This is a genomic window from Salinisphaera sp. Q1T1-3 (assembly GCF_003602005.1).
Classification (GTDB): domain Bacteria; phylum Pseudomonadota; class Gammaproteobacteria; order Nevskiales; family Salinisphaeraceae; genus Salinisphaera.
This window is the reverse complement of the sequence record NZ_QZWD01000001.1, coordinates 115,343-173,013: the sequence shown is the minus strand read 5'-3', so window position 1 is coordinate 173,013 and position 57,671 is coordinate 115,343. Positions and strand designations below refer to the sequence as shown.

The following is a 57,671-nucleotide window of genomic DNA, read 5'->3' as shown; positions in this document are numbered from 1 at the left end:
CCGGACGCGTGAGTTCCTGACCGAGTGCCGCGGCAGCAGCCGAGAACGCCGGCACGCCCGGCGTCAGCGTGTACGCGATGCCGGCAGATGTCAGCGCCGCGAGCTGTTCGGACAGCGCGCTGTAGACCGCCAGATCCCCGGATTGCAGGCGCGCCACATCGTGGCCATCGGCTGTCGCCCGGATCATGTGCTGGATGATCGTCTCCAGCGCCATGCCAGCCGTATTGATCGCGGAAACGCCCGACGGCAGGTGGGCCAGCACGCCTTCAGGGATGAGCGAGCCGGCATACAGACATGAACCACAGCTGGCGATGCGATCCCGGGCACGCAGTGTGAGCAGATCGGCCGCACCCGGGCCGGCGCCGATGAAATGCACGGTCATGACTCGTCCTCGTCGTTGCAGCTGGACCAGATCGTCACCGGGCGCAGCGGCTGCCAACCGGCAAAGCGTCCGAGCGGCTCGACGCGGGATACGGCCATGCGACGCAGTGTCCCACCGTGCGTCGTGTGTGCCCGAGCCAGTACGGCATCGCCTTCGACGGTGACACTCGTGGCCACGATACGCCCGCCCGGCGCGAGTCGTTGCCGGCAGGCGGACAGCAATGTCGGCCCGGTGAGCCCGCCCCCGATGAAGATCGCATCGGGCGCTGCCGTCTGTGTCTTGAATGCGGCCGGCGCCGAGTCGACGACGCATTCGAGGTGCGGCACGCCCAGCGCCTTGGCATTGGCCCGGATTGCGGCGACTCGGTCGGCGCGTTGCTCGATCGCGACGGCCTGGACATCCGGGTCGGCCAACAGCCATTCGATGGCGATGGCCCCCGAGCCGGCCCCCACGTCCCAGAGCCGCTCGCCGGGCCGCGGGGCGAGCAGTGCAAACACCGTGGCGCGGACCTCGCGCTTGGTGAGCACACCGTCGGTCTCGAACAGATGGTCCGGGCGGCCGGCACTACGGGCCGGACGCGGATCCGGCGTGGCTCGGGGCGCATCGGCCACGCAATCAATCGCCAGCACGTTGAGATCGGCCATCGGCCCGTCGGTCCACGTGCGTGCCGTGCCGGCATGGCGCTGTTCGTCGGCGCCGCCCATGTTCGACAGGACAACGAGCGCCGAGCGCCCGAAACCGGCCTCGGTGAGTATCGCCGCGACGCTCGACGGTGTGCTGGCATCCCAGGACAGCACCAGCAGGCGCTGGCCTTCGGCCAGTGACGGCAACAGCGTTTCGGTCGCCCGGCCGTGCAAGGAGCGGCACTGTACGTGCTGCAACGCCCAGCCCAGCCGTTGCGCGGCGAGCTGGAACGCCGCGGGTTGCGGCCAGCTCTGCATCTCCGTGGCCGGAATGTGGCGCGCCAGCGTCGCGCCGGCCCCGAACCAGAACGGATCGCCGGTCGCCAGTACCGCGACCGGCGCGCCGCGCCGGGCCACGACGGCGTCGATACCGGCCGAGAACGGCCGCGGCCAGACGAGTCGTTGCCCGCCGATATCGGCCGGCAGCATCGCCAGATGGCGTTCGCCGCCGACGATCAGCTCGGCCTGTTCGATCGCCTGTCGGGCAGCCGTGCCCAGACCGGCCCAGCCATCGAGCCCGAGGCCGATGAGCGACAACCAGGGCTGGACGTCGCCGGCCCGCTCGGGTGACATTGCGCCTGTCTCTTGCCGCGAGGTCGTTGTGCGTTTACTCATTCTGGGCGGCACCGGTGAGGCACGACGCCTGGCCTCGTGTCTTGCCGAACGCCGCGATATCGACGCCGAAATATCGTTGGCCGGCGTCACGCGCGCGCCCGCGGGGCTCGCGCTTGCAACGCGCCGTGGCGGGTTCGGCGGTATCGCGGGGCTGGTGCGATATCTGCGGCGCCACGCGATCGACTGTCTGATCGATGCCACACACCCCTTCGCGGCGCGCATGTCGCATCACGCCGTCGCGGCCGGTCGTCGGACCGGTATTCCGGTCTGGCGTCTGGAGCGCCCGGCCTGGCGGCCGCAGGCGGGCGATCGCTGGCATCCCGTGGTCGATACCGAACACGCCGCGGCACGATTGGCCGATTTCGGCCGGCACGTGTTTCTCACCGTGGGGGCACGTAGCCTGTCGGCGTTCGCCGCGGTCGATGACAAGGATTGGCTCGTGCGCAGCATCGAGCCCGTTGCCGCGGCTGCCTGTCTGGCCCGTGCACGATGGATCGAGGCACGCCCGCCGTTTTCGGTCGCTGAAGAGATGGCCCTGCTGCGCGATCATGCGATCGATGTGCTCGTGACCAAGAACAGCGGTGCCGCGACCATGCAGAGCAAGCTTGATGCCGCACGTCAGCTCGCCGTTCCCGTCCTGATGATCGAGCGGCCGACCCTGCCCCGGCCGGATCATCACTTCGACGACCTCGCCTGGTTGATGGCCGCACTCGACAGGCATCAGAAATCCGCCGGGTGACATCGCGGCGTATAGACACGTTGACGACCGTCGGGGGCGGCCAGCTGTCGGGTCGTCGAATTGCCGACGATGACGAGCGTGCGCATGTCGGCCTGATCCGGTGAGAAGGCCGACATGTCGGTCAGCGTGAGCTGCTGATCGCCCCGGCCGATCGCCGTACCCACGACCACGGGCGTGTGCGGCGTGCGATGGGCAGCGAGTATCTGCATCGCCTGACCGAGCTGCCACGGGCGGGCACGCGAGATGGGGTTGTAGAAGGCGACCGCGAAGTCGCCGAGTCCGGCGGCCTCGACCCGCTGCGCGATCAGCGACCACGGCTTGAGATTGTCGGACAGCGAGATCACACAGAAATCGTTGCCCAGCGGTGCGCCCGCGGCCGCCGCCACGGCCTGGATCGCCGAGACGGCCGGCGCGATATGGATGGCAACGCCGTGCCATCGGTCGTGCGCGGCTCGCTCGGTCGCCTCCCAGATCGCCGCGGCCATGCCGAAGATGCCCGGGTCGCCGCCCGAGACCACGACCACCCGTGCCCCCGAGGCCGCCAGATCGAGCGCGTGGGCTGCCCGCGCGAGTTCCTCGCGATTATCGGAACCGTGGCGTCGATGATGCGCCCCGCCGACACGCGCGACGTACGGGCCATAGCCGACCAGGTCGGTCGCCGCGGCGACCAGCGCGGCGGTTTCGGGTGTCAGCCAACGATCCGGACCGGGCCCGGTGCCCACCACAGCCAGCCAGCCGGTTTCTGCCGTGCCTGCACTCACAGTCGTTTACCGGTACCGGGCAGCAGCACCATGGAGAAATACGGGGCGCGATCGTCGCTGACCTCGGACAACGGCAGTACGCGTTCCCGCCCCTGGCTGGCACGCTCGACGTACCAGGCGCGCTCGGTCGCCCCGATGGCATCCAGCGCCGCCCGGATCCGGGCCAGATTGCGGCCGACCTTCATCACGACCGCTGCCTGGGCGATGGCCAGGGCCTCGCCGAGCTCGACATCCGGCAACGTGCCGGGAATCACCGACAGGACATCATCGCGCATCGCGATCGGCCGCGGCAGGCGGGCCGCTCCGGCCAGCATGGCCGGCACACCGGGAATGACCTCGGTGGGCACCCGATCGTGCAGACGCACAAACAGATGCATGAACGAGCCGTAGAAGAACGGATCGCCCTCGGAAAGAACGGCCACCGAACGGCCGGCCGCGATATGGGTGGCCACAGCCGTCGCCGACTCGTCGAAAAAGGCTTCGATGCAATCGTGATAGGCCTGCCCGTCGTAAGGCAGCTCGGTCGTCACCGGATAGGCCATCGGCAGCATGATGTGATCGGCACGCAGATGATCGGCGACGGTGCTCAGCGCATTGCCGCGCCCGGCGGTCTTGCAGAAATAAGCCACGACCGGGCAGCGCGCGAGCGCGTTAACGGCCTTGACCGTCAATAATTCCGGATCGCCCGGGCCGGTGCCGACGCCGAACAGCGTGGCGGTCTGCGCGTCGCCGCTCATATCGCGTCACTCGCGAACGCGTTGATGGCGGCCGCGGTGATCGCACTGCCACCGCGCCGGCCGTGCACCGTCAGCCATGCCAGGTCGAGATCGTTGGCCGCCAGCGCTGCCTTGCTTTCGATCGCCCCGACGAAGCCGACCGGCACCCCGACGACCGCCGCCGGTCGGGGGGCGCCGGCAGCGATGAGATCGAGCAGATGGAACAATGCGGTCGGCGCATTGCCGATCGCGACCACGGCACCGGCCAGATGATCGCCCCAGAGTTCGAGCGCCGCCGCCGAGCGCGTATTGCCGAGCCGCGCAGCGATGGCCGGCGTCTGCGGATCGCGCAGCGTGCAGATGACGGCATTGTCGGCCGGCAGACGCTTGCGGGTGATGCCGTGGGCCACCATCTCGCTATCCGCGAGAATCGGCGCGCCGGCGGCCAACGCGTCCCGGGCCGCCGCAGCGACGTCCGCCGAGGCCGCGATATCGTCGACCAGATCGGTCTGTCCGCAGGCATGGATCATGCGCACCGCAACATCGCGCAGATCCGCGGGGAATCGCGACAGATCGGTCTCTTCGGCGATGATGGCGAACGATTTTTCATAGATCGCGCGTCCATCCCGGATGTAGTGATGCGACTGCTCTGTTGTCAACGGCGCTCCCCTGATTGGTCGTTACGGCTCAGCCACGTGCATACCTGCGATCGCGTGAGCCCCTGTGCTTCGACGACGCCGTCCGGCGGCCCGTCTCGAATCACGTCGTATCGGCCGTCGCGCGCGGTCAGTGTCACCGGGGACGCGCGGCGGCCGGCACAGCCCTTGCGGCAGCCGGACACGTGCAGGCCGGCGGACGCCATCTCGGGCATGGCGTGCGCCAACGCGAGCGCGTCGCCGCGGGTGTCCGTGGTTGCCTGTGCACATCCGGCCCGGCCCACACACGCTGCCAGTCCGGCCCGTGGATCCGCCACGGTCACGATCGCGCCCAGTGTCCGCAGCTCGCGGCAGCGGCCCGCGCTCAGTTCCGGCACCACGAGCCGGCGATCCGGCAGAACGGCGATCTCGTCAGGGCCGGCGGCTGCCGCCAGCAGAGCCAGCGCGGCAGCCGGCACATGGCCGAATACGAAGCTCAGCACATGGCCAAGCGCCGGATCATACCCGATAAAGCGATCCGACTCGGCAAGAGGCCGCTCGATGTGCGCCGGCAACGGCCCCAACAGTTCTGCCGTCAGGGCCGTCCGTTCGGCAGGTGTCAGCGTCCGCAGCCGTTGCGTGCCGAAGCGTTCGGCGACCCCGCGCACCAGCTGCGCCGCGCACCCCGCGGCATCGGCATCGCCGTGTACCCGGGCCACCGGCGTCGCAGTCGCCCGCGTGCCGCCAACCGCAATGCGCCAGTCGCGCGCGCCGAGACGATCCAGGCGGATATCGGCATGGACTGCGGCAACCCCAAGCACGCCGCCCGCATCGATGGCAATCAGGAACTTGTCGGCAAGCGACGTCTCCGGCGGTCGAGCGGCCAGGGCATCATGGAGTCGGTGGCCGAGCGTGCGCGCATCGGTAGCTTCCCCGCCGCACACGGGGGTGCCCGAGACGACGATGTCCGGTACCCGTTCGTGTGTCGGCGTCTCGAGCCAGCCGGCGGCATCCAGGGCAGCAGTCGCTGCCGTGGGCGCTTCGACGCCGCGCAGTTCCAGCTTGGCGCGTCGGGTGACAAGCACCCCGTTCGTGGCGAATCGCTCGACGATCGGTACCAGAGCGGCCAGTCGGTCCCCTCGAATCCGGCCTCCGGGCAGCCGCAGGCGCAGCAATGCGCCGTCGGCTGCCCACATTGGCCGACGGGCGCTGGGGCACCAGCCTCTTTGCAATGGGTCCTCGGAAGATCGGCTCATGTCTCGTCGAAGACGGCACTCGACAAAAGCGCTGCTTGCCGTCGGGTTTCAATATGAGATCGACAGCCTACACTGACCGGCGTGATTCACGACCACCGATTGGCTGCGAATGAGCGCGCATGAATTCAGCCCCGACGAGATCGATGCCGTCTACCGGGCGATCGCGGCACGGCGCGACATGCGACATTTCATCGAGCGCGCGGTCGATGCGGACGTGCTCGCCCGACTGCTCGCGGCGGCCCATCGCGCACCGAGCGTCGGTTACATGCAGCCGTGGCGCTTCATCCGCGTGGTCGATCGTGGCCTGCGCTCGCGTCTTCGCGATCTGGTCGAGAACGAACGACAGCGCACCGCCGTGGCACTCGGTGAGGCCGGGAACCGTTTCATGCAACTCAAGATCGACGGGCTGGATCGATGCGGCGAGGTGCTGGTCGTGGCATTGACCGACGGCCGCTCCCGTCATGTCTTCGGGCGCCGTACGATGCCGGAGATGGACCTCGCTTCGGCGGCCTGCGCGATTCAGAACATGTGGCTGGCCGCACGCGCCGAGGGGCTCGGCATGGGCTGGGTCTCGATGTTCGAGCCGGCCGACGTGGCCGCGCTGTTCGATATGCCCGACGGGGCCCGGCCGATCGCGATTCTCTGCCTCGGTCACGTCGATGCGTTCTACGACCGTCCGATGCTCGAGGCCGAAGGCTGGGCCGAGCGACTCGACCTGGAACGACTGGTCGGACGCGATGGTTGGCCGGTCCCGGACACGCGCGAGACATAGCACCGCCACCGATGGCCAACCCCGGCTAGGCCCATGCCCGACGCGGTCGCGTCGGGCATGGGCGCGTCGCGCTGGTGTCTATGCGTCGCCCGGCGCGGCGTTGTCGTCACCGTTGGCGTTGCCCTGGTTATCGTGCCGGCCATTGTCCTGGCCGTCGGCCGGGGCGTCTTCTGCCGGCTTCGTGTCCTCGTTCGATTGGTCGCTGCCCGACTTGTTGTCGCCTGCCGTGACCGGTTCGCAGTCGTGGTGCGAGACCCCATCGAAATAGATCGACGTCACGCCGTTGCCCATGACGATCTCGTCCTTGTGGGTATCGACATAACGCACCGAACCGGCGCTCAGGCTCTTGGCGGCGCGCAGGTTGATCTGGCGTTTGCCCAGTCGTACCAACGCCCCGCGCTCGTTGTTGGCGAGCTGGAAATTGAATCCGTCGCTGCATCGAAACGCCTGGAACGGGCCGTCCGGCGACATGCGATACGGCTGGAGTTCCAGTTTGGTCGTGTTCTTCTGATCGAAGACCGCCACATCGCGCGGGCTCCGGCTCTGCCAGATCACATCGCCGTCGCCGTTCAGGATCTGGGCGCTCAACGCGTAATCGCCGGTGCGATCGAGCAACGCACGACCGACGACGATGGTGAAGCCCACCGGCGGTTGGCCCAGGCCGTGCAGCGTGCGTTCGGCGACGATCTGGTCGCCACCGTCGGCATCATCATTCGTCTCGATCAGGCTGACCCGCGCGCTGGCGTCGTCCGGCAACGTGACATCCTGGCCGGCCGGCGCGAGCTGCCCCTGAAGCTTGATCTGTTTCGGCTCGTCGGCGCCGCAGGCGGAAAGCGCCAGCACGGCCAGTGTCAGGCACGCCAGCGTGGCCCGGCGATATATCGAGGGTCGTGTCATGTCGTCACTTCGCTTGAATTGAAAAGGCAAGAATCTGGCTGAGCTGGCAATACGGCCGCCCGGTGGCTTCATGCCAGTCGTTGAACAATGATTGGGCGCGGGCCTGTCCGGCGCGGGTATGCGGCTTTTCCGCATAATCGGTCCAGTGCGCAAGCGCTGCGGCAACCCAGTCGGTCAGCAGGAACGTGTCCTTGCCGGCCATGCGCAGAAAACGTGGCCCGGACTGCCCGCCAAGCTGGACGAAGCATTTCTTGAGCTCGGCCCACAAATCGACGACTTCGTCTTCCGGCCAGTCGGCCAACCAGAATCCGAAGCTGCCGTACTCGTCGACGATGCGCTGCATCGCGATCGCGTTGTCCCGCACGGCGAATATCTTGCGACGGTGCCGGATCAGCGATTCATCCGTGGCCAGCTGCTTGAGTTCATCGTCACTCAGGGCCGCGACGTGTGCCAGGTCGAAATCATCGAAGGCGACTTCAAAGGCCGGCCACCGGGCGTCGACGAGCCGGTGTGTCAGCCCGGCCCGAAAGATCCGGCGACACATGACCGATAGATAACGATCGTCGCCGATCATGGCGAGGCTTTCCGGCGGCTCGGGGCGGACCAGGCGGGCGGCGAGCGTCTCTGCGTCACCCAGGCATGTCGCGGCCGCAGCTTCGATCTCGGCGAATTCGATCATCCAGTTCTCTAGGCCTGTTGAGGTTTCGTGCGAGTCCGCGCCAAGCGCTGTTCTGCGGCAGAACGGCGTTGTAGCCCGCTGGTGCAGAATAACTGCACGGCGCGCACTACGCCTGGTCTTGCGGCGTGGCGAGCCTGAATCGTGGCACGCCACGATCGGCGACTCGCGCCTTGCCGGACACACGGCGGTCTCTCGACGAAAAGGCGCTCGAACGACACATCAACAGGCCCTGGGACAAGGTCAGCCGCGCATTTTACGCATAGCGCGTGCCGAGACGGCCAACGCTTTCGAAAAGTGATAGTTTCACTTTTTCGGACACAACCGGATCACCCTGATGGCCGACACGCCCTACCCGCACCTGTTCGAGTCGCTGGATCTCGGCTTCACCGAGATTCCCAATCGCATCGTGATGGGGTCCATGCATACCGGCATGGAGGATTTCTTCTGGCATTACGGCGAACTGGCTGCCTACTTTGCTGAACGCGCCGCCAACGGCGTCGGCCTGATCGTGACCGGCGGCATCAGCCCGAATCGTGCCGGGTGGGTCGCGCCGCTGGCCGGGCGCATGACACACCTCGGCCATGTCGCCGCACACCGTCGGGTCACCGAAGCCGTCCATGCGGCGGGTTCGTCGAAAATCTGCATGCAGATCCTGCATGCCGGGCGCTACGGTTATCATCCATTCATCGTCGGCCCGTCCGACCGGGCTTCGCCGATCACGCCTTTCAAGCCGCGTCGTCTCGGGTTGCGTGGCATCGCGCGCACGATTACCGATTACATCCGCGCGGCACGCCTGGCCCAACGCGCCGGCTATGACGGCGTCGAGATCATGGGTTCGGAAGGCTATCTGCTGAATCAATTCCTGGCCGAGCGGGTCAACGACCGTCGCGATGCCTATGGCGGCTCGACGTCGCGTCGGCAACGAATCGTCACCGAGATCTTGGCCGGCATACGAGCGGCAGTCGGACCACGGTTCATCATCATCTATCGTCTGTCGATGCTGGATCTGGTCGAGCATGGCCAGACCTGGGACGAGATCGTGACGCTGGCACGCACGGTCGCCGCTGCCGGTGCGACGATCATCAATACCGGCATCGGCTGGCATGAATCGCGCGTGCCTACCATTGTCACCCGGGTGCCACGGGCCGCCTTCGCCGGCGTCACGGCCAAAATGCGCGAACACGTCGACGTACCATTGATCACCACCAATCGGATCAACACGCCGGAAGCCGCGGAAAAACTGCTGGCCGACGAGGTGGCCGACATGGTCTCCATGGCCCGGCCATTTTTGGCCGATCCGGCGTTTGCGGCCAAGGCCGCCGCTGGCCGGGCGGCCGATATCAATACCTGTATTGCCTGCAATCAGGCCTGCCTCGATCATACGTTTGCCTGGAAACGCGCGAGCTGCCTGGTCAACCCGCGCGCCGGCCGCGAGACACGGCTGAATTTCGCGCCAACCGACCGGCCGGCGCGTATCGCGGTCGTTGGCGCCGGTCCGGCCGGACTGGAGGCCGCCACGCGTCTCGCCGAACGAGGTCATCACGTCACGCTTTACGAAGCCGGCTCGGATATCGGCGGCCAGTTCCAGTTCGCCCGACGCATTCCCGGCAAGGAGGAATTCGCCGAAACGCTGCGCTATTACCGCCGTCGTATCGCACACACCGGTGTAGCGCTCGAGTTGTCGTGTCACGTCGAGGCCGCGACCCTTGTCGGTGCATACGACAAGGTCGTCATCGCGACCGGTGTCGTACCACGTCGGATCGCCATCGAGGGGATCGGGCACGCCAAGGTCATGAGCTATGCCGAACTCATCGCAGGCCATCGACCGGTCGGCCGACAGGTTGCGATCATCGGTGCGGGCGGCATCGGCTTCGATGTGGCCGAATATCTTACTCACGAGCGCCCGGCCCCGGCCGAGGACGCGGCCCGTTTCTTTCAGGAATGGGGCGTCGATCCCGCGTTCGCATCCCGCGGCGGTCTGGTCGAGGCCGAGCCTGCCCCGCCACCGCGCGCGGTCACGCTCTGTCAGCGCAGCACGCACAAGGCGGGCCGGGATCTCGGCAAGACCAGCGGTTGGGCTCATCGTGCGTCTCTGCGCCACAAGAATGTGGCCATGCGTGTTGGCGTGACTTACCAGGCCATCGACGATGCCGGCCTGCATATCACATGCGATGGCCAGCCCGAATGCATCACCGCCGATACCATCATCGTCTGTGCCGGCCAGACGTGCGAACGCACGCTCTACGATGCACTGCGCGAAAGTCGCCAACGCGTGCACGTCGTTGGCGGAGCCAGGCTGGCCACAGAACTCGATGCCAAGCGCGCGATTCGCGAGGCAGCGGAACTCGCGGCCCGACTCTGACTCGGTACAAAACAAACAGCGAACCCCGGATTCTATACGGGGATCGCTGTCATCCCAGGGCGTGTTGATGTTTCCTGCGAGTCCGCGCCCGGCGCGCCCTGAAATTGACGATGGGCGGCAAGACGAGGCGTCGTGCGCGCCGGGCAATCATGCTGCGCCAGCGTGCTACAACGCTGGATTGCCGTCGTGTTTTTGATTTTGGGGCACTTTTCTCTCTGGGTTGGGCTGCCCATGAAAAATCGACGATGGGCGCCCGGCCGCGTTGCCAGTCTGGATCGTGGCACACCACGATCGGCGACTCGCGCCCTGCAGGACACACTGCGGTCTCTCGACGAAAAGGCGCTCGAACGAAACCTCAACACGCCCTGGTGGCGCCGATTGATCCTGCGCGCCGAAGGCGGGAGGCATATGCCATATCGCGCGCCTGCGAGCCGGCCGTGCCCATGAAAAAACCCGGCGTCCGGCCGGGCTTTTTCATGACACGCCATCGTGACCCGATCAGTTACTCGGCTGCTCGGGACCGTCCGGCAGGGACGACTCACCCGGGGCGACCCGGTTGAGATGCAAGAAGTGCAGATGGCTCTCGTACTGGTCGAGGATGTCGTCGATGACCTGGGCCTTCGAGTAATCCATGAGGTCATACCCCTGCGTGCCCTCCGTGAGAAAGACCTCCAGCCGGTAGTAATCGCTGTTGGCCTTGGAGGCACGCATGGCAAACGTCGGTGTCTGGAAGCGCCGCGGCCAGACCTGATAATTGAAGTCCGGTTCTTCGCCCAGTGCGACGCGCAATCCGGCATGGCGTTCGTCGCCTTCCCCCTGGGTGAAGACCTCCACTTCCATGCCCTGCTCGCGCAGCTCGGTGGCTACATCGTCCATGGCCGGCCTCACGGCCGAATCGAGATAGCGCATGACGCTGCGATAACTCGGAAAGCTCATCGCGCGGGCAACGCGTCGCGTCCAGCTCACGGCATCGCGACCGCCCGTACGACTGGACAGGTGGCCAGGCAGGCTCACGCGCTGACTGTCGAACTTGAAGGCTTCCATCTGCAGGGCCTTCCACAGACCGGCCATCATGAAGAACAACACCACCGAGAACGGCAGTCCGGTGATGACGACCGCGCTCTGCAACGTGGCCAGGCCGCTGGTGCCCGACCCGGCCAACAGCAGCGCCAGTGTCAGCACGCCGATGATGACCGCCCAGAGAATACGCATCCACACCGGGGCGTCGCTATTGACGTTCTTCAGGTAAGACGTGAAGTTCGAGAGCACCAGTGCACCGGAGTCCCCGGACGTCACGAAGAATACGATGCCGAGTACCGTGACCGCAATCGTGGTGATCAGCGGGAACGGCATCTGGGCCAGGAACAGATAAATGCCGGACGGCGGGTTGTCCATGACCTGCTGGCCGAAATCGGTACCGCCGTTCATCGCCAGATCGAGCGCGGAATTTCCGAGCAGCGACATCCAGATCATCATGAACAGAATCGGCAGTGTCATCGTGCCGGCCACGAATTCGGCGATCGTGCGACCACGCGAGATGCGCGCCAGGAACAGACCGACGAACGGCCCCCAGGCGATCCACCAGGCCCAGAAGAACAGCGTCCAGCTGTCCAGCCAGCCCTGCGAATCCCCGAACGAGAATGTATCGGTCGACAGGCCGACGAAATTCTTGACGTAGTCGCCTACGTTGGTGACGAACGTATTGAGCAGAAACAACGTGTTGCCGGTGAAAAGCACAAACGCCAACAGCGCGATCGCCAGCAGGATATTGAACTCCGAGAGCCGCCGGATGCCTTTTTCGACACCGGTCACCGCCGAAATCGTAGCGAAACCGACGATCATCACGACAAGGAAGATCTGAGTCCAGATATTGGCCGTGATGCCGAACATGTAGTTCATGCCGAAGTTCAGCTGCACGATGCCGATCCCCAGCGCGGCGGCGATTCCGAACACCGTGGCGACCACCGCAGCCACATCGACCGTATGCCCGATCCAGCCGTGGATTCGATTACCGAACAACGGATAGAGCGCGCTGCGAATGGTCAGCGGCAGATCGTAGCGATACGAGAAGAAGGCCAACGACATGCCGACGAGCGAGTAGATTGCCCAGCCCGAAATACCCCAGTGAAGAAACGTCAGCTCCATGGCATGACGCGCGGCCATGATGTCGTCCGCGGGCCGATCGGGTGCGTTGTTGTACTGGAGAATGGGCTCGGCAATGCCGTAGAAGATGACACCGATGCCGATACCGGCGGAAAAGAGCATCGCCGACCAGGAGAACAGGTTGAACTCGGGGCGTGACTGCTCGGGGCCGAGGCGGATCCGGCCGAAACGCGACAGCGCCACGGCGATCACGAAGACCAGGTATAGGAGCACGGTGAGGAAGTAGTACCAGCCGAACGTTGCCGATATCCAGCCCTGTACCGCATTGATGACAGCCTGGGCCTCGCTCGTGAAGATGATCGTCCAGAGAGAGAACAGAACGATGGTGATGGCCGAGCCGTAGAAGACGATCGGGTTCAAACGATCTTCGGACGGCGGTGTGTTGTCGCTGGACGTCTGGCTCATGATGCTCCTGACTGGTGACACATCGGGGCGAGCGCGACGTACGCCGCCGGCACGGGCGCAAACCGCTCCCGCATCGGCGACACGAAAAGTCTGTTGTCCGCGTGCCGCGGTCCTGCGGCACCATCGGCCGCGCTTCCCCTTGACGATTCGCGAGTTCTTGCCCTCGCTCGCGATCAGCGTTTGAGCTTGCCGTTGCCTTGTACGCAATGCAACAACTGGTCGGTAGCGGTCAGGGGGCAAGTGGCGGCGCAAGCGCCGTCTCGTCCAGCCTGCAGCGCGTGCCGGCTCTCGGCGCTGTCGTCACGAGATAGGCCGCCGCATTGCCCCTGCGGTGCGCGTCAAGCAAGGCGCGGCCCGCGCCACAATCAAGGCTCGCAACGCCGCCGGACGTGATTTGCGGCCCAACCCGAAGGGACCAGTGCCCCAAAATCAAAAACACGACGGCAATACAGCGTTCTAACAGGCTGGCGCAGAATGGCACGCTATGCGTGCGACGCCTCGTCTTGCCGCCCATCGTCAATTTCAAGGCGCACTTGGCGCGGACTCGCACGACACCTCAACAGGCCCTAAGAGCAAAATCGCTCGATTGTCTCGACGAATGCCCGCCCGTAGGCATCTTTTTTCTTCGCCCCGACCCCTGGAATGCCGTCGAGTGCGGCCAGATCGGTCGGCTTGTTCGCCAACATGTGACGCAGTGTCGCATCGTGGAAGATCACGTATGGCGGCACGTCGTTCTCGCGGGCCAGTTCCGTACGCAGCGCGCGAAGCGCATCCCAGAGCGCTTCGTCTTCCAGCTCGATCGGCGGCAGATCCTTTTTCAGGCGGCTGGCGTTCTTGCGCCGGCCGCTGCGGTCGATGCGCAGTTCCAGTGTCTGCTCACCGCGCAGCAGGCCGCGACAATCCGGCGAGAGCTGGAGACCGCCATAGGCCTGCTCGACGCGCAGATAGCCGAGGGCGACCAGCTGGCGGATGACCGAGCGCCACTGCTTGGCGGACAGATCCGCGCCGACCCCGGCCGTCGAGAGGCGATCGTGGCCGAGCTGTCGTGCCCGGTCGCTATCGACCCCGCGTAGATGATCGATCACATGGGCGGTACCGAAACGCTGCCCTGTTCGATAGACCGCTGAAAGGGCCATACGGGCGTATTGCGTGGCGTCGTAGGTTTCGGGTGGATTGAGGCACGTATCGCAGTTGCCGCAAGGCGGCGACTCGGTCTCGCCGAAGTACTCGAGAAGATTGACGCGCCGGCAGGTGGCAAGCTCGCAATAGCCGAGCATTGCATCGAGCTTGCCGTGCTCGACCCGCTTGCGGATATCGGGCGCGTTGCCCTGCTCGATCATGCGTCGTCTCTGGACTGCATCGCCCAGCCCGTAAAGCATCCAGGCGGTGGCCGGCTCACCGTCGCGGCCGGCTCGCCCGGTCTCCTGATAATAGGCTTCCATGCTGGACGGCAAATCCAGATGGGCGACGAAACGGACATCCGGTTTGTCGATCCCCATGCCGAATGCCACCGTCGCCACGACGATCACGCCCTCCTCGCGCAGGAATCGCGCCTGGTTGTGTGCCCGCAGCGCCGGCGACAGGCCGGCGTGGTAGGCCAGCGCCTCGCGCCCGCGGGCCGACAGCCATTCCGCGGTTTCCTCGACCTTCTTGCGCGACAGGCAATACACGATGCCCGCGTCGGCATCGTGTTCGCCTTCGATGAAATCGATGAGCTGCTGTTTCGCGCTGCCACGTTCGGCGACGCGATACTGGATGTTCGGCCGGTCGAAGCTGTGTACGTAGTGCGCGGCCTCTTCCAGCGCCAGACGCTCGATGATCTCTTCCCGGGTGCGCAGATCCGCGGTCGCTGTGAGCGCGATTCGCGGCACGTCGGGAAAGGCGCCGGCCAGGCGTGAAAGCTCCCGGTATTCGGGACGAAAATCGTGTCCCCACTGCGATACACAGTGGGCCTCGTCGATCGCGAACAGGCTGATGCGAGCACGTTCGAGCAGCGCCATCATCCGCGGCTGCACCAGGCGCTCGGGCGCAACATAGACCAGATCGAGCGTGCCCGCTTCCAGTGCCTGCTCGATGTCGCGTTGTTCGTCTCGTTCGAGCGTGGAATTCAGATAGGCAGCGTTGACGCCAAGCTGGCGGAGAGCAGCGACCTGATCGGCCATCAGGGCGATCAGCGGCGAAACCACGATGGCCACACCACGACGCACCAGCGCCGGAATCTGATAACACAGCGACTTGCCGCCCCCGGTCGGCATGAGCACGAGCGCATCGCCGCCGTCGATGACGTGCGAGACGATCTCGGCCTGCTGGCCCCGGAATGCGTCGTAGCCGAAGACCTCGCGAAGCGTCCGGCTTGCCTGGCCTGTATCGGTCATGCGGCCGGCGACGCGCCGAGTGCCGCCGCCGCACTCGTCAACGGAATCACGTAGAACAACACGGCCAGCAGATGACAGGCACTGCCGCCGATGACGAACAGATGCCAGATGGCGTGGTTGTAAGGCATGCGCTCCCAGGCATAGAAGATCACACCCGCCGTATAGGACAGACCGCCGGCCACGAGCAGCGTCACGCCGCCCGGGGCCACGGTCTCCAGCAATGGTTTGATGACAAGCACCACGGTCCAGCCCATCGCCACGTAGAAAGCGGTGGACAGATACGGAACCCGCGTCAGGCGCGTCGTCTTGATGATCACGCCGAACAATCCGAGTGCCCAGATCAGCACCAGCAGACTCCAGCCCCACGGTCCGCGCAGATTGACCAGCGTGAACGGCGTGTACGTCCCGGCGATCAGGAAATAGATCGCCAGATGGTCGATGATCTGGAGAACACGCTTGGCACGCGGTGGATGAATCGCGTGATACAGCGTCGAGGCCATGTGCGAAAAGATCAGGCTCGCCCCGAAAATCGATACGCCGACGATGTGCCAGGCCGTACCGGCCAGCGTGGCGAAGACCACCATCACGACCAGCCCGGCGATCGACAGCGCAGCACCGATACCGGCAGTGATCGTATTGGCGATCTCCTCGCCAAGCGTATAGCCGCTGCTGTTGACCCGCGGCCCGGTCGTTGTCTCGTTCATGGCGCGCATTCTGCCACGGGCAACGCGCCATCGAACGATCGGCGTCTGCGCTCGGCTCGTGCCAGCCAGCGCAGACACCGCCACGGCTTCAGTCGTTGGCCGCGCGCGCGAGGGCCGGTGCGCCATCGGCATCGTCGACTGCGGCGGGCGCCGTATCGGTCTTCGCCTGGATCGCGGCGAGCGTATCGCGATAGTAGTCGTCCTTGTCGAAGACATCGACCTGAACGGCCGACAGGCGGGCCGTTTCGGCTTCACGCACCCGAGCGCCCTCATCGTCGGTGACGATATTCGCCTCGACCGCCGCCGGGATCGCCGCGATCACGTCCGGGGCCACCAGATCCCCCTTGCGAAGCGCCTTCTTGATTTTCGCCGTCGGTGCCTGGGCGGCAGCGACGAGCCGCCAGGCATGCAGCAAACGGCCCATGCCGGGTTCGCTGTCGCGCGGTGCACCGAGACCGCCGAGCGCCACCCGCTGATACTGTTCGCCCGGGGCCTGGACCGTTGCGGCCGCCGCTCGGTCCTCGGCGTCGGTCGGGCCACTCGACAGCGGGTTGATCCGCAGCCAGAAACGGCCCGGATAGCGCAGCAGCCAGCCCACCACCGGACCGCCGAAATTGGCGTAGATGCCATCGAAGGCCTGCTGGATCTCGAAAAGGCTGTGCTTGAGTGCCCAGTGTACGAGCGGCAGATCCTCTTTTCGCGCGCCTTCGGCATGGAATCGACGCAGCGTGGTCGTGGCGAAGACCATCCATGACAGCGCATCGGCGAACCGGCCCGAGAGTTTGCCGCGTTGCTTGAGCTTGCCGCCGACACAGAACATGGCCAGGTCGGTGAGAAACGCGAAACGCGACGCAGCCCAGCCCAGCTTCTTGAAATAGACTGCGGTTTCGCCACCGACCGGGCTCGAGACCGTGGCCCCGCGGGTGATGCCGCGCACCACGCCGCGACCGAAATTGGCCATGGAATGGCCGAGCCAGCCGACAATCGCCTTGCGGAAGGCCGCCACGTCGTCGGCCTGCACGGCCTCGAGCGTCGGCAGCGCGTAGGGATGGCAACGCACTGCCCCCTGGCCGAAGATCATCAGCGTTCGTGTCAGAATATTCGCCCCTTCGACCGTGACCGACACCGGCGCACCGATATAACCGCTGCCCAGGATGTTGTTCGGCCCCTGCATCACACCGGCGCCCGCCATCACATCCATGCCATCGATGAGACACTGCTGGCCGAGCTCGGTGGTCTGCTGTTTCAGGATAGCCGAGATCACCGGCGGATGATGACCGGCATCGACACCGGCGCAGACATAGATGCGCGACGACTCGAGCACATAGGCCAGTGCCGCGGTGCGTGCGATGCGGGCGGCCACGCCCTCCATCAATCCCACGGGGATACCGAACTGTTCGCGCACCATGCTGTACGGGCCCATGGCCGCCGCCGAGGCCTTGGCCGAGGCCACGCCGCCGGCCGGCAATGACACCGCACGCCCGCCGCCCAGCTGCTCCATGAGCATCCGCCAGCCCTGACCCGCCATTTCGGGGCCGCCGATGATCTGGTCCACGGAGGCCACGACATCACGACCGTGGATCGGCCCGTTGTCGAACGCGGAAATCGGCAGATGATGATCGCCCAGCGACAGCCCGGGCGTGCCTTTTTCGAGCAGGACCACCGTGATGCCGGGCAGCTCGCCCTTGCCGAGCAGGTTGTCCGGATCGTGGAGCTGGCAGGCCAGACTGACCAGATTGGCCACCGGTGCGAGCGTGATGTAGCGCTTGGAGAAGTTCAGCCGAATCTTGAGTTCACCATCCGTATCGCGAAAGACACGGCCTTCGGCCTTGATCGAGGCGGCATCGGAGCCGGCTGTCGGCTCGGTCAGGCCGAAACAGGGCACGAGCTCGCCGCTGGCCAGGCGCGGCAGGTATTGCGATTTCTGTGCGCCCGTGCCGTAGCCGATCAATAGTTCAGCTGCCCCCAGGGTGTTCGGGATCACGATGAGCGTGCCGATCGGGCCCAGCTGGGATGTCTTCATCATGACCGAGCTGCGGCCCAGCGTCGAAAACCCCGAACCCCCGTATTCCTTTGGAATGATCAGGCCGAAGAAGCCGTTTTCGCGCAGGAATTGCCAGATATCGTCCGGAATGCGTCGAGTGTTGTGCAGTTGCCAGCGATCCACGCGATGAAGCAATTCTTCGACCGGCCCGTCCAGAAAAGCCTGCTCGTTTTCGGGTAGCGCTGGATACGCCTGCGCCATCATCGATCGGAAATCAGGATTACCTGAAAAGAATTCGCCGTCGATCCAGACCGAACCGGCCTCCAGCGCCTGGCGTTCCGTATCCGAGATGCGCGGCAGGAGTTGGGCTTTCTTGATGTAACGCAGCGTGCTCGCAAACATGCAGACCTCCACGGGCGAATGCCCTCGACAAGCGACCGACAACCGGCACACCACCATGCTGTCGCGTATGGTCAGAGCTTAGCGGTCGAGAGTGCACACGCCAAGAATAATTGAAATTACCCTTTTGCAGAGTGGCATCGCCGACCAAACGATTGCGTGCAATTATCGAAAAGATTAAAAATTATTTAATTCCTATCAATAAATTGATAGATTCGCGCGCCCTGAAAGCGACGGGCTTCATCGGTGATGCAACATCACGCAAAAACAAACCGCGAACGAGAACAGGCGCTGGCATCGATCGACCCGGCCACGCGCACGCGTATCGAGAATGCCGCGCGCAAACTGTTCGCCGAAAGCGAGTTTCATCGCGTCAAGCTGATCGATATTGCCCGGCACGCACGCATCAGCCTTCAGACGCTGTACAAGTACTACGGCAGCAAGGAGAACGTGCTCTTTGCCAGCCTGGATACCTGGCTGGCGACACTGGCCCAGCGCATGCTCGACCATCTCCAGGGCATCGAGAATTTTCGGGATCGGCTGCGCAAGGTGTTCTGGGTGTTGCTCGAGTATTTCGAGCGTAACCCGGAAGTGGCCCAGATCATTCTGAGTTCGGTGTATCTGAATACGTGGCGCGAGGACGATACCTTTCGCCAGCCCGAACTGATGTCCGTCTTTCTCGGGGTGATTCATGAAGGTCGTGCCGCCGGGGTGCTCACCGACCGGATCGACGAAGTCGAGATCTCGGATTTCATATGGGGTGTGGCCAACCGCAATGTGGCCATGTGGCTGGTGCGCGGACGGCGTTACGGTCTGGCGGAAAAGGCACCGACCCTGTTCGAGATGATCTGGCGCGCTATTGCCAGCGATGAAGCGCTGGCGGGCTCGATCGATATCGAGCCCGCCACGCCCGAACTTGCCTCGGGGCGCTCACGAGCCGGCGGCCGCGCTGGCTGACGGCGGACGCCGCGGGCAGCACGCCTTGTGGCCTTTTTGATGTGTCGTCGGAGCACGGCATTGGCGGCCGCAAATCACGCTCGGCGGCGTTGCGAGCCTTGGTCGTGGCACGCCACGATACGGCGACTCGCGCCTTGCCGGACACCATTTGTGGCGCCAACGCCGCCCTCGAACGAAACCTCAACAGGCCCTAGCGCCTGGCGGCAGCCTCCGGCTTCATCACGCGGCGACGAATGTCCGGCCCTTCAGTCTCACTGAACTGAATACCGATCCCGGTACGCCGCTGTCCGCGCGTCGGCGCCAGCCAGACGACACGCGTGGTCATCGCGATGCGCTCGCCCGTGGCACGGACATGCAGCACCAGCGGCAGCGCCGCGCCGAATTCGTAATGCGCATCGCCGAGCTGCGACTGGTCGATGAACAAGCCACCGTTGCGGATGAACGGCATGAACGCGGCTTCGAGGCTGGCGATTTCTTCGATCTCGATCTGCACGGCGGTGCCGTCATTGACGGCGGATTCCGATTGCTGGTTCATGTCCGGCCCGCCTCCGTGACGCGCTCACTCAAATCGATGAACAAGGACTCTAGCATCAGGCGCCAGTCCGCGTTCGCCTCGACGTTCTGTGCCACGGCACCCACTTTGCGTGACCAGGCCTGCAAGGCGACCGGGCCGAGCCGCCGAGCCGCGGCGGTGGCGGTTTCGTCCAGGGGGCTGTCCTGTTCTGCGGCCACGCAGGCAATCAACAGGTCCGCCGAACGGCGATAAACCCAATCGACCCAGGGCCGTCGCTCGGCCTGTGCTGCCCGCTCGGCCACGGCCACGGGGTTGGCGCGTCGTGCCAGAAGCCGCGACAGATCCTGGTCCCACTGGGTGATCTGCTCTGCCAGTCCGGTTTCGTGCGCACCGATGACGGCCAGCGGCGCGCGCAACCGATCATCCGGTGTCTGGTCGACTGGAATATCCCGCGTAGCCAGCCAGCGGCGGGCCGCATCGAGGCTGGCAGCGGGTATGCGCCATTGCTGACATCGACTACGAATCGTCGGCAGCAGCGAGGACAGGCGGTCGGTGATCAGCAGGATATGACAGCCCGCAGGCGGTTCTTCCAGCGTCTTCAGCAGGCTATTGGCGGCGCTGACGGTCAGCGCGTCGGCGGGGTCGATCCAGCCGACGCGGCCGGAGTCGTACTGCGAGGTCAGATGCAAGGCGTGCGCGAACCGTCGCACCTGGTCGACTTTGATGCGCTTGCCCGGCTCGTCCGGTACCAGGCGCGATATGTCCGGATGGGTGCCGGCCCGGCGCTGACGACAGCCGCTGCATTGGCCGCAGGCCTCGCCCTGCGTGTCCCGTTCACGGCACAACAGTGCCGCGACCGTGCGCTCGGCGAAACGTCGTTTGCCGACGCCGCCCGGCCCACAGAACAACAGACCGTGGGCCACGCGGTCACCGTTCAAGGCACCGGCCATATGCGCCCAGAGATCCTCATGCCACGGCAGTGCGAGCTCGACCTCGGCCGCAGCGCGCGCCTCGGTGTCTACAGCCATGTCTGCACCGCGCTCGCGATCCGTTCCGCCACGGTATCGACCTCGGCCGCGGCATCGATGACGGCGTAACGCGCAGGGGCAGCCGCCGCCCGGTCGAGGTAGCACTGCCGCACGACTTCGTGGAAGTCACGAGCTTCTTCGTCGAAACGATTGCCCTTGCCACGTGCCTCGGCTCGCGCCATGCCCTCGGTGACCGGCAGATCGAGAAGCACGACACCATCCGGGCGCCGCTCGCCCTGTACCAGGGCCTCTAGGGTCTCGACCGGTCCATGGCCAAGCCCTCGAGCGGCCCCCTGGTACGCGAAACTGGCATCCGTGAATCGATCGCAGATCACGATTTCGCCGGCTGCCAGAGCCGGCTCGATCACTTCCGCCAGATGGGCGGCCCGCGCAGCAAAGACCAGCAGCAATTCACTCATGGCCGGCATCGGGAGGCCGTGATCGGCCATCAGCACCGCGCGCACGGCCTCACCGAGCTGGGTTCCCCCGGGTTCCCGCGTCGTTCGCACGCGATGCCCGTCGGCTTCAAGACGGGCGGCCAAGCGCGCGATCTGGGTCGACTTGCCCGCACCTTCGCCGCCTTCCAGCGTGATCAAGCGGCCGCTTGAACGCGCTTGTTCCGTCATGACCCCCCCAGTTGATATCGACGTACGGCTTGATTCTGCTCGCTCAGCGTATCGGAAAACACGTGGGTGCCATCCCCCCGGGAGACGAAATACAGCGCCGTCCCAGGCTTGGGATGCAGAGCCGCCCGGATCGAGGCGCGCGACGGCGACGCGATCGGCGTGGGCGGCAGGCCAGCGCGTGTATAAGTGTTGTAAGGCGTATCACGCTCCAGATCGGATTTATGGATATTGCCGTCGTAATTCGGAATGCCGTAGATGACCGTCGGATCGGACTGGAGCCGCATGCCCTTTTCCAGTCGGCGGGTGTAGACACCGGCCACGCGACCGCGCTCGGCCGACACGGCGGTCTCTTTCTCCACGATCGAGGCCAGGATCAGGGCCTGATACGGGCTCTCGACGGCCGTGTTCTGGCCACGCGCCTGCCAGGCCTGATCGAGAAAATCCGACATGGCGTTGTAGGCACGCTTGAGGAAGGCGACATCGCTCAGCCCCCGGGGAAACATATAGGTATCGGGCATGAAACGCCCTTCCGGTTTTTCGCCCGGGTGCCCGAGTGCGGCCATGATCTGTGCATCGCTCTTGCCCGACAGCGTGTGCTTTAGGGCGTCGTCGCCTTCGACCTTCTGCATGATCTGCGCGAAACGCCAGCCCTCGACGATCGTCAGGCGATGCTGGCGAATCTTGCCGGAGACCAGCAGCGACACCAACTGCGCCGGACGCTGGCGTGCCGGTATCAGATACTCGCCACTCTTGACCTGCGTCGCCTTGCCCGTGAGCTGCGCATACCAGGACAGATAACGTTCGTCGCGGGATTTGCGGATGACGCGGGCGTCGGACAGCTGATGCATGAGTGCCCGGAACGTGGTGCCGGGCGTGACTTCCACGAGCTGTGGCTGGCTGTTGGCCAGAGGCGTGGTAAAAAACCGTGCGACGTCGGCACCGAGGCAGGCCACGAGGAAAATGATGATCAGGCCGGTCAGGCCGAGAATGCGCTTGAACAAGCGATGACTCTCCGGTTATGCGGTTTCTTCGAGCAATTCGGTAGCGTGGGCGGCCATCGCTTCGCTGTACTCGAAATGGTGGTCGCCGATGGCCGCGACAGCGATCGCGCCGCCGACGCTGTTGCATGCGATCGCACCGGTGAACGCCTTGAGTTCGTCCGGGGCCATGCGACATTCGGTGACCGGGTCATGTCGTGCCGCCCGGCTCGCCATCAAACGTTGTCGAGTCGCGCCGATCACACCCGCGCGGGCCAGGCTCGGGGTATGCCACTGGCCGGCGGCATCACTGAACACCAGATTGCGCATGGTGGTCGCCGTCAGTTGACCGCTAGCATCGCACATCGCCAGATCCGCCGCGTTACGTGCGACGCACTCGCGCCGTGCCAGTACCTGCTCGAGCCGATTGAGATGCTTGACCCCGGCCAACTGGGGTTGCTCGGCCAGGCGTACGTCGGCGATCGCCAACGTCAGCGGAATTCGGGGGGCATCCGGCAGGTCGTGTCGCGCGACGATCCGGCGACACATCGGCTGCAACGGTGGCGTATAGCCCCGGCCGCCGCTGCCGCGCGTGATCATGATCTTGACGACAAATCGTCCGCGCACGCCGCACAGTGCGTCGATATCCGCCACGATCGCATTCAGGGGCGGCGCAGATAACGCCAGGCGATCACAGTCATGCCGCAGGCGCTGCGCGTGCGATTCCAGCGCCACGACATGACCATCGATCACGCACAGTGTGCGAAATATGCCATCACCGTAGGCCAGCCCGCGATCATCGCTGGCCACGTGCCCCACCGGGCAACCATCGATGCGCACCGTCGACTGTTCACCCATGGCAGGCGCCATCGGCGTCGACGAACGCGCGTAGCACGCCGGTGGCCTTGTGCCGGGTTTCCTCGAGTTCGGCTTGCGGCAAGGAGTCGGCCACGATTCCGGCCCCGGTACGCAGGGTCAAAGTCCGACCGTGTTGAACGAGGGATCGAATCACGATATTCGTATCCAGCGTACCGCAGCGGCTGAGATAACCCATCGCGCCGGTATACGCACCCCGTCCCGTATCCTCGAGCTCGGCGATGATTTCCATGCAGCGGACTTTCGGGCAGCCGGTGATCGTGCCGCCCGGAAATACGGCCCGCAGCGCGGCCGCCGGTCCGATCGACCCGGCCAGATGGCCCGTGACGTTGGACACGATGTGATGGACGTGCGCATAGGATTCCACCGTCATCAGTTCGTCCACGCGCACCGTACCCGGCCGGCAGATCCGGCCGAGATCGTTGCGCACGAGATCGATCAGCATGATGTGCTCGGCCCGCTCCTTTGGGTGCGTGACCAACTCGGTGCTGGTGTCGTGGTCCCGGCCGGGTACCCGGCGCCGGGTACCCGCGATCGGCCGCATGCTGGCCTGGCCGTCGCGAATGCTCAGCAGTCGTTCCGGCGATGAGCTGATCAAGGCCCCGCCCGACCACTGCATCAAGCCGGAAAACGGCGCCGGATTGGCACGACGCAGCGCGCGATAGATATCGCCACTGGCCCAGTCGTCGAACAGCGTACCGGCCCACGTGCGGGCAAGATTGGCCTGGAAGACATCACCGGCTGCGACGTAGTCGCGCGCCCGGGCCACCGCATCGAGATAAGATTGCGCCGGCGCCTCCGTCCAGCGCGCGGCCGGCATGGTCATCGCCTCGTCGATCTCGTTCGCCGTGTCTTTGCAGAGGTACGCCGCGATCTCGGCGACCGACATGGTCGACTCCGGCTCGGCAATCACATGGATGACGCCTGTCGCCCGATCGTGGATCGCGCCGGCCCGACAACGAACGGCCAAGGCATGCGGGAACGGATCACGCGGATCGGGCGGCAAACGCAGCGATGGCTCGACACCCGCGGCCATCTCGTAACCGAGATAGAGGAACCATCCCCCGATGAACGGAAGATCCGGCACGCCGGCGCAGTGCGCCGCTGTTGCGGCAGCATCGAGTTCATCGAAGAATGCGTCCGCGCGATCGAGCCTGTCCACACGAATCGTCGCGCCGGGATCGGCCAGGAGCAGATCGTAGCGTGACTGTGCGGCCGCACCGGCGCTGGATTCGAGCAGAAACGGGAACAGCTCGGGCTCGTCGGCGGCCAGTCGATACAGCGCGATACAACAGGCGCTGTCCAGCGTCAGCCGCGACAGCGCCTGTCCTCGAGCAGTCGATTCACGGCCTGCCGGAACGGAAGAATGTTCGGTAACGCCCATTCGTCGGAGTGTCTTGGCGCGGTATCACGTCGACAAGCGCCGTGATACCGCCTTGGATGACGTTACCCGCGCGGGCTGCCAGGCAGCCAATCGATTCTCGCATCGACTCGACCGGCGCCCGCTCGCGGCCACTGGTTTCAGCTATAGCGTTTGAAGATCAACGACCCGTTGGTACCGCCGAAGCCGAACGAGTTCGACAACGCGGCCTCGATGCGCGTCTCGCGTGCCTCATGCGGCACGTAGTCGAGATTGCAGCCTTCGGCCGGCGTATCCAGATTGATCGTGGGCGGAGCCACCTGATCCCGAATGGCGAGCAAAGTGAAGATCGCCTCGGCGGCACCCGCGGCACCCAGCATGTGTCCCGTCATCGATTTGGTCGAGCTTACGGCGATCTGTCGTGCCGTCTCGCCCAGAACGGATTCGATCGCCTGGCTTTCGGAGACGTCACCAGCCTGCGTCGAGGTGCCGTGCGCGTTGACATACTGGATGTCGGCGCCGGTCATGCCGGCGTTGTCCAGCGCCCGCTGCATGCACTGACGTGCACCGCGCCCGCTGGGCATGGTGATGTGATGGGCATCCCCACTCATGCCGAAGCCGACGACCTCACCATAGATTTGCGCGCCTCGCGCCTGGGCCGATTCGAGATCCTCGAGCATCAGCACGCCGGCGCCATCAGACAACACGAAGCCATCGCGATCGACATCCCACGGCCGGCTTGCGCCTTTCGGGTCATCGTTGCGCGTGGACAGCGCCTTCGCCGAGCAGAAGCCGGCCAGGCCGATCGGATTGACCGCCATTTCGCAGCCACCGGCCAGCATCGCATCGGCATCCCCGCCAGCGATGAGGCGAGCCGCGAGACCGATGTTGTGCACGCCGGTCGTGCATGCCGATACGGCAGCAATGTTCGGGCCGTGCAGATTGAGCTGTATGGACACGGCGCCAGCCGCCATGTTCGCGATACTGCTCGGGATGAAGAAGGGCGAGACCTTCTTCGGGTTGTTGCCCGAGTCGTGAAAGCCGGCGCAGGTCTTGAGGATCGTGCCGATGCCGCCGATACCCGACCCGACGGCCACGCCGACGCGATCGTTGTATTCGTCGGACAGCTCGAGCCCGCTGTCTGCCAGGGCCTGCGTCGATGCCGCCACACCGTAGTGAACGAACGGATCGAAACGCTTGGCCTCCTTGGCCGGCATGTAATCGGTGACGTCGAAATCGCGGATCGGGCCGCCGAAACGCGTCGGATAGCCCGACACGTCGAACGTGTCGATCGATGAAATACCGCTGCGGCCGGACAGAATGCCCGACCAGGTATTCTCGACGTCATTGGCCAGGGGCGACACCATGCCCAGGCCCGTTACTACTACGCGACGCTGTTTCAACGACGCCCCCTGTCAAAGAATGATGCCGCCGAACACGACGGCAGATATCCGGTCGGCCGCTCATCAGGAAAGCGACCGACAAGCCGTGGCCGTGAGCGCGATCAGCCCTCGGCGTGCGACTTGATGTAGTCGACAGCGTCCTTGACGTTGACGATCTTTTCGGCTTCCTCGTCCGGGATGTCGATTTCGAACTCTTCTTCCAGCGCCATAACCAGCTCGACGGTATCCAGCGAGTCGGCACCCAGATCGTCGACGAACGAGGCCTCCGAGGTCACCTGGTCTTCGCTGACCGAAAGCTGCTCGGCGATGATTTTCTGAACTCGTTCTTCCACGCTACTCATGGGATGTCTCCTGTTGCTTACGTTGCGCGTTGATACGGCGCTCGAATCCGGTTTTCGGATCGCGCGCCATTCTAGGGAAAAAGAGAGAGTGTCGCCAGACGACTACCCTCCCATGTACAAGCCGCCGTTGATCGACAGGGTCTCGCCTGTAATATACGACGCTTCCGGCGAGACCAGAAAGGCCACCGCGGCTGCGATGTCTTCGACCGAGCCGAGCCGGCCCAGCGGAATCTGGGCAAGCATCGCCTCGCGGGTATCCTCGGGCAATACACGCGTCATGTCGGTTTCGATGAAACCCGGCGCGATGGCATTGACGGTGATGTTGCGGGAGCCCACCTCGCGCGCCATCGAGCGTGTCAGGCCCAGCAGACCGGCCTTGGCCGCGCTGTAGTTGACCTGGCCGGCATTGCCGATCTGTCCGACGACCGAGCTGATATTGACGATGCGGCCGGTGCGGGCCTTCATCATGCCCTTGAGCACCGCCTTGGAGACACGGAAGACACCGTTCAGGTCGGCATCGATAACGGCCTGCCAGTCATCGTCCTTCATGCGCATCATCAGCGTATCGCGCGTGATGGCCGCATTGTTGACGACGATGCCCGGGGCGCCGAATTCCTTGCCGATCGCCTTGATCAGCGCCTCGACCGCAGCGCCGTCGGTGACATCCAGCTCCCGTCCGGCACCACCATGCGGCGATAGCCGTTCGTCGATGCCGGCTGCCCCACTTGCGGAGGTCGCCGTGCCGATCACGGTCGCGCCGTCGTTGGCAAGACGTTCGGCGATGGCGGCACCGATGCCGCGGCTGGCGCCGGTGACGAGCGCGATCTGACCGGCCAGTGATTTATCGGGCATAGCTGTTGTGATGTCGGTTTTCGGAATTCGGGATTGAGCGAGGGCCGCGTGACTACTCGGCGACAGCCGCGATCGCGGCCTCGAAGTCATCGGGCTCGGAAAGCGCCATGCTCCGGATCGACTTGTCGATCCGCTTGTTCAACCCGGAAAGCACCTTGCCCGGCCCGCATTCGAGAAACAGATCACAATGCGTCTCGCGAATCCGGCGGATGGTATCGGTCCATTGCACGGACTCGGCAAGCTGGGCGACCAGCGCCCGACGAATGCCTGCCACGTCCTCGCGCGGCCGGGCATCCACATTGTGGTAGACGGGCAGCGTCGGCTCGCGCAACGGTATATCGCTCAGATGCGATGCCAGGCGATCCGCGGCCGGCGACATCAGCGCGCAGTGCGACGGCACGCTCACGCTCAGCGGTTTGACCAGCTTGGCGCCCTTGGCCTTGGCGATCTGCGAGGCCTGCGCCACGGCTTCGGCGTGACCGGCGATGACGACCTGCAGCGGTGCGTTGAAGTTGGCGGCGGATACGCTGCCATGGGCCGACTCGACTTCGGCACAGGCGGCGACCACGTCTTCATCGGCGAGACCGATGACTGCGGCCATGGCGCCTTCACCGGGGGCGACCGCATTCTGCATCGCCTGCCCGCGCAGGCGCGTCAGCCGCAGCGCATCCGCAAAATCGAGCGAACCGGCCATCACGAGCGCGCTGTATTCGCCCAGGCTGTGGCCGGCCACGCATGCCGGACGCGGGCCGCCAGCCGCCTCGAAGGCACGCCATGCGGCAACGCTGGCAGCCACCAGCGCCGGCTGGGTGTACTCGGTCTGGTCGAGTGTTTCGGCCGGGCCATTGGTGACGAGGTCGGCCAGGTCGAAACCCAGCGCATCGCCGGCCTCGGCGAAGGTCTCGCCGATCACCGGATGGTGCGCGCCGAGGTCGGCGAGCATGCCGACCGATTGTGCCCCCTGGCCGGGAAACAGCATCGCAAAACGCGACATATGATTTCGAGCTGGCCCGTGAATTGAGTCCGGCGCATGATACCCGGGGCGTGCACGCTTGGCCATGCAATTTTGGCCTTTGCTAGACTTTCGGACGATCGATAACCGCCTTGGTCCGGTTTTTCTCATGGTACACGCCGAACTGACAGTCGCCGCGATCGTCGCTTGTGAATCGCGTTATCTCGTGGTCGAGGAGATCGCGCGGGGTCGACGCGTCGTCAACCAGCCGGCCGGACACGTTGAGCCGGGCGAGACGATCCTGGATGCGGCGATTCGTGAGACACGCGAGGAAAGCGCCTGGCGTTTCCACCCGACCGGAATCGTGGGATTCTATTACATGCCGCACGCCGACGGTCGCCATACACTGCGTGTCGCGCTTGCCGGCCAGGTGGACGATCACCGCCCCAGACAGGCGCTCGACGACGGCATCATCACCACACACTGGCTCACCCGGGGCGAGCTCGGCGAACGCGACGACCTGCGCAGTGCCCTGGTCCTCCGCGCGATCGACGATTATGAGTCGCAGCCGTTGATGCCCCTGGCACGGCTGACCGATATGCACGACGCGCCATGAGTAACGCGCCCAGCCCCCACAGCCCTGCCGAGACCCGCGTGATCGTCGGCTTGTCCGGCGGCGTCGATTCGTCGGTCGCCGCGCTGCGATTGCTTGAGGCCGGATATCAGGTCGAAGGCCTGTTCATGTTCAACTGGGGCGAAGACGAGGCCGGACGGTGTCAGGCCGCCGATGATTTCGACGATGCCGCCGAAGTCTGCGCCGCACTCGATATTCCGCTGCATCGGGCGGATTTCTCGGCCGAGTACAAGTCCCGCGTATTCCAGTATTTCCTCGACAGCTATGCGGCCGGGCGCACGCCCAATCCCGATGTGCTGTGCAACCGGGAGATCAAGTTCGATGCCTTCATGCATCACGCCGAACGGCTCGGTGCGGATCTGATCGCCACCGGCCATTACGCGCGCCTCGATCACGACGCCGGGCAGACGCGCCTGTTGCGCGGTCGCGACCCGGGCAAGGATCAGTCCTATTTCCTGGCGGCCGTACCGATGGTCGCCCTCTCGCGCACACTGTTCCCGATCGGTGAGATCGAGAAATCCGACGTCCGCACGCTGGCCAAGCAAGCCGGCCTGCCGGTCCACGACAAACCGGACAGTACCGGTGTGTGTTTCATCGGTGAGCGCGACTTCGAAGGTTTCCTGCGACAGTATCTGTCCGGCCGGGCCGGGCCGGTGCGCGTATCCGGCGGGGCTCTGGCGGGCCGCGTCATCGCCGAACACGCCGGACTCATCTATTACACGATCGGCCAGCGTCGCGGCCTCGGGCTCGGCGGTGTGGCCGGCGCGGCCCAGGCACCGTGGTATGTCGTGGACAAGGACCTGAGCAGCGATACGCTGTGGGTGAGCCAGGACACGCGCCACCCCGCGCTGGAACAGACCGCCCTCGTCGCCGCTGCGCCCCACTGGCTCATCCAGCCACCGGCCGAGCCGATGCGCTGCCAGGCGCAGGTGCGTTATCGCCAGCAGGCCATCGACTGTCTCGTCGCCCCGCAGGCCGACGGGCATGTTGCCGTCACGTTCGATCGCCCGCCGCGTGCCATCACGCCCGGCCAGTACGTGGTGTTCTACGACGACGATCACTGTCTCGGCAGTGCTGAAATCATCCGCCCCGGTCACGCCGATGACGTGCGCCACGACCAGCGAGCCGCCAACGCATGACGTCGCCTGTCTCCTCATCCCTGCGCAACCAGGCCTACTCGCTTGCCGGCGTGGCGCAATTCACGCTGTACGCCCATGAAATGGCCACCGAGGGCCAGGATCAGCCGGTGCGCTTCGAGCGGGCCACGCATGCCATCTTCTGTACCGACCCGGACGATGTGATCGACGTCTACGGCGATACCGGCCAGGTCGCGGACGGCCTGCGCTACATGCGCATGCAGCTCTCCGGAGAGCAACCCGACGCCAAGGCCGCGGCCGTGGCCCGCTATATCGGTCAGGTGCTCAAACTGGCCGGCAAACTCATGCGCGACGAACAGGCGCTCGGCCGCCTGCGCGGCGCGATCGATCGTGCACGGCTGGCCGACCCGAACGATGTGGCCGATATTCTCAACGATGCCTATCGCGAGACGGTCAGCCCGATGCGCCCGCAGATCATGCTGCAGGGCCATCCCAGTTATCTGAACAACGAGCATCTGCAGCGACGCATGCGCACGCAGCTGCTGGCGGCGGTGCGTTGTGGCGTCATGTGGCGGCAGTGCGGCGGCGGTTTCACTTCGCTCATCTTTCGACGCAAGGCGCTGCTTGCCAGTCTTTCAACGACATAGATCGGCCTTGCGGCACCCGCCATGACCGGCCGGGAAACCGCAAATACCGATTTTCCGATCCGTCGGAAACGCCTGCAGGATGAACCCGCAAGCGCTATACTTGCGCCGCCCGGCGCCTCGCCGAAAGCGATCATTCACCGGCTCAGGAGATAAGGTTCATGACCGATAGCTTTGGGACTCGCACGCAATTCACTGTCGGAGACCGCAGCTTCGATTACTTCAGCCTTCCCGCGCTAGAGAAGCAGTTTCCCAACATCGCGAAACTGCCCTACGCCCAGAAGATTCTGCTCGAGAACCTGCTCCGCCACGAAGACGGGTCCAACGTGACCGCTTCGGATATCGAGGCGATGGCGAACTGGGATGCCAAGGCCGAGCCGGATACCGAGATCGCCTTCACGCCGGCGCGTGTGGTGCTGCAGGACTTCACGGGCGTGCCGGCCGTGGTCGACCTGGCCGCCATGCGCGATGCCATGAAGAATCTCGGCGGCAGCCCGGACAAGATCAATCCGCTCTCGCCGGCCGAACTCGTCATCGATCACTCGGTGATGGTCGATGAATACGGCTCGGACCAGGCCTTCGACCTGAACGCCAAACTCGAATTCAACCGCAACAAGGAGCGCTACGCGTTCCTGCGCTGGGGCCAGGGTGCGTTCGACAACTTCAAGGTCGTCCCTCCGGACACCGGCATTGTCCACCAGGTCAACCTGGAATATCTGGCCCGCGTGGTCTTTGGCAACGAAGACAAGAACCTGGCCTATCCGGACACGCTGGTCGGCACCGACTCCCACACCACCATGATCAACGGCGTGGGCGTGCTCGGCTGGGGCGTGGGCGGCATCGAGGCCGAGGCGGCCATGCTCGGTCAGCCGATCACCATGCTCATCCCGCAGGTCGTCGGCTTCAAGCTGACCGGCAAGCTGGCCGAGGGCACGACCGCCACGGACCTCGTGCTCACGGTCACCGAAATGCTGCGCGCCAAGGGCGTGGTCGGCAAGTTCGTCGAATTCTACGGCGACGGCCTGGCCGACCTGGCCCTGGCCGATCGCGCGACGATTGCCAACATGGCGCCGGAATATGGCGCGACCTGCGGCATCTTCCCGGTCGACGAGGAAACCATCCGCTACATGGAGTTGACCGGCCGCGATGCCGAGCAGCTCGAATTGACCCGTGAGTACGCCAAGGCCCAGGGCCTGTGGCGAGAGCCGGGTCAGGCCGATGCCGAATACACCGATACGCTCGAGCTCGACCTGTCGACCGTCCAGCCTTCCCTGGCCGGCCCGAAGCGGCCGCAGGATCGCGTGCTGCTCTCCGATATGCAGGCGACCTACAAGCGCGAGGTCGAGCCTTTCATGAGAAGCCGTGCCGAAAAGGCCGGCAAGTCCCTGGAAGAAGCCAGAATGCAAAGCGAGTCGGGCCTGGCCGCGGACAGCGTCGGCGGCCCGGTGCATGCACCGGTCTCCTATAAGGACGCCGAATTCGATCTGCACGATGGCTCGGTCGTGATCGCGGCGATCACGTCCTGCACCAACACCTCGAACCCGGCGGTCATGCTGGCGGCCGGCCTGGTCGCACGTAACGCCGCGGCCAAGGGCATGCAGGTCAAACCGTGGGTCAAGACCTCGCTGGCGCCCGGCTCCAAGGTCGTGACCGAATATCTGGAAAAAGCCGGTCTGGACGACGATCTGGACAATCTCGGCTTCCAGCTTGTCGGCTATGGCTGCACCACTTGCATCGGCAACTCCGGCCCGCTCCCGGAACCGATCGGCAACGCGGTGCGTGAAAACGATCTGAACGTGGCCTCCGTGCTGTCGGGCAATCGCAACTTCGAAGGCCGCGTGCACGGCGATGTGCGCATGAACTTCCTCGCCAGCCCGCCGCTGGTCGTGGCCTATGCGCTGGCCGGCACCATCGACATCAATCTGACCGAAGACGCCCTCGGCGAGGACCAGGACGGCAACCCGGTCTATCTCAAGGATCTCTGGCCGTCCCAGAAGGAAATCTACGACACCATTGGCAGTTCGCTGAACTCCGAGATGTTCAAGGATTCCTACGGCGACGTATTTGCCGGCGACGATCGCTGGCAGAACCTGGACGTGCCCGAAGGCGAAATCTACGAGTGGGACAAGGATTCCACCTACGTCCAGAATCCGCCCTACTTCGAAGGCATGAGCGTCGATGCCGGCGATATCCCGGCCTCCATTGCGGGCGCGCGCTGCCTGGCCAAGCTGGGTGATTCGATCACGACCGACCACATCTCTCCGGCCGGCGCGATCACCAAGGACTCGCCGGCAGGCCAGTATCTGCAGGAACAAGGCGTGGCCCCATCCGACTTCAACAGCTACGGCTCGCGCCGCGGCAACCACGAAGTCATGATGCGCGGCACGTTTGCCAACGTGCGTCTGCGCAATCAGCTGGCGCCCGGTACCGAGGGCGGCTGGACGCAGTATCAGCCGGAAGGCCGCGAGATGTTCATCTACGACGCGGCGATGAAGTATCGCGACGAAGGTACGCCGCTGGTCATCCTCGCCGGCAAGGAATACGGCACCGGCTCCTCGCGCGACTGGGCGGCCAAGGGCACCCTGCTGCTCGGCGTGAAGACCGTGATCGCCGAGTCCTTCGAGCGGATCCACCGTTCCAACCTCGTCGGCATGGGCGTGCTGCCCCTGCAGTTCAACGAAGGTGATTCCCACGAATCGCTGGGTCTGGACGGCACCGAGACCTACGATATCGAGGGTCTGGCCGCCGGGGCCAAGTCAGTGCACATCACCGCCACCAAGGCATCGGGCGAGACCGTCGAGTTCGATGCTCGGGTACGTATCGATACGCCCAAGGAGTGGGATTACTATCAGAACGGCGGCATTCTGCACTACGTGCTGCGCCAGCTCGCCAAGGCGGCCTGATCGGTCCGGCCAAGGCAGCCACGACAAAGCCCCGCTTCGGCGGGGCTTTTTCTTGCGTGCTCGATTAATGCGGCGGGTCGAGGCTCAGCTCGCCGACGGATCGGCTCTTTCCTGAACACAACGCCACACCGAAGTGTAATCCGGCCGGAAACGCGTCAGACAGGCGTTGACCGCGGTGGCCGGGTCGCCGTCGTCACCGGCACGCCTGGCCAGATTGTCACGGGTCAGATCATGGGTTTGCGCATAGTGGGACAGACTGGCGCGGCTGCGATTCTGCAACTGCTGACACAGTCGGAACGAATCCTGATCGGCGGACCACAGTCGATGACAGTGCGTGGTGAGATCCGTGGTCGATAACAGCCCGACATCGTGGCTCCCGCCGGGCGTGAACAGCGCACAGCCGCTTGCTGACACGGCCAGCACGGCCGTCATGAGACCGTATCGCAATCCGCGACGTGTGCGCGTGCTGAACGGGCGAAATAAAACAGATGACATCGCAAAGCTCCTTGGCCGGACGTTCCCCTGTCTCCCCGTGGGATATCTTAAGGCCTGTTATTAATCCGGCACCCAAACAGCTGACGACGTCAGCTGTTTTCAACGCCATCGAAAGAAACGCCGGCACTTGTCCGTCTTTTGTTTTCAATGGCTTCACGGCCGTTGGCCGTGGCGCGCGTGCTTTCGCACACGCGCATTATCAACCCGAAAAATCATCTATTTTTATGCCGGATTAATAACACGTCCCGAATGCACCGCGCCGGCGATCATTTTTTACAAGACAAGGCATCGGGCGCGTACGGCCGTCATTCTACCGTCGCGAACGACAACGCCGGATAGCGGAAAAATGACCGCCATCCCGTTGGGTTGCGCCTAAAAACCGGCAACGCGGTCACGCGCGAAGTGTTAACAGGCCCTAACGAAAAGCCGGCTCGTCGAACGAGCGAAGCTTTCGTGAATGCAACGCTTCAAGCCCGCTTTCCCGCAAGAGACGTACAGTCTCCAGCCCGATCGTCAGATGCTGGCTGACCCGGGTTCGGTAGAACGCATTGGCCATGCTGCGCAGCTTCAACTCGCCGTGCATCGGTTTGTCGGACACGCAGAGCAGCGTGCCGTAGGGGACACGCAGCCGGAATCCGTTGGTCGCGATCGCGGCACTTTCCATGTCCACCGCGATCGCGCGGGACTGCGAGAAACGCTCGTAGAGTTCGTCGAACCGGAATTCCCAGTTGCGATTGTCGGTGCTGGCGACCGTACCCGTGCGCAGACGATCCTTCATCTCGCGATTGGACAGTCCCGTGACGTTGGTCACCGCGTGTTCGAGGGCCTGCTGGACTTCGGCGATCGGCGGAATCGGCACCCACGGCGGCAGATCCTGGTCCAGCACATGGTCCTCGCGGACGTAGCCGTGGGCCAGGACGTAGTCACCGAGCTGCTGTGAGCGTCGCAGCCCGCCGCAGTGGCCGATCATCAACCAGCAGTGTGGGCGCAGCACGGCCAGATGATCGGTGATCGTCTTGGCATTCGACGGCCCCATACCGATGTTGATCAACGTGACGCCCAGCCCGTCGGCCCGTGTCAGATGATAGGCCGGCATCGGCGGCAGATGGCCGGGAGCGGCACCGCCAGCGCTCAGGCCGGTCCCGTCCGCGCGGCCCACGATCTCGTCGCCCGGGCCGACGAAGCCCGTGTATTCGTTGTCCTCGCAAAGCGCTCGAGCCGCATGATCGCGAAAGTCGTCGACATAGCGCTGATAGTTCGTCAGCAGGACAAAGCCCTGGAAATACGCCGGGTCCGTGCCTGTGTAGTGAGCGAGCCGCTGCAAGGCCAGATCCGTACGCGGCGCATCGAACAGCGCCAGCGGGAACGGCGCGCCGGGTAGCGTGCGATGACTGCTGTTGGCGATCGAGTCGTCAATGAAAGCCAGATTGGGCAGTGCGAATGCCTGCTCCATGGCGCGCAGCCCATCCGGCTCCAGATTCGCGGTCGCGGCTTCGATGACGAACGGCAGCGGTATTGGCTGGTCGCTGAGTCCGACCTGGATCGGGCCGCCGTGATTGACGAGCAACAGGCGCAACTGTTCGGCGAGATAATCGCGAAATAGCGCGGGCTGCGTGACGGTGGTGCCGTGCACACCGCCCTTGCGTAACGAACCATAGGTGGGTCGGGCATTCGCACTCAGGCGATCACTGGTGATCTCGATGCCGACATAGGGATAGAACGCGTTCGGCAGCGGCTCCGGCGCCCGCTCGCCGGCCATGAAACGCGCGTGACGATCGCGTATCTCGGCGCAGGCGCGGGCATAGAGAGACTCGATACGTGCAAGCGCGGCATCGGCATCGTCGAAGGCCTGCAGTGCTGAAGCGTTGCCGTGACCGGTTCCGGGCATGATGAGGATCCTCGTCGTGGAGCGGCCGCGCGGGCAGGCGGCTCGGTCGATTCATCGAGCGATGCCGGTCCGCTGGCCCGACATGCTGCGTTCATCTTCGACGGCGGATGATGCCATTGTCGATATCCCTAGGGCCTGCTGATGTTTCGTGCGAGTCCGCGCCAAGTGCTGTTTTGCAGCAAGACGAGGCGTAGTGCGCGCCGTGCCGTTATTCTGCACCAGCAGGCTACAACGCTGTGTTGCCGCAAAACAGCGCTTGTCCCGAAGGGTTGGGCCACAAATCGCGCCCTGCGGCGTTGCGAGCCTTGATCGTGGCACGCCACGATCGGCAACTCGCGCCTTGCCGGACACACTGCGGCCTCTCGACGGAAAGGCGCTCGAACGAAACCTCAACAGACCCTGGGAGTCACGACGTGAAAATCAACGTTTTTGTCATCGGCATCGCGGCGCTGACACTGGGTGTTGCGCCTGTCATCGCCGGCGCGGCATCGAATGACGACGAGCGTCAATCTCAGACCGTGCGTGCGCTGTTCGATCAGCTCGACCGGAACCACGATGCATTGCTCAGCCCGGAGGAGATCAAGGCCGATCCGGCGCTGGCCGATGCTTACGACTCGTTCGATACCGGGCCGACGATCCAGCAGCCCGCCGATAACGCCAAGAAAGGCGGCATCACGTTCGCGCAATTCGAAGCCGGCCTCCAGGCCGCCCGACACGATGGACGGTTCGGGCCAGCCGTCTCCGGTGGCGAACGCTATCTGGTCTATCCCGACGGTAGCCGCGTGCGCCTGGAATCCGGAGCCGATACGCACTGACCGGCCCGGCCTATTCGCCCCAGGTTTGCGCCAGCACGCGCAGCCAGTTGTCGCACGTCAGCCGCGCGATGCGCGACTCGTCATGACCGCGCTCACGCAGGGCGGCCACAAGCGTTTGCATGTCGGCTCCGTCGCGGATCGGCGAAGCCTGGATACCGTCGAAGTCCGAGCCCAGGCCGACGTGCGCGTCGCCCATGATGTCGATCATGTGATCGATATGGTCGACCATCACCGAGACCGGCGTATCGGCGCTGGTACCGCCATCCGGCCGAAGAAAATACGTGCCGAAGTTGAGACCGACCACCCCGCCGGAATCCCGAACCGCGCGCAGCTGATCGTCGGTCAGATTGCGGGTATGAGGGCAGAGCGCGTGCGCGTTGGAATGGCTGGCGACAAGAGGGGCCGTGCTGAGGCCGGCCACGTCCCAGAAACCCTGGGCGTTGAGATGTGACAGATCCACGGCGATGCCACGCTCGTTGCAGGCCCGAACCAGGTAGCGCCCCGCCGACGTCAGTCCCGGTCCGATATCCGGGGACCCCGGAAAACGAAACGGTACACCGTGGCCGAATGCCGTGGGCCGACTCCAGACGAGGCCCAGAGAGCGCAGGCCCGCGGCGTAGAGCGCATCCAGGGTATGACACTCGGTATCGATGGCTTCGGCGCCCTCATAGTGCAAAACCGCCGCAACGGCGTTATCCCGTCGCGCTGCTTGGATTTGTGCGACCGTCGTGCAGACACGAAACCGGCCGCCGGACTGCTCGGCGAGCCGATGCAGCAGACCGGTCATGGCCAGGGCCGAGGGCAGCACCTCGCCTTGGCTCATGGCCGGCGGCGCCGGCGTGTCGTAGCCTTTTGTCGTGCGCTTCGGGCCCCGCATGGCCGATGACGGCGATGGCACGAACACCGCGAACAGACCGCCGACGAAGCCGCCCGATATCAGCCTCGGCAGATCGAGATGCCCCGTGCCACGCCCCTCTAGAAAGGCTTCGACAGCCCGTTCCGAGGACTGATCGACCAGCCGCAGAAGCATGTCGTTGTGACCGTCGAAGATCGCCACCGGCGAGCCGCTGTCGCGTACGTTTTCCTCGGTCGGCACGATCAACCCGCGCGGCTGGCCATGCCGGCGTCTTCGCTACGCTGGCGACGCTTGGTCGACGGCCAGTTGGCCATGTCCACCATCTCGCGGATTTCTCCGCAGACCGTAATGACGTGATCCAGCTGGTCGTGCGTGAGAGCCGCGTTGACCGACAGCCGGATGAGGGACCGCTTGGCCGCGGTGGCCGGCGCACAGAACACAGACCCGAACACGCCGCGCGCTTCCAGCGCGTCGCGCAGGACCATGGTCTGCTGTTCGGCACCGGCCTCCAACGCCACGATCTGCGACTGGCTGTCAGAGACGTTGTAGCCCAGTTCGTCGAGTGCGGTGCGCAGATAGGTTGCGTTGGCATGCAGGCGCCGCCGCGCGATATCGGCATCCCGGATCAGATCCAGTGTCTTGGCCAGCCCCGCGACTTCCGCCGGCAGCAGTGCCGAGGAGAAGATCGCCGGGAAAGCGTTGTACTTGATGAACTGACGCAGGCGATCGCTGCAGGCAATCAGCCCGGCCCGGCCGGCGAAGGCCTTGGCCAGGCTTGCCGTCACGAAATGCACTTTCGACTGCAGACCGAGCTCGGCGACCATGCCGGCCCCGTTCGGGCCGTGCGTACCCAGCGAGTGGGATTCGTCCACGATCATCACGCAGCCGGTACGATCGGCGGCATCCACGATTTCGGCCAGCGGCGCCACGCTCCCGTTGGTGCTGTAGATCGAATCGATGATCACGAGCCCGGCACCGTGACGCTCGATCTGCGAGGCCAGATGCGAGGCGCTGTTGTGACGGAACGGACGCGGCGTGAGGCCCGCAGCCTGCACGCCCTGCCACAACGAGGCATGGGCCATCATGTCGATATAAACCGGCGTTTCCGGTGCACTGATCGACTGGATCAGGCCGACATTGGCCGCATAGCCGGACTGGCACAGCAGGCTCGACTCCAACCCCATCCAGGCGGCCATGTCGGCCTCGAAGTCGTCCTGGGCATTCTCGCCGTGCAGATAGACCGCCGACATCACCATCGTGTTGTCGCTATCGGCCAGCTTGTCGATCTGGGCACGCGCGATCTCGGGACGATCAGCCAGCGACAGATAGTCGTTGCTGACTAGCATGATGGCGTCCTCGCCCGGCGCGATGCCGTGCATGATATGGCCACCGTTCCATGTCTTTTCGACGCGCTCGCGGAAATAGACATCGACGTGCGTGCGCAGAAAGTTCGGCTCGACGGCGTTGTCGGCAGTGCAAGACTGCGTAGCATGGGCTTGTGACAATTTCATAACGACCCTCGTGGATTTGTGATCAGAAAAACAATGACAAAAACAACCAGCCATCAGTATATAACCGGCTGGCACATGAATCTGAATTGTCTTCAACAGACGCCGCGACGACAATGCACCGGGGCGTCAGGAAATCTCATCACAAGGCCATGCTGCCTCACCCTTGCCTCACCGGCGCCGCTCTACATCAGCGCGTAGCCGACGGTATCGAGCCATTCCAGAAATGCCTCGTAACTCGGCCTGGCCTGACTCATCAACGGATCGCTGACGGGGAACACGGCCCAGTATCGGGCGCCGAGCGCGTGACCCGACACAGTCGGTACAACGCTGTGTTCGCGCCAGTTGGCCATGTCGTCTCGCGTCAACGCCGGATCGCACAGCCGCGCCCCGCTTTCGATTTCGGCCACGGCCGAGTCCGGTAGCCCCAGGGCAGCCAGACGCTGCGCTTCGGCAGCGCATTCGCGCGCGTCGAGCGCCACAAGCCGCTGCACACGTCCAGCAGCGTCGGCAAACAGCATGCCCGGCGGTTCATCGGCGAGATAGTATTCGATCATGCCGTGATCCCGCGCGAGCGCATCCAGCAGGCTCGGGGTCGCCGGATCCGAGAGGATCGGCGGCGTGCGCATGGAGAAGATATCCGCGGCCGCGACGAACAGATCGCGGATGTATTCGCGCTGGAAGCTTCGTATCGCCTGGTTCAGGGTGTCGTAGACCGCACGTTCCTGTTTGCGAATGTACTGATCGATCACGCCTTTGTTGAAGGCATCCACGGCCACGGATTCGGTCGCCACGCCGGTGAAAAGGATCTTCTTGATATGCGGATCATTTATCCGGCGACAGAACTCGATGCCGTCGATCTCCGGCATCGCGTAATCGACCAGCACCACCGAGACCTGCGAGAAACGCTCGCTTGATCCCATCTCCTGCTGAATCGCGTGGCAATCGATTTCCAGAGGCCGCGGCGTCGTCCCCGCATCCGAACCGGCGGATGTGCGCTGGAAGAAACGCTCGCGTGACGCACTGCGCCCGTTGTGGGCGGTGAGATAATCCAGGGCCTTGCTGGTCGAATCGAACAGCAGATACGCGAGATCGGAATCGAGCTGCAGACTCAGATTGCCCAGAAAATCGATGTCGTCGTCGACGAGCACGATCTGGGTCGGATGGAAATAAGGGGCGATGTCTGCGTCTTTCATAGGTCTTGGGGGTCCGGTAACCGGATGATGAATTCTGCGTATTCGCCCTCGACGGACTGGCAGATGATCTGTCCGTAGAAACTCTCGATGACTACGCGTGCGAAGGCAAGACCGATGCCGGTTCCCTGTCCACGGGGCATGCCGGAATAGAACCGGTCGAAGATTCGCGGCAGCGTCGCCGCGGGAATGCCCGGGCCGGTGTCCCGGAAATGCAGCTCGTTCATGCGCTCGCCGCGACGACGCAGACTCCAGATGCTGATCCGGCCGCGGCCGGAACGCGCCAGTTGATACAACGCGTTCTTGAGCAGATTGAACAGCACATGAACCATCAGCACGTGCGTGCCCTGGAAGACGAAGTCGTCGCCGGCCCGCCATTCCACGAGCGCACGTTCCTGCGTGGAATGGAACGGGTAGCGATCCAGGGCCTCATCGACGCACTGGTTGATGCTCACCCGCTCGAACGAGCGGCTGTCGATCGCCGTCCGGCTCGAGTTGACCAGCAGCATGTCGAGAACGGCGCCGGTGTATTCGGTCTCGCTTTCGATGCGATTGAGCACCGCGCTGATCTGTTCGAAGTGCGCACGTCGGATCATCGGGACATCGAGTCCGTGATCCCGAGCCGCCTGATATCCCTGGATCAGGGTCGGAATATAATTGTTGAGCCCCCGTGCCCCGCTTCTGATCCCCAGAAGCGGCGTTCGCAGCTCATGCGCCATGGTGCCGACCGCATCGGTGATCGCCGAAAGCTTCTCGCGTGCGACGAGCTCGGTCTTGTAGTTGAAAGCCGTACCGGAGGCAAGGCCGAAGAGATAGATCCAGAACAACGCCGCCACGGGTAACGGCGGGTCCACGATCATGCCCCCCGAGGCCTCGAACACGAGCCAGGCCGCGCCGGCGCCGATGAAGGCCAGCAAGAGACTCATCAGCCAGTCGTAGACGAGGATCACCATCACCATCACGGCCGCCATGGTAGAGATCGCCCACAGCGACGAGAAGTTGTTGATCAACGACATGTAAATGAAAAAAAACGGCAGCTCGAACACGAGAAAGACAATCCAGTACACCGGCAACACACGGCGCCAGAGGCGGCCCTGCATCTGTTGCTCGAACAGCATGGGCAGCGATAACAGAATGCATGCCAGGCGCAGCTCCAGATTCTCATGGGGCTGCGGATAGATGAATTTCCAGAGAATGAAGTAGATCGGCTGGCCGAGAATCTCGAACAATGCGAACAGCTTCATGTTCGCCCGCGAGTATTCCACGCTCAGGCGCACCGAGCTCAGCAGACGCAGCCATATGCGTTGCAGCCCGGTCCGCAGCCAGCGTGCGATTGCCCTGCCATTCATACTGCTCATATAGCCGCACGCAGCATTCGCCGGGGCCGCTCGGCTTGATTCGGAGTCATCTGCATCGGTTCGGACAAGCCGATTTCCTTTGTGTTTTTAAGTATACTCGGTCTGTCTGACGCTCTGTCGATATCTAATGGCCTACTTGCATTTTCCGCTCTTGCCGGTGTTCGGCCCGGATCCAGCCGTCGATCCCGTCCGGACCGATCGATGACCGGCCGGATTCGATCGTGGGTGGCCAGCGGCTTGCTGTGCGTTCAACTGGTCGCACTGGTCGGCATGTTCTGGGCGCCGACCACGTGGCGCCCCGTCTCGCTTGCCCTGGTCGTGATCTGTGGCCTGGCCGGCATGCTGCTATTCGTGATCGACCAGCACAGCCAGGCCCAGCGGCGCCACGATGACGCCCACCGGCTGGCCTACTGGCTGGCCGATATCGATCTCGACAGCCAGACTACACCGCGACTGACCTGTCCGATCGGCCCGGACGCCCAGGCTCTGGCCGACGCGGCAACCCGTCTGGTCGTCCATGTGCAGGACTACCGGGAAAAGCTGCTTCAGCGCCACCAGCGCATCCAGCGCCTGCTGCGCAACGTCACCGACGTGCTCTATCACGCCGATGCCCAGGGACGTATTCGCTGGATCAGCGATTCCGTCACCGACATGCTGGGTTACTCGCCTCGCGAACTCCAGGATTATCCACTCGAGAAGCTGCTGGCTGATCCGGCCCATGATCTGCGTCATCTGCTCGATAGTGAACGCATCGAGCGGCGCCCGATTCGGGTGATCCGCCGGGACGGCAGCTATGCCTGGTTGCTGGTATCGGTGCGCCGGCTCGACAATGCCGCGGGCGTGACCACCGGCAGCGAAGGCATCTGTCGCGACGGCACCCGCCTGATCGAGACCCAGCGTCAGCTCGATGTCGAAAAGGAGCGTGCCCAGGTGACTCTGGCCGCCCTCGGCGATGGCGTAGTCACCACCGACAGCCGCGGTATGGTCGATTTCGCCAACCCCGCCGCCCAGCAGATCTTGATGAGCCGTGAGGATCAGCTCGTCGGTCGGCACTTCGACGAGGTCTGCAAGCTCCAGGATGCAGAACAGAATCAGCCGGTTACCGGCCTGATCGACGAGGTTCTGGACAGCGGCGTGACGCGCGATCCAACCCGCACCCTGCGCGTCAAGGGAGAAAAGGCCCGACGCGAGTCGCGGCGCTGGGTGACCATCAATGTCTCGCCCATCCACGCCAGCGCCGACGGTGCCGAAGGCACCGTGGTGGTATTGCGCGACGTCACCCGTCTCTATCGCGTTTCACGCGAGCTGACCTATCAGGCCAACCACGACTCACTGACCGGCCTGCTCAACCGCCGCGCCTTCGAACAGCAGCTGTCCAGCATCATCGAGAACGTGGGCCGCGAGAATCGTCGCCACGCGCTGTGCTATATCGATCTCGACCAGTTCAAGCTCGTCAACGACAGCTGCGGCCATCACGCCGGCGATGCCATGCTGCGCCAGCTGGCCTCCCGCATCGGCGCCGAGCTGCGCGGTGGCGACATCCTCGCGCGTCTCGGGGGCGACGAATTCGGCTTGATCATGAAGAACACGACCCTCGAGACGGCCGAGCATGTCGCAGAGCGGCTGCGGGTATGGATCGAGGGTTTCCGCTTCCACTGGCAGGGCCGCATCTTCCGGCTCGGCGCAAGCATCGGCCTGGTCGTCATCGAGGCCGATTCCGTCAGCGCCGCCGAACTGCTTCGTCAGGCCGATACCGCCTGTTATGTCGCCAAGGAACGTGGCCGCAATCATGTGCAGGTCTATCAGCCCGACAGCGACGAGGCACGCATGCGCGATTACGACATCGAGCGCATGCAGCAGATCAGCGAAGCCCTGGAGCACACCGGTTTCAAGCTCTTCGCCCAGCCGATCTACCCGCTGGGCGAAGACACCAGCCAGCTGGGGCTCGAGCTCCTGCTGCGCCTGGGCGGTGACGGCCAGGATGCCGGCTCGCCGCAGAACCTGCTGCTGGCGGCCGAGCGCTACAGCATGGCGCCGCGCATCGACCGCTGGGTGATCGAGCACGCCCTGGATCTGATCTCGCATCGCCAGAACGAGCTGACCAACATCGGCTATTACAGCATCAACATCTCCGGGCAATCGATCACCGACGAACAGTTCATCGGCTTCGTACGCGAATGCATCGAAACTTCCGGAGTGGATCCACGGCGTCTGGTCTTCGAGATCACCGAAACCGCCGCCGTGACCAACCTGCAACGCGCCGGTGAACTGATGCGGTCACTGCGACTGCTCGGTTGTCGCTTCGCACTCGACGATTTCGGCAGCGGGCTGAGCTCGTTCAGTTATCTCAAGCACCTGCCTTCGGATTTCGTCAAGATCGACGGCAAGCTCGTCAGCCGGATGCTCGAGGACCCGGTCGAGCACTCCATCATCGAAGCCATCGGACGTGTCAGCAACGCGCTTGGCCTGTTGACCGTGGCCGAACACGTCGAATCGCGCGAGCAGTTCTCTGCGCTCAAGCAGATCGGTATCGACAACGTACAGGGCTATTACGTGGGCCGCCCGCTGCCTTTCGAGCAGATCCAGAACCGCCACACCGCGCTCGTCTGAGCGCATGGTGATCGGCGCCGACGGCCGTTTTCGCGGCTGCCGATCGGCTGATCAATGACTTGAACACGATTGTGCCCGAGCTCTGGTCAACGCCCGAAAAACTGTATATAAATACAGTTATGCAATCGCATGATACGTCCTCAAGACAAGCCGATATCGCCGCCCTGGCGCGTCGCTTGTACAAGCACGGCGTCCATCGAGCCAGTCAGGCCGGCCGATTGGCGACCTGTTCGACCGGCTGGCCTGCGCTTGATCGGATACTGCCGGGGCGCGGCTATCCGTTGACCGGCGTCACCGAATGGCTGATCGAACAGACCGGCATCGGCGAATTCGGATTTCTCCTGCAGGCAATGGCGCCGCGCCTGGCGGCTGCGCCGCAAACCCGCCTTGTCCTGATCAACCCCCCGCATCATCTCAACGCCCTCGCGCTGGAGGCCCATGGCATCGATCGTGCCCGGCTGCCGATCATTCGATGCGAGCGCGCCGGCGAATGTGTCTGGAGCGTTGAGCAGCTCGCCGAGGCCGGCGGTCTCGTCGGACTGGTGCTCTGGGAACAGCAACTGGACAGTGCGGCGTTGCGTCGCCTGCAACTGGCCAGCGAAAAAGCCGGCTGCCCGGTTTTCGTCTATCGCGCGCTGGCCGCGGCACGTCAGCGTTCGCCGGCCGCCCTACGCCTGGCTCTGACAAGCCGTCAGGGGCGTCAGCGCCTGGAAGTCATCAAATGCCGGGGCCCCGCCGGGGCCCGCATGGACGGATTGACGGTCGATCGCGACACGCCCTGGCATGCCCCGCCGCCGATAACCGGACTGGCACGCGTGGCGACGACACCGGCGGACAACGATGTAGAGCCGCCGGCTGTGCCTTCCAGTCACGACCGATCCCGGCGACATGCCGGGTTCCGGGCAGACCGGGATGACCCGCCGGAGTGACCCATGTGGCTGGCCCTGCGTTTCAGACACTGGGCGCTGGATTGTCGCATCACGCCCGAGGCATCGGATGGCGGGGCCGGCATGCTCGTGACCGAGACCACGGCACAGCGCCAGCGCATCGTGGCCGCCGACCCTGTGGCGCTGGCCGCCGGCGCACGAAACGGGATGGCACTGGCCGACGCCCGTCTGCGCCTGCCCGAGGCGGTGCTGCATGAACGACACATAGCACTCGAAAAGACAGCCATGGTCCGACTGGCTGGCTGGGCCTGGGGCTACAGCAGCCAGTTGCATTGGGCACTGGCCGGCGGCGACAAGGTCACATGCACGCACCTGATCATGGAAATCGGCGCCAGCCAGCGTCTGTTCGGGGGACGTGCCGCCCTGTGGCAGCGGATCGAGACAGACCTGACCCGGATGGGCTATCGCTATCGGGCCGGCCTCGGCGAAACCCCCCAGGCCGCTCTGGCTTTTGCCCGGGCCGATGAGAGCATCCGACGCCGGCGCTGTCCGGACGAGCTGTCCATCGCTTGCCTCGACCTGTCGGCCAACGTACGGGCCACGCTATCGGCCAGCGGGTTGCGCCTGGCCGGCGAACTGTTCGCCCTGCCCAGCGGCACACTGATCCATCGTTTCGGTCCTGAACTGTCGGCCTATCTCGAGCGATTGCGAGGACAGCGACCGCACGGGCTTGCCTTGTTTCGTCTGCCGTCACGCTACAACACCCGACACGAACTGAATGCCGCTGTCGACAGCACACAGGGGCTGGTATTCGTGCTGCGTCGGGTATTCGATGCGCTGGCCGGTTTCCTGCTAGGTGCCGATAGCGCAATCCAGACACTGCGCCTGTCTCTGATCCACGAACGGGAACCCCCCACCCGACTGCAACTCGCCCTATCGGCACCGACCCATGATGCTCGTCATCTCGAGCACGTTGCCCATCAGCGCCTGGAACGTGTGCAACTGGTTGCACCGGTTGTCGGGCTCCGACTGGTCAGCGACCGGTTGCGCCGATCCCGCCATAAACAGGCCGGTTTCTGGCCACAACCCGGCCAGGACAATGGCGACGACGACAGCTGGCCTGCCGTGCTCGATCGACTTCGCGCACGTCTTGGACACGAGGCCGTGCAATGGTTGCACCAGATCGACGACCATCGCGCCGAGCATGCCAGTGTCTATCGAGACCGACCGCCGTCGGCTGTCGCCACGCCGTCTCAGGCCAGCGATCCGCTGCCCCGCCCGCTCTGGCTCTTCGAATCGCCTCGACCGATCTCCGACCGGGCATTGACGCAGTGGTGCTGGCTCCATGGCCCCGAGCGCATTGAAAGTGGCTGGTGGCAACAGGGCCAGCGACGCGATTATTACCGTGTACTCGACACCCGCGGGCGACTGCTCTGGGTCTTTCGAGACCTGGAAGCCACCGACCGCACCACAGCATATTACTACGTCCACGGGCTGTTTGGATGAGCGGGTACCGGAAAGATGATCAATCACATGACGTTTATTACGCAGAGCTTTGTTGTGTCAGTAATTTTTCTTTTCATTTCGGCGCATCGCATCCGGAGGAGATGATCGAGCGCGCGGCGCGTCTCGGGTATGACGCGATCGCCCTGACCGATGAATGCAGCCTGGCCGGTGCGGTACGCGCCCTGACCGCCAGCGAGCAGCACGGCATCAAACTCATCCTCGGCACACGGATCACGCTGGTCGAAGGCCCCACGGTTGTCGTGCTGGCACGCAATCGGGCCGGCTATACCCAGCTGTGCCGCCTCATCACCAGAGGACGCAATTGTCTCCACAAGGGCCAATATCGTCTGGCGCGTGCTGATCTTAACGAGCTGGGCGCCCACGACTGCTGGCTTGTCGTGTTGCCCGATTACGCTCGAGCGCCCGAGCCGGCACTGCACGACCTTCTCGGCTGGCTGAGTGTCGAGCGCCCCCATGCCGGTTGTCTTGCGCTGGCCCTGCATCGAGGCCCTCACGACGCACTCCACGTGGAACGCCTGTACACGCTGGGATCGCGCCACGGTCTGCCGGTCGTGGCCGTGGGTGATGCCTGCATGCACGCGCGCTCGCGCCTGATGCTGCAGAACGTGTTCACCGCACTCAGGCTTCACACCACGGTTCAGGCCGCCGGCCAACGCCTGGCAGCCAACGGCGAACGTTATCTGCGAGCGCGCCATACTCTGGCAGCGATTTATCCAGCCGAGACGCTGGCTCGGACGCGGCGCATCGTCGACGGCTGTCATTTCAATCTGCGGGATATCCGTTACGACTACCCGCACGAGGCCATTCCGCCGGGCATGACTTCAAGTCAGTTCTTAAGAGCGGAGGTTGAAAAAGGTGCGGTAACTCGTTGGCCAAGCGGTATTTCTCACAGGGTCCGCCAGCGCATCGAGGACGAGCTGTCGGTGATCGAAGAGCTGGGCTATCCGCATTATTTCCTCACCGTCTACGACATTGTCCGGGAAGCCCGGCGGCGCGCCATCCTTTGCCAGGGGCGCGGTTCAGCCGCCAACTCGGCTGTCTGTTTCTGTCTCGGCATCACCGACGTGGATCCGGCAAGACACGAGCTGCTGTTCGAACGCTTCATCTCGCGCGAACGAAACGAGCCACCGGATATCGATGTGGACTTCGAACACGCACGTCGCGAAGAGATCATTCAGCACATCTATGCCAAGTACGGTCGGCATCGCGCCGCGCTCGCAGCCACGGTGATCCGTTACCGGCCTCGCAGTGCCATGCGCGACGTGGGCCGGGCGATGGGCCTGTCCGCCGACCAGATCGATGTCGTGGCCAGCGAGCTGTCCCAACGTGCCGATGATGGTTCACTGGCCGAGCAGCTGGCCGCACGCGGCGTGCCACTCGATGCCGACCTGCTGCCCCGAATACTGTCGCTGGTCGACACGCTGCTCGGTTTCCCACGCCATCTGTCCCAGCATGTCGGTGGTTTTGTGCTGAGCCAGCCCCCGCTTGCCGAACTGGTGCCCGTGGAAAAGGCAGCCATGGCCGAACGTACGATCATCCAGTGGGACAAGGACGATCTGGAGGCCGTGGGTCTGATGAAGATCGACGTGCTCGCGCTCGGGATGCTCAGCTGCATCCGGCGCTGTTTCGATCTGATCCAGGGCTATACCGGACGTCTGCTCAGCATGGCCGGCATCCCCGGACGCGACCCGTCGACCTACGCGATGATTCAGGCGGCCGACACCATTGGCGTCTTCCAGATCGAATCGCGGGCCCAGATGACGATGCTGCCGCGTCTGCGACCCGAGAAGTTCTTCGATCTGGTCGTCGAGGTCGCCATCGTGCGCCCTGGCCCGATCCAGGGCGGCATGGTGCATCCCTATCTGGCAGCTCGCCAGAAGACGCCGGATCAGATCGTGTATCCGAGCGAGGCCCTGCGCGGCGTACTCGAGCGCACGCTGGGCGTGCCGATCTTTCAGGAGCAGGTCATGAAAATCGCGATCGTGGCCGCCGGTTTCACAGGGGACGAAGCCAACGGCTTACGCAAATCGATGGCGGCCTGGAAGAAACAGGGCGGCCTGGAGCCCTGGCGCGACCGACTGAAACGCGGCATGGCCGAGCGTGGCTACGATGACGCCTTCGCGGAGCGGATTTTTGAACAGATCAAGGGATTCGGCAGTTACGGCTTTCCCGAGTCGCACGCGGTGAGTTTTGCGCTGTTGGTCTATGTCTCTGCATATCTGAAGTGTCATTATCCGGCTGCGTTCACCGCGGCCCTGCTCAATAGCCAGCCGATGGGATTCTATGCCCCGGCCCAGCTCGTGCGGGACGCACGTCGCCACGGCGTAACGGTTCGCCCACCGGATGTACGTTATGCGGCGGTCGAGTGCACACTCGAGTCCGTACCGGGGGCGCCGGCAACGCGCCAGACCCGGCCGGCACTGCGGCTTGGCCTGAATCGTGTCAAGGGATTGTCACCGGTCTCTGCCGAGCGCATCGTCGCGGCCCGCGCGGCGGGCGCTTTCACCAGTATTGCCGACCTGGTCCAGCGTGCCCGTCTGGACCACCGCGCGCGCAACGCCCTGGCCCGGGCCGATGCTCTGATCGGGCTGGCCGGACATCGACATGCCGCGCAGTGGCAGATCGCAGCCACCGAGGTACAGAACGATCTGTTCGCCGATATCGAGCCCCCGCCGGAGCCGGCCGTGACGCTGCCGGAACCCACGGAAGCCACGGGCATCATGGCCGATTATCACAGCACCGGGCTGACGCTGCGCCGTCATCCGCTCGCGCTCATACGACGCGATCTGGCCGCACTCGGGGCGATGACCGCGGCCGTATTCAACCGGCTGCATCACGGTGCCCATGCTGAAGTCGCCGGCATCGCCACGATGCGACAACGCCCCGGTAGCGCCAAGGGCGTGACCTTCGTCACGCTGGAGGACGAAACCGGCACGATCAATATCATCGTGCGCCGCGAAGTGCTGGCCCGGTTCCGTGTCATCGTTCTCTCGGCCCGCCTGATGCGGGTCCGCGGCATCATGCAACGCGCCGGCACGGTCATGCATTGCCTGGCGCATGAAATCATCGATGAGACAAACCGGCTTGGTCAGTTGCAGACCCGCTCGCGTGATTTCCGCTGAGAATCGACCGGCCCATCACGATCCGGCCGGGCCATGTTGAGCGCCAGCGCGCCGAGCGCGGACAGACCACTGACAGCGAGAGTGACCAGGATGAGCCAGGCCAAGGCATAGGTCGCGTGCGGGCCGGCAAGATGATTGATCTCCAGCGGCAAGAGCGCGCCGAACAGCCCCGACAGGCTGGAAACCAGTGCCACCCCGGTATAACGGCGCGGTGCGTCAAAGGCATCGGCCAGCAGTGTCGGCAGACCGGCATAGGCAATCCCCAGTGCGCCGATACAGGCCGGTACGAGTAGAAAGGCCCAGTTCACGGAAACCAGAGCCAGCAGCACCAGAACGCCGACAAAGGCACCACTCGCGGCGAGTGCGCCGAGCGTGACAACCCCCCAGGCGGGCATGTCGTGTAGAAGGCGGGCGCCGATACCCAGGCCGACCAATCCCCCCACGGCTGACAGCACGACGCCAGCCAGATAGAGCAGCCCCGGCACATCCCATTCCGGACCGGCGTAATGCACTGCGAACAGACCGTGAAAGAACGTCAGCGCCGAGGCCAGCAACGCACTGGCGACGCCCCAGAACAAGGCAATGCCGAACCGATGCACCGGCGTATCGGTGTGAGCGCACGAGGCCGGACGCTCGGCCGGGGCGCGATCGGGCACCACGAAGGCGATATAAAACGCGACGGGCAAAAAAATCAGGGCGCCCAGAAACGGGACACGCCACGGCCATGTTTCGGTCGAGGTAGTGGGCAACAGAATAAACAGGGCGACCGCGCCAATGGTGCCGAGCATGGCAAGCGGTAGCCCCAGCTGCGCGATGGCGGCAAGGCTGGGTCGACCCGGCACGGCCTGCTCGGCGGCCAGCACCATGCCCCCGCTCCAGGCGCCACCGAGACCGAGGCCGGTCAGTGCTCGACAGAGCACGAGCACCGGCACCGCCCAGCCGGCGGTCGTCGGCAATGCACCGATCGCACCGGCGCCCAGCGCGCTGAGTGCAACCGCAGCGGCCAGGGCATGGGTCCGCCGCCCGCGATCCCCCCAATACCCGAAGATCAGGGCGCCGAGCGGTCGCATGACATAAGCCAGAAGCCAAAGGCCGACCAGACTGGCCAGCGCCTGGGATGCCGACGCTTGCGGAAAGAACAGTGGGCCGAAATGCGCAAGCGCGACAATCGGAAAGATCAGGAAATCGTACCAACCGGCCAGAGCAGCCAGAGCAGCGCCCCACCCCGAGTGCCCCGATGCATTGTCTTGCGATGGATGATCTGGCGCAGTCGCTGCCGTCATGAAGTGATCCCGGAAAAGATAATGAAGATTCAAACGCTGGCCGCTCCGCCTATCTCATGTGCGAGGTGGCGGTAATAGACCGAGTAATGAATCTTACGCTCGATGCGCAACGTCGTAGGATACGGTCTTGGGCGTTGGCAGACCGCGCTGGCCACTGTCCCGGCGCCTGAAACGACACAGCACGGCACGCGCCGCCGGAATACGGCATTCCAGCGGAGCAAGATCCGGGCGTCGCGGCCTCGATCACCACCGTATAGTGTTCATCAATCTGCTCTGGAGTGACCGGACCGCATGCCTGACGACAAAGACCCCGCCCGCCCGGACGAGACTGACGAGACCGCCCCCCAACCCGATGCCCATTCAGGCAAGGCCGCTGGCCGGCGCGAGGCAGAGGCCGCTCGTACCGAGTCGCAGGCCCCGGATGCGCGCGCCAAAGACGCGGAAAAGCAGACCGAGGCCAGCTCGAACAAGAGCGAGCAGGAACAGATCGCGCAGGCGCATCCGCCCGAGGAGCAGGCCGAGAGCGAAGAGGCCGAAGAACGTTCTCTCGGCCCGAAACGACTGTTTGCCCTCGGGCTCGCGGCCCTCGGCGTATCTTATGGCGACATCGGCACGAGTCCGCTCTATGCCCTGCGCGAATGTTTTCACGGCTCCAGCAATCTCGTACCTGATACGGCGAATATTCTCGGCATCCTGTCGCTGATCTTCTGGGCGCTGATCCTGGTCGTCTCGACCAAGTACATGCTGTTCGTCACCCGGGCCAACAACAACGGCGAAGGCGGCATGCTGGCGCTCGTCGCGTTGCTCAACCCGTGGCGACGCAATGCCGGCCCACACTCGAAGTGGCTGCTGCGCCTGGGTGTTTTCGGCAGTGCTCTGCTCTACGGCAGTTTCATGCTCACCCCGGCGATTTCCGTCTCCAGCGCCGTGGAAGGGCTCAACGTCGCCACCGATGTCTTCAAGCCCTATGTGATCCCGATCACGATCGTGATATTGGTCCTCCTCTTCGCGATCCAGTCACGCGGCACGGAAACGGTCGGGCGCTTCTTTGGCCCCGTGATGGTCGTCTGGTTCAGCGTGCTCGCTCTGCTCGGCATTTACGGCATCGCCCACGAGCCGAGCGTGCTCCAGGCCATCGATCCGCTGCGGGCGGCGGGTTTCTTCGTTGCCAACGGCGGCACCGGCTTCATCGTCCTCGGGGCGGTCTTCCTGGTGGTCACCGGCGGCGAAGCCATGTACGCCGACATGGGCCATTTCGGTCGACGTCCGATCCAGCTGGCCTGGTTCGGGCTGGTCCTGCCGGCCTTGCTGCTCAATTACTACGGCCAGGGCGCCATGCTCATCGACTCGCAGGGTCAGTCTGCGAGCCAGCCGTTCTACAATCTGGCTCCGGACTGGGCCCTGTATCCGCTGGTCGCCCTGGCGACCCTGGCCACCGTCATCGCCTCGCAAGCCGTCATATCCGGCGCGTTCTCGTTGACGCGACAGGCTGTCCAGCTCGGCCAGCTGCCCCCGATGCGGCTGTTCCAGACCTCATCCGAGGAATACGGCCAGATCTATGTGCCGACGCTCAACTGGCTGCTCATGCTGGCCACGATCGGTCTCGTACTGGGCTTTCGCTCATCGACCAATCTGGCCTGGGCCTACGGCGTGGGCATTTCGTTCGCGATGACCATCACGACCGTGCTGGCCTTTTTCATCATGCGCGAACGCTGGCAGTGGTCGATCTGGATCGCCGCCCCGGTCACCGGTGCCTTTCTACTGATCGATCTGCCTTTCTTCGGCGCCAATCTGTTCAAGGTGCCGCACGGCGGCTGGTTCCCGGTGCTGACCGCCGTCATCGTATTCACACTGATGAGTACGTGGCGACGTGGCCGGGAGCTGCTGCGCCAGCGTCTGACCGAAAGCGATCGCGATGAACCCGAACCCCTGACGACATTCGTGGCTGGCCTGGCCAACGATCAGACGATCCGTGTGTCGGGTACCGCGATCTTTCTGACCAGCAGCGACGCCGGCACCCCGCCGATGCTGCGTCATCATCTTCAGCACAACCGCGTGTTGCACAAACAAGTCCTTCTGATGACCGTGCGCACCGAAGATGTGCCGCGTATCCCGGCTGCCGAGCGACTGACGATCGACGACCTCGGTCAGGGGGTATATCGCGTGATCGCCCGGTATGGCTTCATGCAGAATCCCAACGTACCGGTCGCGGTTCGTTTCGCCGAGCAGTTCGGCATCGAAGTCGACATGACCGAGGCAACCTTCTATGTCGGCCGTACGACCATCATCCCGACCGACGAGGTTCCGGGCATGATGCTCTGGCGCGAGAAGCTCTTTGCCTTCATGGCGCGCAACGCCATCCAGCCGATCGCCTATTACAAGGTGCCGCCCCAGCGCGTTGTCGAACTGGGACTGCGCGTCGAGATCTGAACGCTTGAATCGCCACCGGCCGAGGGAACGACGTCCGGGCGGCCGCCCATGGCGATCTTTCATAGGCGCTCCAACCTCGTCAAAACAGGCGTCCCAGCGTCCAAACACGACGGTCATTCTGCGTTTTGGCCAACTGGCACAGAACCGCACGCCGTGCATGCTGCGCCTCGTCTTCTTGCCCCTGGCCGAACGCACGGCACGCCGGACGCGCCCTCGGGCCGGTTAATGTTTCGCACGTGACCGCGTTGCCGCGCAAAACCGGCCAGGCAAGGCGCATGGCCTCAGCCTTGGTCATTCCAGGGTCAAACCGTGCAACGCCGCATGGCCGGTTTCTGGGCACAATCCGACGGGACGGCGGTCATTTTCCGCAATCCGGCGTTGTCGTTCGCGACGGTAGAATGACTTACGTACGCGCCCGATGCCTTGTCTTGCAAAAAAATGAGCGCCGGCGCGGCGCACGCGAGACGTGTTATTAATCCGGCACCAGAACAGCTGACGACGTCAGCTGTTTTCAACGCCATCGAAAGAAACGCCGGCACTTGTCCGTCTTTTCATTTTCAATGGCTTCACGGCCGTTGGCCGTGGCGCGCGTGCTTTCGCACACGCGCGTTATCAACCCGAGAAATCATCTATTTTTATGCCGGGTTAATAACAGGCCCTAGTAAATACTCAGCGCACTCGGCCCGGTCGGCGGGTCAAAAAGCGAATCGAGCGTGGCCAGATCCGCCGCGTCGAGCGTCCAGTGCATTGCCTCGGCGTTTTCGGCGACACGCGCCGGGTCGGCGGATTTCGGGATCGGCAGTACGCGTTTGTGGGACGCCAGCCATGCCAGACAGACCTGGGCCGGCGTCATATCGCGCGCCGTCGCAAAATCGACCAGCTCCCGATGGCGCAGCAGTGCACCGCCATCGAACGGCGAGTAGGCCATCGTCACGATGCCACGTTCATCGAGCCACGGCAGCAGGTCCCATTCGATGCCCCGCTGATCCAAGTTATAGAGCAGCTGATTGGCCTGCATGGCACGGCCGCCGGCATCAAGGAAGGCCTGGCTGGCGGCCAGGTCGAGGTTGCTGACACCGTAGTGGCGGATCTTGCCGTCGACCTGCAGGCGCTCGAAGGCCGCGACCGTTTCGCCGAAGGGCTCGCGACCCTGCCAGTGCAACAGATACAGATCGAGACAATCCGTGCCCAGGCGCGAGAGGCTGGCCTCGCAGGCACGGATGGTGGCCTCGAAACCGGCGTTGCTCGGCAATACCTTGCTGACCAGATAGGCCTCGTCGCGCCGGCCAGCGATCGCTTCGCCGACCAGCGATTCAGCGCGTCCGTTGCCATACATTTCGGCCGTATCGATCAAAGTCATGCCCTGATCCAGACCTTCGCGCAGAGCCGCGATCTCGCGATCGTGCGTGGCCGGATCATCGCCGAGATACCAAGTGCCCTGGCCCAGGGCCGCGACTTCGTCGCCGCCCGGCATACGGATGGTCTTCATGAAAATCAAACGCTTCGGGTTGTGTGCCCCGAGTCTGGCGCCTGCCGGCCGTCATCACAAGACGCGAGCCCGCCGATGAGCGTCGTAGCAGCCCAGGGCCTGTCAGCGCCCCCTCATCGAATGATTCTCGGCGGCGGAACCGGTCGGGCAAGCGCGCCAGATCAGAAATCCGACGGCAATACAGCGTTCTAGCAGGATGCGCAGAACGACTGCGCGGCGCCTGCTACGCCTCGTCTTGCCGCACAACAGCGCTTGGCGCGGACTCGCACGAAACCTCAACACGCCCTAGCATGCGTCTTGCGTGTTTCGTTCCGGCCAAGGCATGACTTCAACCGAACGACGTTTTTCCGAACGTGTCTATGCCGTCGTGGCGCGCATCCCGCGTGGCTGTGTCGCGACCTACGGAGACGTGGCCGCCGAGATCGGCCAGCCGCGGGCAGCACGCCAGGTCGGTTATGCCATGCATCGTTGCCCGCAATCGCTGCCCTGGCATCGCGTCGTCAATGCCAGGGGGCGGATCTCGTTACCGGTCGACAGTACATCCGGTATCGCCCAGCGACGCCGGCTCGGTGACGAAGGCATCGTGTTCGTCGGTGGTCAACTGGATCTGGCACGTCATCGCTGGGATCCGGCACTCGACTGAGCGTCCGGGCCAGCGCGTTGCCCTCGCGTCCGTATTCGCCGAAGACGGCACTGCCGCGATACGCCTGATGCGCTCGTTCGTCGGCATGACACGAGTCATCGGCAAACGGTAGGCTGACAAGATCTCTTTTCTCAGACGAGCAGCCGCATGGCCGAACTGACTGATACCGGTGTTTCGTTCACCCCCTACTTCGATATTCCGGCGGCACGCATGGATGCGTTCATGGCGCTGGTCGATCGGTTCATTGAAGCCACCCGGACCGAGTCCGGCTGTCTGTACTATGGTTTTTGCTTCAACGGATCACAGGCCATCTGTCGCGAAGGCTATGTCGACGGCGATGCCTTCCTCGTGCATCTGGACAACGTCGGCGCCCTCTTTGCCGAGGCTCAGGAGATCGCAACCGTGTCACGAATGGAAATGCACGGCCCGGCAGCCGAGCTCGCCAAGTTGCGTGAACCGCTGGCCGAACTCGATATCACCTGGTACACGCTCGAAGCCGGTTTCCGGCCTTGAGGCCGTGGGCGTCTGAGTGTCCACGATGAGTACGACACGACAACGCCTCGAAGCCACCGGCGCCCGCTTGCTTCTTGGCCTGCCGACAGCCGCCCTGCGCCTGGTCGCCGGCCGACCCATCGAACGCGACGGGCAAAAGCTCGACCCGCAGGCGCAGATGGTGCTGCGTCTGCTCGCCTGGCGCGGTGCCTCGCTCGGCGGCCGCGATGTGGCCACCGAGCGCCGTCTGATGAAGGCGCAATCGGGCACCCTCGGGCCGCGAACGACGGCCTCGTTTCACGTCGACGAGCTGTCACTGGCCGGTCCCGCCGGCGCGCTGGCCGCACGTCGCTATCGCATCGCGGGATCGGAAGAAGAGACGGCACAGCCGGCGATCGTGTTCTTTCACGGCGGCGGCTTCGTCGTCGGCGATCTCGACACCCACGACGCTGTATGTCGCGCCCTGGCCCATCATGCCGGCTGTACGGTCATCGCGGTCGACTATCGGCTGGCCCCCGAAGCACCGGCACCGGCGGCTGCCCACGATGCCATCGCCGCTTTTCGCGATATCGCCACCCGCAGTGCGATGCTCGGCATCGACAGCAACCGTCTGGCCGTGGCCGGCGACAGTGCCGGCGGCAATCTGGCCGCGATCGTTGCTCAGCAGACGCGCGACGATGCCTGTACACCGCGCATCCAGGCTCTGTTCTATCCGGTCGTCGATTTCGCGATCGACCATCCATCCAAGTCACCCTTCGATGCCGGATTCGTGCTCGAAAAAAAGTCGATGGACTGGTTCGAGGCACATTATCTGAATGCCGAACAGGACAAGCGTGATCCGCTGATCTCGCCGATTTACGGCGCGATGAACGGCGTCGCCCCGGCCTATGTCCAGACCGCCGGATTCGACCCGCTCCGGGACGAGGGCGAAGCCTACGCCGCGTTACTCCAGGCCGCTGGCGTGCCGACGACGCTGGTTCGGGAATCCGGTCTATATCACGGCTATCTGAACATGGCCGGCGGCATCGACCGGGCCGATGCCGCCTTGCGGCATGGCGCGCAGCATCTCAGACGGTGCCTGCACGACTGAGACGAACGTCTTGCGCGGCGACCGTCTCAGTTGCCGTGCTTTTCCAGCGACTGCTGGGCCTGATCGGCCTTTTCGAAACTGTCCCGAATCTCTTTTTCGGAAATCGTGCCGTCGTGGTTGGCATCCAGCCGGTCGAAATACGGTGCAACCGCCTTGCGATATTCAGCCGGTGAAATCTTGCCGTTGTCGTCGGCGTCGATCCGATCGAACCAGCGGCCGACGATCTTCTGACGACGCTGCTTATCGGCGTCCGAGGCATCATCCGGCAGCGACGGCTGGCCGGCATCGAATTCC

The 57,671-nt window shown here is 64.4% G+C and carries 48 protein-coding genes (2 of these 48 running past the window's edge); 17 read left to right on the top strand and 31 right to left on the bottom strand.

Annotated elements, in window-relative coordinates; translation table 11 throughout:
- Both cobM and cbiE read right to left on the bottom strand, forming a co-directional pair.
- Positions 1-382: the 5' portion of a precorrin-4 C(11)-methyltransferase gene (gene cobM, locus D3260_RS00710; protein WP_120096592.1), read on the bottom strand. The gene continues 395 nt to the left of window position 1, outside the view; 382 of the gene's 777 nt are visible here — the first part of the coding sequence; its start codon is at positions 380-382; the stop codon falls past the left edge of the window.
- Positions 379-1,638: a precorrin-6y C5,15-methyltransferase (decarboxylating) subunit CbiE gene (gene cbiE, locus D3260_RS00705; RefSeq protein ID WP_120096590.1), complete on the bottom strand. Its 1,260-nt coding sequence runs from the start codon at positions 1,636-1,638 to the stop codon at positions 379-381. The genes cobM and cbiE overlap by 4 nt, the downstream gene beginning before the upstream one ends.
- A gap of 28 nt (positions 1,639-1,666) precedes the next feature.
- On the opposite strand from cbiE, the gene D3260_RS00700 reads away from it, so the two are divergent.
- Positions 1,667-2,419, top strand: a complete 753-nt coding sequence (locus D3260_RS00700; RefSeq protein WP_158583329.1) for a cobalt-precorrin-6A reductase — start codon at positions 1,667-1,669, stop codon at positions 2,417-2,419.
- Here D3260_RS00700 and cobJ read toward each other — a convergent pair.
- From cobJ to D3260_RS00680, 4 genes are read right to left on the bottom strand one after another with little or no spacing between them, the layout of a single operon-like run.
- Positions 2,401-3,180, bottom strand: a complete 780-nt coding sequence (gene cobJ / locus D3260_RS00695) for a precorrin-3B C(17)-methyltransferase (RefSeq protein ID WP_120096589.1) — start codon at positions 3,178-3,180, stop codon at positions 2,401-2,403. The two genes, D3260_RS00700 and cobJ, sit on opposite strands and share 19 nt — an antisense overlap.
- The gene (locus tag D3260_RS00690) at positions 3,177-3,917 is read right to left on the bottom strand and encodes a precorrin-2 C(20)-methyltransferase (RefSeq protein ID WP_120096587.1); all 741 of its coding nucleotides are present in this window, start codon (positions 3,915-3,917) and stop codon (positions 3,177-3,179) included. Before D3260_RS00690 ends, cobJ begins: the two co-directional genes overlap by 4 nt.
- The gene (locus tag D3260_RS00685) at positions 3,914-4,555 is read right to left on the bottom strand and encodes a precorrin-8X methylmutase (RefSeq protein WP_120096586.1); all 642 of its coding nucleotides are present in this window, start codon (positions 4,553-4,555) and stop codon (positions 3,914-3,916) included. The genes D3260_RS00690 and D3260_RS00685 overlap by 4 nt, the downstream gene beginning before the upstream one ends.
- On the bottom strand, positions 4,552-5,727 hold the full coding sequence (locus D3260_RS00680; RefSeq protein ID WP_158583328.1) for a hypothetical protein: 1,176 nt from the start codon (positions 5,725-5,727) through the stop codon (positions 4,552-4,554). The genes D3260_RS00685 and D3260_RS00680 overlap by 4 nt, the downstream gene beginning before the upstream one ends.
- 169 nt (positions 5,728-5,896) lie before the next feature.
- Here D3260_RS00680 and bluB point away from each other — a divergent pair, with 169 nt between their 5' ends.
- A complete protein-coding gene (bluB, locus tag D3260_RS00675) occupies positions 5,897-6,559 on the top strand; it encodes a 5,6-dimethylbenzimidazole synthase (RefSeq protein ID WP_120096584.1) in 663 nt (220 codons plus the stop codon).
- A 78-nt stretch (positions 6,560-6,637) separates the two neighbouring features.
- On the opposite strand, the gene D3260_RS00670 is transcribed toward bluB, so the two are convergent.
- On the bottom strand, positions 6,638-7,456 hold the full coding sequence (locus D3260_RS00670) for a YbaY family lipoprotein (RefSeq protein WP_158583327.1): 819 nt from the start codon (positions 7,454-7,456) through the stop codon (positions 6,638-6,640).
- 4 nt (positions 7,457-7,460) lie between these two features.
- Positions 7,461-8,135 carry a DNA-3-methyladenine glycosylase I gene (locus D3260_RS00665; protein WP_120096916.1) on the bottom strand — a complete coding sequence of 225 codons (675 nt, stop codon included), beginning with the start codon at positions 8,133-8,135 and terminating at the stop codon, positions 7,461-7,463.
- 334 nt (positions 8,136-8,469) lie between these two features.
- On the opposite strand from D3260_RS00665, the gene D3260_RS00660 reads away from it, so the two are divergent.
- Positions 8,470-10,497 carry an NADPH-dependent 2,4-dienoyl-CoA reductase gene (locus tag D3260_RS00660; protein ID WP_120096581.1) on the top strand — a complete coding sequence of 676 codons (2,028 nt, stop codon included), beginning with the start codon at positions 8,470-8,472 and terminating at the stop codon, positions 10,495-10,497.
- Between the two features lie 498 nt (positions 10,498-10,995).
- Here the strand turns inward: D3260_RS00660 and betT are convergent, their stop codons facing one another.
- The 4 genes from betT to D3260_RS00635 all read right to left on the bottom strand — a co-directional run bounded on the left by betT (position 10,996) and on the right by D3260_RS00635 (position 18,530).
- On the bottom strand, positions 10,996-13,065 hold the full coding sequence (gene betT / locus D3260_RS00655; RefSeq protein ID WP_120096580.1) for a choline BCCT transporter BetT: 2,070 nt from the start codon (positions 13,063-13,065) through the stop codon (positions 10,996-10,998).
- Positions 13,066-13,631: 566 nt separating this feature from the next.
- Entirely contained in the window at positions 13,632-15,440 is a 1,809-nt protein-coding gene (recQ, locus tag D3260_RS00645; RefSeq protein WP_120096577.1) for a DNA helicase RecQ, read from the bottom strand.
- A complete protein-coding gene (locus D3260_RS00640) occupies positions 15,437-16,144 on the bottom strand; it encodes a hemolysin III family protein (RefSeq protein ID WP_233543893.1) in 708 nt (235 codons plus the stop codon). The genes recQ and D3260_RS00640 overlap by 4 nt, the downstream gene beginning before the upstream one ends.
- Positions 16,145-16,232: 88 nt before the next feature.
- Positions 16,233-18,530 carry an acyl-CoA dehydrogenase gene (locus D3260_RS00635; RefSeq protein ID WP_120096575.1) on the bottom strand — a complete coding sequence of 766 codons (2,298 nt, stop codon included), beginning with the start codon at positions 18,528-18,530 and terminating at the stop codon, positions 16,233-16,235.
- A 246-nt stretch (positions 18,531-18,776) separates the two neighbouring features.
- Between D3260_RS00635 and D3260_RS00630 the strand changes: the two genes are divergently transcribed.
- Complete coding sequence (locus tag D3260_RS00630) at positions 18,777-19,484, top strand: TetR/AcrR family transcriptional regulator (RefSeq protein WP_233543918.1); 708 nt, start codon at positions 18,777-18,779, stop codon at positions 19,482-19,484.
- 190 nt (positions 19,485-19,674) lie between these two features.
- Here the strand turns inward: D3260_RS00630 and D3260_RS00625 are convergent, their stop codons facing one another.
- The 10 genes from D3260_RS00625 to fabD form a co-directional block, all read right to left on the bottom strand.
- A complete protein-coding gene (locus D3260_RS00625) occupies positions 19,675-20,019 on the bottom strand; it encodes a hypothetical protein (RefSeq protein WP_120096573.1) in 345 nt (114 codons plus the stop codon).
- Complete coding sequence (gene holB, locus D3260_RS00620; protein ID WP_120096571.1) at positions 20,016-21,026, bottom strand: DNA polymerase III subunit delta'; 1,011 nt, start codon at positions 21,024-21,026, stop codon at positions 20,016-20,018. Before holB ends, D3260_RS00625 begins: the two co-directional genes overlap by 4 nt.
- The gene (gene tmk / locus D3260_RS00615; RefSeq protein ID WP_120096570.1) at positions 21,017-21,652 is read right to left on the bottom strand and encodes a dTMP kinase; all 636 of its coding nucleotides are present in this window, start codon (positions 21,650-21,652) and stop codon (positions 21,017-21,019) included. The genes holB and tmk overlap by 10 nt, the downstream gene beginning before the upstream one ends.
- Entirely contained in the window at positions 21,649-22,653 is a 1,005-nt protein-coding gene (gene mltG, locus D3260_RS00610) for an endolytic transglycosylase MltG (RefSeq protein WP_120096569.1), read from the bottom strand. Before mltG ends, tmk begins: the two co-directional genes overlap by 4 nt.
- 15 nt (positions 22,654-22,668) lie before the next feature.
- Positions 22,669-23,487 carry an aminodeoxychorismate lyase gene (pabC, locus tag D3260_RS00605; RefSeq protein WP_158583326.1) on the bottom strand — a complete coding sequence of 273 codons (819 nt, stop codon included), beginning with the start codon at positions 23,485-23,487 and terminating at the stop codon, positions 22,669-22,671.
- Positions 23,480-24,889, bottom strand: coding sequence for an aminodeoxychorismate synthase component I (locus D3260_RS00600; RefSeq protein ID WP_120096567.1), 1,410 nt, complete (start codon positions 24,887-24,889; stop codon positions 23,480-23,482). Before D3260_RS00600 ends, pabC begins: the two co-directional genes overlap by 8 nt.
- A gap of 137 nt (positions 24,890-25,026) precedes the next feature.
- Positions 25,027-26,268: a beta-ketoacyl-ACP synthase II gene (gene fabF / locus D3260_RS00595; RefSeq protein ID WP_120096566.1), complete on the bottom strand. Its 1,242-nt coding sequence runs from the start codon at positions 26,266-26,268 to the stop codon at positions 25,027-25,029.
- Positions 26,269-26,369: 101 nt separating this feature from the next.
- Positions 26,370-26,609: an acyl carrier protein gene (gene acpP / locus D3260_RS00590; protein WP_006912784.1), complete on the bottom strand. Its 240-nt coding sequence runs from the start codon at positions 26,607-26,609 to the stop codon at positions 26,370-26,372.
- Between the two features lie 102 nt (positions 26,610-26,711).
- Complete coding sequence (gene fabG / locus D3260_RS00585) at positions 26,712-27,461, bottom strand: 3-oxoacyl-ACP reductase FabG (protein ID WP_120096565.1); 750 nt, start codon at positions 27,459-27,461, stop codon at positions 26,712-26,714.
- A 52-nt stretch (positions 27,462-27,513) separates the two neighbouring features.
- The gene (fabD, locus tag D3260_RS00580; protein ID WP_120096564.1) at positions 27,514-28,455 is read right to left on the bottom strand and encodes an ACP S-malonyltransferase; all 942 of its coding nucleotides are present in this window, start codon (positions 28,453-28,455) and stop codon (positions 27,514-27,516) included.
- 127 nt (positions 28,456-28,582) lie between these two features.
- On the opposite strand from fabD, the gene D3260_RS00575 reads away from it, so the two are divergent.
- The 4 genes from D3260_RS00575 to acnA all read left to right on the top strand — a co-directional run bounded on the left by D3260_RS00575 (position 28,583) and on the right by acnA (position 33,691).
- Positions 28,583-29,029 carry an NUDIX domain-containing protein gene (locus D3260_RS00575; RefSeq protein WP_120096563.1) on the top strand — a complete coding sequence of 149 codons (447 nt, stop codon included), beginning with the start codon at positions 28,583-28,585 and terminating at the stop codon, positions 29,027-29,029.
- The gene (gene mnmA, locus D3260_RS00570) at positions 29,026-30,186 is read left to right on the top strand and encodes a tRNA 2-thiouridine(34) synthase MnmA (RefSeq protein ID WP_120096562.1); all 1,161 of its coding nucleotides are present in this window, start codon (positions 29,026-29,028) and stop codon (positions 30,184-30,186) included. The genes D3260_RS00575 and mnmA overlap by 4 nt, the downstream gene beginning before the upstream one ends.
- Positions 30,183-30,791, top strand: a complete 609-nt coding sequence (locus tag D3260_RS00565) for a DUF489 family protein (RefSeq protein ID WP_120096561.1) — start codon at positions 30,183-30,185, stop codon at positions 30,789-30,791. Before mnmA ends, D3260_RS00565 begins: the two co-directional genes overlap by 4 nt.
- A 158-nt stretch (positions 30,792-30,949) precedes the next feature.
- On the top strand, positions 30,950-33,691 hold the full coding sequence (gene acnA, locus D3260_RS00560) for an aconitate hydratase AcnA (protein WP_120096560.1): 2,742 nt from the start codon (positions 30,950-30,952) through the stop codon (positions 33,689-33,691).
- Between the two features lie 84 nt (positions 33,692-33,775).
- On the opposite strand, the gene D3260_RS00555 is transcribed toward acnA, so the two are convergent.
- Both D3260_RS00555 and D3260_RS00550 read right to left on the bottom strand, forming a co-directional pair.
- Positions 33,776-34,186, bottom strand: a complete 411-nt coding sequence (locus D3260_RS00555; RefSeq protein WP_233543891.1) for a hypothetical protein — start codon at positions 34,184-34,186, stop codon at positions 33,776-33,778.
- Between the two features lie 415 nt (positions 34,187-34,601).
- On the bottom strand, positions 34,602-36,074 hold the full coding sequence (locus D3260_RS00550; protein ID WP_120096557.1) for an AMP nucleosidase: 1,473 nt from the start codon (positions 36,072-36,074) through the stop codon (positions 34,602-34,604).
- Positions 36,075-36,487: 413 nt separating this feature from the next.
- Here D3260_RS00550 and D3260_RS00545 point away from each other — a divergent pair, with 413 nt between their 5' ends.
- The gene (locus D3260_RS00545; protein WP_120096556.1) at positions 36,488-36,889 is read left to right on the top strand and encodes a hypothetical protein; all 402 of its coding nucleotides are present in this window, start codon (positions 36,488-36,490) and stop codon (positions 36,887-36,889) included.
- 10 nt (positions 36,890-36,899) lie between these two features.
- Here the strand turns inward: D3260_RS00545 and D3260_RS00540 are convergent, their stop codons facing one another.
- The 4 genes from D3260_RS00540 to D3260_RS00525 all read right to left on the bottom strand — a co-directional run bounded on the left by D3260_RS00540 (position 36,900) and on the right by D3260_RS00525 (position 41,804).
- Entirely contained in the window at positions 36,900-37,985 is a 1,086-nt protein-coding gene (locus D3260_RS00540) for a dipeptidase (RefSeq protein ID WP_199671294.1), read from the bottom strand.
- A gap of 2 nt (positions 37,986-37,987) precedes the next feature.
- Positions 37,988-39,256: an alpha-hydroxyketone-type quorum-sensing autoinducer synthase gene (cqsA, locus tag D3260_RS00535; protein ID WP_120096555.1), complete on the bottom strand. Its 1,269-nt coding sequence runs from the start codon at positions 39,254-39,256 to the stop codon at positions 37,988-37,990.
- Between the two features lie 182 nt (positions 39,257-39,438).
- The gene (locus tag D3260_RS00530; RefSeq protein ID WP_120096553.1) at positions 39,439-40,449 is read right to left on the bottom strand and encodes a response regulator; all 1,011 of its coding nucleotides are present in this window, start codon (positions 40,447-40,449) and stop codon (positions 39,439-39,441) included.
- On the bottom strand, positions 40,446-41,804 hold the full coding sequence (locus D3260_RS00525; protein WP_120096552.1) for a HAMP domain-containing sensor histidine kinase: 1,359 nt from the start codon (positions 41,802-41,804) through the stop codon (positions 40,446-40,448). The genes D3260_RS00530 and D3260_RS00525 overlap by 4 nt, the downstream gene beginning before the upstream one ends.
- 201 nt (positions 41,805-42,005) lie before the next feature.
- Here D3260_RS00525 and D3260_RS00520 point away from each other — a divergent pair, with 201 nt between their 5' ends.
- The 4 genes from D3260_RS00520 (at position 42,006) to D3260_RS00505 (ending at position 49,950) form a co-directional block, all read left to right on the top strand.
- Positions 42,006-44,414 (top strand): EAL domain-containing protein, encoded by a 2,409-nt coding sequence (locus D3260_RS00520; protein ID WP_120096551.1) that lies wholly within the window; start codon positions 42,006-42,008, stop codon positions 44,412-44,414.
- 119 nt (positions 44,415-44,533) lie between these two features.
- Positions 44,534-45,343 carry a translesion DNA synthesis-associated protein ImuA gene (gene imuA, locus D3260_RS00515; protein WP_120096550.1) on the top strand — a complete coding sequence of 270 codons (810 nt, stop codon included), beginning with the start codon at positions 44,534-44,536 and terminating at the stop codon, positions 45,341-45,343.
- A 3-nt stretch (positions 45,344-45,346) separates the two neighbouring features.
- Positions 45,347-46,807, top strand: a complete 1,461-nt coding sequence (locus D3260_RS00510) for a DNA polymerase Y family protein (RefSeq protein WP_120096548.1) — start codon at positions 45,347-45,349, stop codon at positions 46,805-46,807.
- Complete coding sequence (locus tag D3260_RS00505; protein WP_120096547.1) at positions 46,804-49,950, top strand: error-prone DNA polymerase; 3,147 nt, start codon at positions 46,804-46,806, stop codon at positions 49,948-49,950. Before D3260_RS00510 ends, D3260_RS00505 begins: the two co-directional genes overlap by 4 nt.
- Here the strand turns inward: D3260_RS00505 and D3260_RS00500 are convergent.
- A complete protein-coding gene (locus D3260_RS00500) occupies positions 49,917-51,233 on the bottom strand; it encodes an MFS transporter (protein WP_120096546.1) in 1,317 nt (438 codons plus the stop codon). The two genes, D3260_RS00505 and D3260_RS00500, sit on opposite strands and share 34 nt — an antisense overlap.
- A gap of 291 nt (positions 51,234-51,524) precedes the next feature.
- On the opposite strand from D3260_RS00500, the gene D3260_RS00495 reads away from it, so the two are divergent.
- Positions 51,525-53,663 carry a potassium transporter Kup gene (locus D3260_RS00495; RefSeq protein ID WP_120096544.1) on the top strand — a complete coding sequence of 713 codons (2,139 nt, stop codon included), beginning with the start codon at positions 51,525-51,527 and terminating at the stop codon, positions 53,661-53,663.
- 658 nt (positions 53,664-54,321) lie between these two features.
- On the opposite strand, the gene D3260_RS00490 is transcribed toward D3260_RS00495, so the two are convergent.
- Positions 54,322-55,152, bottom strand: a complete 831-nt coding sequence (locus D3260_RS00490) for an aldo/keto reductase (protein WP_120096543.1) — start codon at positions 55,150-55,152, stop codon at positions 54,322-54,324.
- A gap of 322 nt (positions 55,153-55,474) precedes the next feature.
- On the opposite strand from D3260_RS00490, the gene D3260_RS00485 reads away from it, so the two are divergent.
- The 3 genes from D3260_RS00485 (at position 55,475) to D3260_RS00475 (ending at position 57,377) form a co-directional block, all read left to right on the top strand.
- Positions 55,475-55,795 (top strand): MGMT family protein, encoded by a 321-nt coding sequence (locus D3260_RS00485; RefSeq protein WP_120096542.1) that lies wholly within the window; start codon positions 55,475-55,477, stop codon positions 55,793-55,795.
- Between the two features lie 147 nt (positions 55,796-55,942).
- The gene (locus D3260_RS00480) at positions 55,943-56,308 is read left to right on the top strand and encodes a putative quinol monooxygenase (protein WP_120096541.1); all 366 of its coding nucleotides are present in this window, start codon (positions 55,943-55,945) and stop codon (positions 56,306-56,308) included.
- A 25-nt stretch (positions 56,309-56,333) separates the two neighbouring features.
- Positions 56,334-57,377: an alpha/beta hydrolase gene (locus D3260_RS00475; protein ID WP_120096539.1), complete on the top strand. Its 1,044-nt coding sequence runs from the start codon at positions 56,334-56,336 to the stop codon at positions 57,375-57,377.
- A gap of 26 nt (positions 57,378-57,403) precedes the next feature.
- Here the strand turns inward: D3260_RS00475 and D3260_RS00470 are convergent, their stop codons facing one another.
- A protein-coding gene (locus D3260_RS00470) for an EF-hand domain-containing protein (RefSeq protein WP_120096538.1) crosses the window boundary here: on the bottom strand, positions 57,404-57,671 show its 3' portion. Its footprint extends 194 nt past the window's final position; the window shows 268 of its 462 coding nt (coding positions 195-462); its start codon lies off the right edge, out of view; its stop codon occupies positions 57,404-57,406.

Excerpts from the sequence above, each read along its gene's own strand:
- cbiE (WP_120096590.1), bottom strand. The coding sequence starts at position 1,638 with ATGTCACCCGAGCGGGCCGGCGACGTCCAGCCCTGGTTGTCGCTCATC.
- D3260_RS00690 (WP_120096587.1), bottom strand. The coding sequence starts at position 3,917 with ATGAGCGGCGACGCGCAGACCGCCACGCTGTTCGGCGTCGGCACCGGC.
- D3260_RS00680 (WP_158583328.1), bottom strand. The coding sequence starts at position 5,727 with ATGTGGGCAGCCGACGGCGCATTGCTGCGCCTGCGGCTGCCCGGAGGC.
- bluB (WP_120096584.1), top strand. The coding sequence starts at position 5,897 with ATGAGCGCGCATGAATTCAGCCCCGACGAGATCGATGCCGTCTACCGG.
- D3260_RS00670 (WP_158583327.1), bottom strand. The coding sequence starts at position 7,456 with ATGACACGACCCTCGATATATCGCCGGGCCACGCTGGCGTGCCTGACA.
- D3260_RS00665 (WP_120096916.1), bottom strand. The coding sequence starts at position 8,135 with ATGATCGAATTCGCCGAGATCGAAGCTGCGGCCGCGACATGCCTGGGT.
- D3260_RS00660 (WP_120096581.1), top strand. The coding sequence starts at position 8,470 with ATGGCCGACACGCCCTACCCGCACCTGTTCGAGTCGCTGGATCTCGGC.
- betT (WP_120096580.1), bottom strand. The coding sequence starts at position 13,065 with ATGAGCCAGACGTCCAGCGACAACACACCGCCGTCCGAAGATCGTTTG.
- recQ (WP_120096577.1), bottom strand. The coding sequence starts at position 15,440 with ATGACCGATACAGGCCAGGCAAGCCGGACGCTTCGCGAGGTCTTCGGC.
- D3260_RS00640 (WP_233543893.1), bottom strand. The coding sequence starts at position 16,144 with ATGAACGAGACAACGACCGGGCCGCGGGTCAACAGCAGCGGCTATACG.
- D3260_RS00635 (WP_120096575.1), bottom strand. The coding sequence starts at position 18,530 with ATGTTTGCGAGCACGCTGCGTTACATCAAGAAAGCCCAACTCCTGCCG.
- D3260_RS00630 (WP_233543918.1), top strand. The coding sequence starts at position 18,777 with ATGCAACATCACGCAAAAACAAACCGCGAACGAGAACAGGCGCTGGCA.
- D3260_RS00625 (WP_120096573.1), bottom strand. The coding sequence starts at position 20,019 with ATGAACCAGCAATCGGAATCCGCCGTCAATGACGGCACCGCCGTGCAG.
- holB (WP_120096571.1), bottom strand. The coding sequence starts at position 21,026 with ATGGCTGTAGACACCGAGGCGCGCGCTGCGGCCGAGGTCGAGCTCGCA.
- tmk (WP_120096570.1), bottom strand. The coding sequence starts at position 21,652 with ATGACGGAACAAGCGCGTTCAAGCGGCCGCTTGATCACGCTGGAAGGC.
- pabC (WP_158583326.1), bottom strand. The coding sequence starts at position 23,487 with ATGGGTGAACAGTCGACGGTGCGCATCGATGGTTGCCCGGTGGGGCAC.
- D3260_RS00600 (WP_120096567.1), bottom strand. The coding sequence starts at position 24,889 with ATGGGCGTTACCGAACATTCTTCCGTTCCGGCAGGCCGTGAATCGACT.
- acpP (WP_006912784.1), bottom strand. The coding sequence starts at position 26,609 with ATGAGTAGCGTGGAAGAACGAGTTCAGAAAATCATCGCCGAGCAGCTT.
- fabG (WP_120096565.1), bottom strand. The coding sequence starts at position 27,461 with ATGCCCGATAAATCACTGGCCGGTCAGATCGCGCTCGTCACCGGCGCC.
- fabD (WP_120096564.1), bottom strand. The coding sequence starts at position 28,455 with ATGTCGCGTTTTGCGATGCTGTTTCCCGGCCAGGGGGCACAATCGGTC.
- D3260_RS00575 (WP_120096563.1), top strand. The coding sequence starts at position 28,583 with ATGGTACACGCCGAACTGACAGTCGCCGCGATCGTCGCTTGTGAATCG.
- mnmA (WP_120096562.1), top strand. The coding sequence starts at position 29,026 with ATGAGTAACGCGCCCAGCCCCCACAGCCCTGCCGAGACCCGCGTGATC.
- D3260_RS00565 (WP_120096561.1), top strand. The coding sequence starts at position 30,183 with ATGACGTCGCCTGTCTCCTCATCCCTGCGCAACCAGGCCTACTCGCTT.
- acnA (WP_120096560.1), top strand. The coding sequence starts at position 30,950 with ATGACCGATAGCTTTGGGACTCGCACGCAATTCACTGTCGGAGACCGC.
- D3260_RS00555 (WP_233543891.1), bottom strand. The coding sequence starts at position 34,186 with ATGTCATCTGTTTTATTTCGCCCGTTCAGCACGCGCACACGTCGCGGA.
- D3260_RS00550 (WP_120096557.1), bottom strand. The coding sequence starts at position 36,074 with ATGCCCGGAACCGGTCACGGCAACGCTTCAGCACTGCAGGCCTTCGAC.
- cqsA (WP_120096555.1), bottom strand. The coding sequence starts at position 39,256 with ATGAAATTGTCACAAGCCCATGCTACGCAGTCTTGCACTGCCGACAAC.
- D3260_RS00530 (WP_120096553.1), bottom strand. The coding sequence starts at position 40,449 with ATGAAAGACGCAGACATCGCCCCTTATTTCCATCCGACCCAGATCGTG.
- D3260_RS00525 (WP_120096552.1), bottom strand. The coding sequence starts at position 41,804 with ATGAGCAGTATGAATGGCAGGGCAATCGCACGCTGGCTGCGGACCGGG.
- D3260_RS00520 (WP_120096551.1), top strand. The coding sequence starts at position 42,006 with ATGACCGGCCGGATTCGATCGTGGGTGGCCAGCGGCTTGCTGTGCGTT.
- imuA (WP_120096550.1), top strand. The coding sequence starts at position 44,534 with ATGCAATCGCATGATACGTCCTCAAGACAAGCCGATATCGCCGCCCTG.
- D3260_RS00510 (WP_120096548.1), top strand. The coding sequence starts at position 45,347 with ATGTGGCTGGCCCTGCGTTTCAGACACTGGGCGCTGGATTGTCGCATC.
- D3260_RS00505 (WP_120096547.1), top strand. The coding sequence starts at position 46,804 with ATGAGCGGGTACCGGAAAGATGATCAATCACATGACGTTTATTACGCA.
- D3260_RS00500 (WP_120096546.1), bottom strand. The coding sequence starts at position 51,233 with ATGACGGCAGCGACTGCGCCAGATCATCCATCGCAAGACAATGCATCG.
- D3260_RS00495 (WP_120096544.1), top strand. The coding sequence starts at position 51,525 with ATGCCTGACGACAAAGACCCCGCCCGCCCGGACGAGACTGACGAGACC.
- D3260_RS00490 (WP_120096543.1), bottom strand. The coding sequence starts at position 55,152 with ATGAAGACCATCCGTATGCCGGGCGGCGACGAAGTCGCGGCCCTGGGC.
- D3260_RS00485 (WP_120096542.1), top strand. The coding sequence starts at position 55,475 with ATGACTTCAACCGAACGACGTTTTTCCGAACGTGTCTATGCCGTCGTG.
- D3260_RS00480 (WP_120096541.1), top strand. The coding sequence starts at position 55,943 with ATGGCCGAACTGACTGATACCGGTGTTTCGTTCACCCCCTACTTCGAT.
- D3260_RS00475 (WP_120096539.1), top strand. The coding sequence starts at position 56,334 with ATGAGTACGACACGACAACGCCTCGAAGCCACCGGCGCCCGCTTGCTT.